The 56,504-nt window shown below is 64.8% G+C and carries 46 protein-coding genes and 1 tRNA gene (2 of these 47 only partly in view); 16 read left to right on the top strand and 31 right to left on the bottom strand.

Annotated elements, in window-relative coordinates:
* The 3 genes from ABIB44_RS15520 to ABIB44_RS15510 form a co-directional block, all read right to left on the bottom strand.
* Positions 1–226: the 5' end (the start) of a LacI family DNA-binding transcriptional regulator gene (locus ABIB44_RS15520; RefSeq protein ID WP_354585566.1), read on the bottom strand. The gene continues 815 nt to the left of window position 1, outside the view; 226 of the gene's 1,041 nt are visible here — the first part of the coding sequence; it begins with the start codon at positions 224–226; the stop codon falls past the left edge of the window.
* Between the two features lie 200 nt (positions 227–426).
* Complete coding sequence (locus ABIB44_RS15515; RefSeq protein WP_354585565.1) at positions 427–1,032, bottom strand: pentapeptide repeat-containing protein; 606 nt, start codon at positions 1,030–1,032, stop codon at positions 427–429.
* A 181-nt stretch (positions 1,033–1,213) separates the two neighbouring features.
* Positions 1,214–3,301: an ExeM/NucH family extracellular endonuclease gene (locus ABIB44_RS15510; protein WP_354585564.1), complete on the bottom strand. Its 2,088-nt coding sequence runs from the start codon at positions 3,299–3,301 to the stop codon at positions 1,214–1,216.
* 450 nt (positions 3,302–3,751) lie between these two features.
* Between ABIB44_RS15510 and ABIB44_RS15505 the strand changes: the two genes are divergently transcribed.
* Positions 3,752–4,171, top strand: a complete 420-nt coding sequence (locus ABIB44_RS15505) for an STAS/SEC14 domain-containing protein (protein ID WP_354585563.1) — start codon at positions 3,752–3,754, stop codon at positions 4,169–4,171.
* A 107-nt stretch (positions 4,172–4,278) separates the two neighbouring features.
* Here the strand turns inward: ABIB44_RS15505 and lysA are convergent, their stop codons facing one another.
* Entirely contained in the window at positions 4,279–5,481 is a 1,203-nt protein-coding gene (gene lysA / locus ABIB44_RS15500) for a diaminopimelate decarboxylase (protein ID WP_354585562.1), read from the bottom strand.
* 186 nt (positions 5,482–5,667) lie between these two features.
* On the opposite strand from lysA, the gene ABIB44_RS15495 reads away from it, so the two are divergent.
* Positions 5,668–6,195 carry a DinB family protein gene (locus ABIB44_RS15495; RefSeq protein ID WP_354585561.1) on the top strand — a complete coding sequence of 176 codons (528 nt, stop codon included), beginning with the start codon at positions 5,668–5,670 and terminating at the stop codon, positions 6,193–6,195.
* Between the two features lie 114 nt (positions 6,196–6,309).
* Here the strand turns inward: ABIB44_RS15495 and ABIB44_RS15490 are convergent, their stop codons facing one another.
* Positions 6,310–7,401 carry an NADH:flavin oxidoreductase/NADH oxidase gene (locus ABIB44_RS15490; protein ID WP_354585560.1) on the bottom strand — a complete coding sequence of 364 codons (1,092 nt, stop codon included), beginning with the start codon at positions 7,399–7,401 and terminating at the stop codon, positions 6,310–6,312.
* A gap of 555 nt (positions 7,402–7,956) precedes the next feature.
* Between ABIB44_RS15490 and ABIB44_RS15485 the strand changes: the two genes are divergently transcribed.
* The 4 genes from ABIB44_RS15485 (at position 7,957) to ABIB44_RS15470 (ending at position 12,430) form a co-directional block, all read left to right on the top strand.
* A complete protein-coding gene (locus ABIB44_RS15485; RefSeq protein ID WP_354585559.1) occupies positions 7,957–8,862 on the top strand; it encodes a prephenate dehydratase in 906 nt (301 codons plus the stop codon).
* Positions 8,863–9,036: 174 nt separating this feature from the next.
* Positions 9,037–10,251: a pyridoxal phosphate-dependent aminotransferase gene (locus ABIB44_RS15480; RefSeq protein WP_354585558.1), complete on the top strand. Its 1,215-nt coding sequence runs from the start codon at positions 9,037–9,039 to the stop codon at positions 10,249–10,251.
* A 101-nt stretch (positions 10,252–10,352) separates the two neighbouring features.
* The gene (locus ABIB44_RS15475) at positions 10,353–11,198 is read left to right on the top strand and encodes a prephenate dehydrogenase (RefSeq protein WP_354585557.1); all 846 of its coding nucleotides are present in this window, start codon (positions 10,353–10,355) and stop codon (positions 11,196–11,198) included.
* 161 nt (positions 11,199–11,359) lie between these two features.
* Positions 11,360–12,430, top strand: coding sequence for a chorismate mutase (locus ABIB44_RS15470; RefSeq protein ID WP_354585556.1), 1,071 nt, complete (start codon positions 11,360–11,362; stop codon positions 12,428–12,430).
* Positions 12,431–12,531: 101 nt separating this feature from the next.
* On the opposite strand, the gene ABIB44_RS15465 is transcribed toward ABIB44_RS15470, so the two are convergent.
* From ABIB44_RS15465 to ABIB44_RS15435, 7 genes are all read right to left on the bottom strand, one after another.
* The gene (locus tag ABIB44_RS15465; RefSeq protein WP_354585555.1) at positions 12,532–12,894 is read right to left on the bottom strand and encodes a hypothetical protein; all 363 of its coding nucleotides are present in this window, start codon (positions 12,892–12,894) and stop codon (positions 12,532–12,534) included.
* A gap of 173 nt (positions 12,895–13,067) precedes the next feature.
* Positions 13,068–14,825, bottom strand: coding sequence for a M56 family metallopeptidase (locus ABIB44_RS15460; protein WP_354585554.1), 1,758 nt, complete (start codon positions 14,823–14,825; stop codon positions 13,068–13,070).
* Positions 14,826–14,827: 2 nt separating this feature from the next.
* A complete protein-coding gene (locus ABIB44_RS15455; RefSeq protein WP_354585553.1) occupies positions 14,828–15,196 on the bottom strand; it encodes a BlaI/MecI/CopY family transcriptional regulator in 369 nt (122 codons plus the stop codon).
* Between the two features lie 168 nt (positions 15,197–15,364).
* The gene (locus ABIB44_RS15450) at positions 15,365–15,796 is read right to left on the bottom strand and encodes a hypothetical protein (protein WP_354585552.1); all 432 of its coding nucleotides are present in this window, start codon (positions 15,794–15,796) and stop codon (positions 15,365–15,367) included.
* A 61-nt stretch (positions 15,797–15,857) separates the two neighbouring features.
* Positions 15,858–17,114, bottom strand: coding sequence for a TCR/Tet family MFS transporter (locus ABIB44_RS15445; RefSeq protein ID WP_354585551.1), 1,257 nt, complete (start codon positions 17,112–17,114; stop codon positions 15,858–15,860).
* A gap of 200 nt (positions 17,115–17,314) precedes the next feature.
* Complete coding sequence (locus ABIB44_RS15440; RefSeq protein WP_354585550.1) at positions 17,315–17,983, bottom strand: alpha/beta hydrolase; 669 nt, start codon at positions 17,981–17,983, stop codon at positions 17,315–17,317.
* A gap of 84 nt (positions 17,984–18,067) precedes the next feature.
* The gene (locus tag ABIB44_RS15435; RefSeq protein WP_354585549.1) at positions 18,068–18,487 is read right to left on the bottom strand and encodes a hypothetical protein; all 420 of its coding nucleotides are present in this window, start codon (positions 18,485–18,487) and stop codon (positions 18,068–18,070) included.
* 205 nt (positions 18,488–18,692) lie between these two features.
* Between ABIB44_RS15435 and ABIB44_RS15430 the strand changes: the two genes are divergently transcribed.
* Positions 18,693–18,765, top strand: a tRNA-Met gene (locus tag ABIB44_RS15430).
* Between the two features lie 103 nt (positions 18,766–18,868).
* On the opposite strand, the gene ABIB44_RS15425 is transcribed toward ABIB44_RS15430, so the two are convergent.
* The 10 genes from ABIB44_RS15425 to ABIB44_RS15380 form a co-directional block, all read right to left on the bottom strand.
* Positions 18,869–21,643 carry a carboxypeptidase-like regulatory domain-containing protein gene (locus ABIB44_RS15425; RefSeq protein ID WP_354585548.1) on the bottom strand — a complete coding sequence of 925 codons (2,775 nt, stop codon included), beginning with the start codon at positions 21,641–21,643 and terminating at the stop codon, positions 18,869–18,871.
* On the bottom strand, positions 21,625–24,942 hold the full coding sequence (locus ABIB44_RS15420) for a hypothetical protein (RefSeq protein ID WP_354585547.1): 3,318 nt from the start codon (positions 24,940–24,942) through the stop codon (positions 21,625–21,627). The genes ABIB44_RS15425 and ABIB44_RS15420 overlap by 19 nt, the downstream gene beginning before the upstream one ends.
* 161 nt (positions 24,943–25,103) lie before the next feature.
* Complete coding sequence (locus tag ABIB44_RS15415; protein ID WP_354585546.1) at positions 25,104–25,754, bottom strand: class I SAM-dependent methyltransferase; 651 nt, start codon at positions 25,752–25,754, stop codon at positions 25,104–25,106.
* A gap of 57 nt (positions 25,755–25,811) precedes the next feature.
* The gene (locus tag ABIB44_RS15410) at positions 25,812–26,546 is read right to left on the bottom strand and encodes a hypothetical protein (protein WP_354585545.1); all 735 of its coding nucleotides are present in this window, start codon (positions 26,544–26,546) and stop codon (positions 25,812–25,814) included.
* Positions 26,547–26,645: 99 nt separating this feature from the next.
* Positions 26,646–29,174: an excinuclease ABC subunit UvrA gene (gene uvrA, locus ABIB44_RS15405; protein WP_354585544.1), complete on the bottom strand. Its 2,529-nt coding sequence runs from the start codon at positions 29,172–29,174 to the stop codon at positions 26,646–26,648.
* A 174-nt stretch (positions 29,175–29,348) separates the two neighbouring features.
* A complete protein-coding gene (locus ABIB44_RS15400) occupies positions 29,349–29,708 on the bottom strand; it encodes a hypothetical protein (RefSeq protein WP_354585543.1) in 360 nt (119 codons plus the stop codon).
* 27 nt (positions 29,709–29,735) lie between these two features.
* A complete protein-coding gene (locus tag ABIB44_RS15395) occupies positions 29,736–31,265 on the bottom strand; it encodes an NCS1 family nucleobase:cation symporter-1 (RefSeq protein ID WP_354585542.1) in 1,530 nt (509 codons plus the stop codon).
* A 229-nt stretch (positions 31,266–31,494) separates the two neighbouring features.
* A complete protein-coding gene (locus tag ABIB44_RS15390; RefSeq protein ID WP_354585541.1) occupies positions 31,495–33,087 on the bottom strand; it encodes a glycerol-3-phosphate dehydrogenase/oxidase in 1,593 nt (530 codons plus the stop codon).
* Positions 33,088–33,161: 74 nt separating this feature from the next.
* Positions 33,162–34,367 (bottom strand): NRAMP family divalent metal transporter, encoded by a 1,206-nt coding sequence (locus ABIB44_RS15385; protein ID WP_354585540.1) that lies wholly within the window; start codon positions 34,365–34,367, stop codon positions 33,162–33,164.
* The gene (locus ABIB44_RS15380) at positions 34,364–35,146 is read right to left on the bottom strand and encodes a LamB/YcsF family protein (protein WP_354585539.1); all 783 of its coding nucleotides are present in this window, start codon (positions 35,144–35,146) and stop codon (positions 34,364–34,366) included. The genes ABIB44_RS15385 and ABIB44_RS15380 overlap by 4 nt, the downstream gene beginning before the upstream one ends.
* A 458-nt stretch (positions 35,147–35,604) precedes the next feature.
* On the opposite strand from ABIB44_RS15380, the gene ABIB44_RS15375 reads away from it, so the two are divergent.
* The gene (locus ABIB44_RS15375) at positions 35,605–36,318 is read left to right on the top strand and encodes a GAF domain-containing protein (RefSeq protein WP_354585538.1); all 714 of its coding nucleotides are present in this window, start codon (positions 35,605–35,607) and stop codon (positions 36,316–36,318) included.
* A gap of 42 nt (positions 36,319–36,360) precedes the next feature.
* Here ABIB44_RS15375 and ABIB44_RS15370 read toward each other — a convergent pair whose 3' ends face one another.
* Together ABIB44_RS15370 and pxpB are read right to left on the bottom strand one after the other, a co-directional pair.
* Positions 36,361–37,365 (bottom strand): 5-oxoprolinase subunit C family protein, encoded by a 1,005-nt coding sequence (locus ABIB44_RS15370; protein ID WP_354585537.1) that lies wholly within the window; start codon positions 37,363–37,365, stop codon positions 36,361–36,363.
* Positions 37,362–38,135 carry a 5-oxoprolinase subunit PxpB gene (gene pxpB / locus ABIB44_RS15365; protein ID WP_354585536.1) on the bottom strand — a complete coding sequence of 258 codons (774 nt, stop codon included), beginning with the start codon at positions 38,133–38,135 and terminating at the stop codon, positions 37,362–37,364. Before pxpB ends, ABIB44_RS15370 begins: the two co-directional genes overlap by 4 nt.
* Before the next feature lie 126 nt (positions 38,136–38,261).
* Here pxpB and ABIB44_RS15360 point away from each other — a divergent pair, with 126 nt between their 5' ends.
* From ABIB44_RS15360 to ABIB44_RS15345, 4 genes are all read left to right on the top strand, one after another.
* Complete coding sequence (locus ABIB44_RS15360; protein WP_354585535.1) at positions 38,262–40,889, top strand: M1 family metallopeptidase; 2,628 nt, start codon at positions 38,262–38,264, stop codon at positions 40,887–40,889.
* Positions 40,890–40,993: 104 nt separating this feature from the next.
* Positions 40,994–42,433: an amidohydrolase gene (locus ABIB44_RS15355; RefSeq protein ID WP_354585534.1), complete on the top strand. Its 1,440-nt coding sequence runs from the start codon at positions 40,994–40,996 to the stop codon at positions 42,431–42,433.
* A gap of 179 nt (positions 42,434–42,612) precedes the next feature.
* On the top strand, positions 42,613–44,679 hold the full coding sequence (locus ABIB44_RS15350) for a S9 family peptidase (RefSeq protein ID WP_354585532.1): 2,067 nt from the start codon (positions 42,613–42,615) through the stop codon (positions 44,677–44,679).
* 207 nt (positions 44,680–44,886) lie between these two features.
* Positions 44,887–45,375, top strand: coding sequence for a peptide deformylase (locus ABIB44_RS15345; RefSeq protein ID WP_354585531.1), 489 nt, complete (start codon positions 44,887–44,889; stop codon positions 45,373–45,375).
* 149 nt (positions 45,376–45,524) lie between these two features.
* Here the strand turns inward: ABIB44_RS15345 and ABIB44_RS15340 are convergent, their stop codons facing one another.
* The 4 genes from ABIB44_RS15340 to ABIB44_RS15325 all read right to left on the bottom strand — a co-directional run bounded on the left by ABIB44_RS15340 (position 45,525) and on the right by ABIB44_RS15325 (position 49,579).
* On the bottom strand, positions 45,525–46,142 hold the full coding sequence (locus tag ABIB44_RS15340; RefSeq protein WP_354585530.1) for a hypothetical protein: 618 nt from the start codon (positions 46,140–46,142) through the stop codon (positions 45,525–45,527).
* A 247-nt stretch (positions 46,143–46,389) separates the two neighbouring features.
* The gene (locus tag ABIB44_RS15335; protein ID WP_354585529.1) at positions 46,390–46,914 is read right to left on the bottom strand and encodes a GNAT family N-acetyltransferase; all 525 of its coding nucleotides are present in this window, start codon (positions 46,912–46,914) and stop codon (positions 46,390–46,392) included.
* 149 nt (positions 46,915–47,063) lie between these two features.
* Positions 47,064–48,635 (bottom strand): ABC transporter permease/substrate-binding protein, encoded by a 1,572-nt coding sequence (locus ABIB44_RS15330; RefSeq protein WP_354585528.1) that lies wholly within the window; start codon positions 48,633–48,635, stop codon positions 47,064–47,066.
* Entirely contained in the window at positions 48,623–49,579 is a 957-nt protein-coding gene (locus tag ABIB44_RS15325) for an ABC transporter ATP-binding protein (protein WP_354585527.1), read from the bottom strand. The genes ABIB44_RS15330 and ABIB44_RS15325 overlap by 13 nt, the downstream gene beginning before the upstream one ends.
* 87 nt (positions 49,580–49,666) lie before the next feature.
* Here ABIB44_RS15325 and ABIB44_RS15320 point away from each other — a divergent pair, with 87 nt between their 5' ends.
* Positions 49,667–50,779, top strand: coding sequence for an alpha/beta fold hydrolase (locus ABIB44_RS15320; protein ID WP_354585526.1), 1,113 nt, complete (start codon positions 49,667–49,669; stop codon positions 50,777–50,779).
* Positions 50,780–50,935: 156 nt separating this feature from the next.
* Here the strand turns inward: ABIB44_RS15320 and ABIB44_RS15315 are convergent, their stop codons facing one another.
* Positions 50,936–51,292 (bottom strand): ASCH/PUA domain-containing protein, encoded by a 357-nt coding sequence (locus ABIB44_RS15315; protein ID WP_354585525.1) that lies wholly within the window; start codon positions 51,290–51,292, stop codon positions 50,936–50,938.
* A 311-nt stretch (positions 51,293–51,603) separates the two neighbouring features.
* On the opposite strand from ABIB44_RS15315, the gene ABIB44_RS15310 reads away from it, so the two are divergent.
* The 3 genes from ABIB44_RS15310 to ABIB44_RS15300 all read left to right on the top strand — a co-directional run bounded on the left by ABIB44_RS15310 (position 51,604) and on the right by ABIB44_RS15300 (position 54,912).
* Positions 51,604–52,593, top strand: a complete 990-nt coding sequence (locus ABIB44_RS15310) for a DUF1028 domain-containing protein (RefSeq protein WP_354585524.1) — start codon at positions 51,604–51,606, stop codon at positions 52,591–52,593.
* 186 nt (positions 52,594–52,779) lie between these two features.
* Complete coding sequence (locus ABIB44_RS15305) at positions 52,780–54,393, top strand: M28 family peptidase (RefSeq protein WP_354585523.1); 1,614 nt, start codon at positions 52,780–52,782, stop codon at positions 54,391–54,393.
* Between the two features lie 96 nt (positions 54,394–54,489).
* Positions 54,490–54,912 carry a BrxA/BrxB family bacilliredoxin gene (locus ABIB44_RS15300; protein WP_354585522.1) on the top strand — a complete coding sequence of 141 codons (423 nt, stop codon included), beginning with the start codon at positions 54,490–54,492 and terminating at the stop codon, positions 54,910–54,912.
* Positions 54,913–55,024: 112 nt separating this feature from the next.
* On the opposite strand, the gene ABIB44_RS15295 is transcribed toward ABIB44_RS15300, so the two are convergent.
* Together ABIB44_RS15295 and recQ are read right to left on the bottom strand one after the other, a co-directional pair.
* Positions 55,025–55,438, bottom strand: a complete 414-nt coding sequence (locus ABIB44_RS15295) for a GxxExxY protein (RefSeq protein WP_354585521.1) — start codon at positions 55,436–55,438, stop codon at positions 55,025–55,027.
* Positions 55,439–55,518: 80 nt separating this feature from the next.
* Positions 55,519–56,504 carry the 3' portion of a DNA helicase RecQ gene (gene recQ, locus ABIB44_RS15290; RefSeq protein WP_354585520.1) on the bottom strand. Its footprint extends 1,219 nt past the window's final position, so the window shows 986 of its 2,205 coding nt (coding positions 1,220–2,205); its start codon lies off the right edge, out of view; its stop codon occupies positions 55,519–55,521.

Raw genomic sequence — 56,504 nt, 5'->3', positions numbered from 1 at the left:
GGCCCGTGATGTGAGGCACCAGCACGCCCAGCGTGTTGCTGCGGCCCCGGCGCAGGGCGGCGGCCAGCTGGTTGGGCTGGTAGTGCAGCTCCTCGGCCAGCTGGCGCACGCGCACTTTGGTGGCCTCGCTCACGTCGGCGTGGTCGCTCAGGGCGCGAGAAATAGTGGACGGCGACAAGCCCAGCGTCTTGGCCAGGTCGGTAATGGAAGCGCGGCGGTTAGCCATCGGATGGAGTTGGCGAGGTGAACGAAAACCCGGGCCGGGGGCAGCACTGCCGCTCGGGGCCGGGCCCTGGCATGCGGCCGAAGGAGGTAGGCCGCCCGCGCGTGGGGCGGCCGCTTTTGGCCATCGATGGGAATTCACCCGCAATCTACACCAGTCAGCGAATCCGGCTGCCCAGCTGGGGCCAACCGCCAGCCGGGCGGCTACTCCACCACCAGGTTGTAGCGCGCCACCACGCCCAGCAGCCCAGGCAGCGTGAAGTGCGCGCCGGCCAGCGGGTTGCGCTCGGGGTCGATAATAAAGCCGGTGGCGGTGCGGAAGTCGGCCCCCGTCAGCTTCGTATTCTGGAACACGGCCCCGCCCAGCGCGCAATCTTCGAAGGCAGCGTGGCTCAGGTCGGCGTCGGCGAAATCGGCATCTTCCAGCTGGCAGCCCACGAAGCGCGTGCCCGGCATGGCCCGCCCCGCAAACGAGGCGTAGCGCAGCTGGCACTGGTCGAAATGCACGCCAAACAGCAGGTCGCGGCAGGCCCCAAACTGTAGTCCCATCAGCTTGCAGTCATCAAACGCCACGTTCTGGAAGGCCGTGCCCGCCAGCTGGGCCGTCGTCAGGTTGCAGTGCTCGAAGCGGCAGTCGGTGAAGCGCAGCCGGCGCAAATCGGCCCCGCCAAAATCGCAGCCCACGAAGCGGAACTCCTCAAACTCGGTGTGCCCCAGCAGGTGGCGGGCATCCCAGCGCTCGGCCACGTTGTCGGCGGGGAAATGGGTGGGCTTGCGCGGGGCAGGAGCGGGCTTGCGGCGGGGCGGCATGGGCGGTGGGTTGGGTTGACAACGAACAAGAACGTTATGCTCATCTGGCGTCCGCGCAGCCGAAGCATCTCTACTATGATAGTAAACCCAATCGATTGGATTAGTTACGCGGTAGAGATGCTTCGGCTGCGCGGACGCTAGATGAGCAGGACGTTACCCTTTTTTAGCAAGCAAAACAACGCTACTCCTTCACCACCCGCTGCACTTCGCTCAGCCCTTCGCCCTGCAACCGCACCAGGTAAGCACCCGGGGCCAGCGCCGCCGTGCGCCGCGCCAGCTCGGCCTGCACCTCGGCGGCCGTGCCGCGCAAGGCCAGCACCGGCTGCCCCAGCGCCGAGAGTACCTCCAGCGTCAACGGGCGCGCATCGGCACCCGCGATACGGATATTGAACGCGCCCGGCGCGGGGTTGGGGAATACCTGCAGGCGTGCCGGAACCGATTTCGGGGCCAAGGCCGCCGTTACCGTGCTCCGGAAATTCAGGCCGATGAGGATGGGGTCGTGGTCGGAGGAGCGAAACGGACTGTTCACATCAGTAGCCGCGCCGGCCACGTCGTACTCCAAAAATTCGGGCTCCGCGGCGTTGATGTGCCATTTTTCGACGGCCGCGTGGCTCGTCAGGTTGCCCGTGAGCACGGCGTGGTCGAGGCTCCCGCTCTGGCCGCTGAACAGGTAGGAAGCGCTGGCGGCCGGGCTGCCCACCACCAGGCCAGCGGCGCGCAGAATGTCCATTGGGTCTTCCTCGTAGTTGGCGTTGTAGTCGCCCACGCTCACCACGTAGCGGGTGCCGGCCGGTTTCACCACCGTGTTGATAAACTGCACGAGGCCGTCGGCCTGGCCCTTGCGACGCAGGTTGCTGGCTCCCTGGCCGTCGCCCTGGTCGGCATTGACGCCGCTGCCGCTGGCTTTCGACTTGAGGTGGTTCACAACCAGCGCGAACGTGTCGCGCGGGGCCGTGGCGCGGTTGGTGATGAAGAGCTGGGCCAGCGGCGGCCGCTCGAACACGCCCGGGGTGAGGGCAATCAGGGCCGGGCCGTAGGGCTTGAGCACTGCCGGCTTGTAGAGGATGACGCAGTGAATGAGGTCGGTGTTGTTGAATTGCCGGGTGGTGCCACCGTCGTCGATGAAAGCATAGGTGCCCGCGCCAAAGGTTTGGTTCAGGCCGTTCACCAAATCCTGCACGGCCGCCGTGCTGCCGGTGCCATCGTTTTCCACCTCCATCAGCCCCAGCACGTCGGCGTTCATTTGGGTGAGCGCAACCATAATTTTGCTGCGCTGCCGCTGGAAGTCGGCCAGCGTGAGGGCCCCGCGCGAGGTCGGAAAGCCGCCGCCCGCCCCGTCGCCGTTGAAGAAGTTGAGCACGTTCATGCTGGCGATTTTCACGTCCGTGGGCCCAAAGGTGGGTACCGGCGGGCGCACCGTGTTCACCAGCGGGGCATTGGCTCCAGGCAGGGGCTGCACGCGCCATTTGCTGTTGCCGTAGCCCAGCACCCCGCGCAGGCGGGCTACGGTGCTACCCACGCGCACGGTTTGGGTGGTGGCATCGAGGTAGGGAATGGGTGTGGGGTTGGTGGCGGCCCGGCCATCATCAAGCAGCAGCGATTTGTTCGCGTTGGCAACCTGGTAGGCCGTCACGGCGGCTACGTTGCTGGTGCCGGTGCTGCTGGTGCCGCTGGCCGGGTTGTCGTTGGGGTCCACGAACTGCGTGGGTTGGTACACTAGGCCGCGCAGCGAAATGGTGAGCTCGCCGCGCGACTTCACGGCCGCCACGTCGGCTACCGTCACGGCCCCGTTGAATTCGACCAGCATGCCTTCGAGCGGCTCGGCGTTGGCCATCGAAAAGCTCGCGTTATCAACAATGCTGAATGCGGGGAGCGGGCTGCTGGCCACCAGCACCGTAATGGCCGGATTGGTGAGCACGGCCTGATTAAACGAGGGCGTGCTGGCGGTTTCCTGCACCTCCCCGCTGATGCGCACGCGGTTGCCAACGGCCACAGTGGGTGCGGTTTGCACCACAAACAGCGCATCGGAAGTGGCCGGGTCGCCGTCGGCCGCCGCCGCGTCGTTCTGCACGTAGAAGCCGGCCGGACTCAGGCCCGCGTACACGCCGGTTACTACGCCCTCGATGGTGTAGCTGCCCGCCGTGGCCAGCGCGCCACTGCCCTGAATAGTGCCGATTGGCGTAATGGTTTGAGCCTGAACCGAAGCCAGGCCGACGGCCAGCAACGCGGGGAGCATGATGAAAAAGGAGCGGCGTAAAACCTGCGACATACAGCTGAAAAGCAAAACGAGCCCGATGCGGGACTGTAAATATAGCAGGCTTGCAGGGCGGTAGGTGAGCTTGGCGGACCAAAAAATCTCCGGTAAGTTCAACTATCGCCCCGCAGTGGACAACTTGCGCGCTATACTGGCGAGTGAGTACCAAGATTAAATGCCCCGCACCCTCTTTGCACCTGTCCCCGAGTTCGGGAAAATCAGCTTTCCCAGGGCCGCCGCTTGCGATATAGCGGCTACTTCCGCCACGAGCTGCGACAAGCCACGCGGCCTTTTGCCGCTAAGGGCGAGAGGTGAGTAAACTCCTGGCCCGGTAAAAAAAGCCGGGCTGCGCCAACTTCCGACTGAACTTTGCAGTTTAAGCCCGAACGCGACTGTTTCGACCCTGGCCCCTTGGGCTAAACGATTGGTTGATTTGTAGTTGTGTATAGTTTCTTAGTATAGTCGATGCCCCAGGCCACCCGTTCCATCTATTTCGAAAACAGCATCGGCCGCCTTTGGGAAGAACCCGAAGGCTACCTACGGCTGGAATACAAGCCCGGCCCGCGCGAAACAGTGCAGTTTCGCGCCATGCTCACGCACACGGCGCAGGCCCTGAGCCGCCACCACTGGTCAAACATCCTCGTCGACCAGCGCCAGATGACGCCCTTCAGCCCCACCGAGCAGACTTGGATGGCCGGCGAGTGGCTGCCCAAAGCCGTGCACGAGCACGGCTATCGCCGTGGCGCGGTGGTGGTAGCCCAGAACGTGTTTGCCCGTCTGGCCATGACGCAACTCGTGCTCAGCACCCGCGACCTGCCCCATACCTACCGCACGTTCGAGGACGAAAGCGCGGCCGTGGCATGGCTGGTAGGAATGAAAAACTGACTAGCCGCGCAAAAATAGCCGTAGCAGAAAAGGCGGTCATGCTTCGGCAAGCGGACGCCAGACGAAGCACGACGTTCTAAACTCAAAATTCTTAACTCCAAACTAACTCACACCTGCCCGGCCAGCAAGTCCTCGAACGTCTGGCGCTTGCGAATCAGGCGTAGCTCGCCCGACTCTTCGCGCAGCACTTCGGCCGGGCGCAGGCGCGAGTTGAAGCTGCTGCTCATCTCGAAGCCGTAGGCCCCGGTGTTGTGAAACGCCAGCAGGTCATTTTCGTGGATTTCGGGCAGCAGGCGGTCCCAGGCGAAGGTATCGGTCTCGCAGATGTTGCCCACCACGGTATACAGGCGCTCGGCCCCCGCGGGGTTGGTGAGGTTGCTGATGCGGTGGTAGCTCTCGTAGAACATGGGCCGGATGAGGTGGTTGAAGCCCGAATTCACGCCCGCGAACACCGTGGCGGTGGTTTGCTTCACCACGGCCACGCTCACCAGCAGCGAGCCGCTTTCGCTCACCAGGTACTTGCCCGGCTCGAACCAGCACTCCAGCGGCCGGCCGTACTCTTCCTCGAAAGCAGTAAATGCCGCCGCCACGCGCTGGCTCAGCACGGTTACGTCGGTTTCGGTTTCATCGGGCCGGTACGGTACTTTAAAGCCCGAGCCCAGGTCCAGAAACTCCAGGTCGGGGAAGCGCCCGGCCGCGTCGAACAGCACGGCCAGCCCGCGCAGAAACACTTCCACATCCTTAATCTCGGAGCCCGTGTGCATGTGCAGGCCGCGCACGTGCAGGCCGGTGCTCTTCACCACGCGCTCGAGGTGGCGCAGCTGGTGAATGCTGATGCCGAATTTCGAGTCGATGTGCCCGGTCTGAATCTTGTAGTTGCCGCCCGCCTCGATGTGGGGGTTCAGGCGCACGCACACCGGGTACGAGCCGCCATAGGTGGCTCCGAAGCGCTCGAGCAGCGAAATATTGTCGATGTTGAGGTTGACGCCCAGGTTTTTGGCCTCGGTTACCTCGGCAAACGTCACGCCGTTGGGCGTGAACAAAATATTCTGGGGCAGGAAGCCGGCGTGCAGGCCCAGCTTCACTTCGTTGATGCTCACGCAGTCGAGGCCCGCGCCCAGGCTCAGGATGTGGCGCAGGATGGCCACGTTGCTCAGAGCCTTGCAGGCGTAAAAAAACCGCGTGGGGCGCAGCGAGAAGGCATTCTCCAGCTTGCGGTACTGGCGCGTGATGGTGGCGGCGTCGTAAACGTATAAAGGAGTGCCGAACTGTTCGGCCGCGGCGCGCAGCGCCTCGTTGATTTCTGACATAATTACAAAAGTAAGTCCGGCCCTCTGGTAGCGCCTTATCGTATCCGGCAAATGGCGACCCCCAACCCCCAAGGACACTGCTGAAGCCGCTGAAAGCATCAGGGCAGGTTCATTTTTTGTTTACACAATCTCTCCGGTCCGCTGGTGTGCCACCGCCACCTTAGGCCCGTTATATTTCTATTTTACATGTCTAATCCTGCTCTCCTTGAGGTCTGGCTGCGCGGCCCCATATCGGGTGTGCCGGCCCTGCTCCAGCCCGTAGCCCACGCCCTGCTGCAGGCCCGCGAAGAGCTGGCCGCCGCCCTGGCCGACTTTCGGGCCGCTCGGCTCAACGAGCGGCCAGCTGGCGTGGCCTCGGTGGGGTTCCACCTCCAGCACCTGGCCGGCGTGCTCGACCGCACCTTTACTTACGCCCGAGGCGAGGCCCTCAACCCCGCACAGCTAGCCGCGCTGGCTGAAGAATCCCAACCGCTGGCCCTTGATGAGGAAACGCTGGCGCAGTTGCAGCAGCGTTTTGCTCAGCAGGTCGACCGCGCCCTGGCCCAGCTGCGCGGCACCGATTCGGCCGTCCTCACCGAGCGGCGCGGCGTGGGCCGGGCGCAGGTGCCATCCACGGTTATTGGCCTGCTGGTGCATGCGGCTGAGCACACCACCCGCCACCTGGGCCAGCTGCTGGTAACGGCGCAGTGGCTAAAATCAATGAACAATGAATAGTGAGCACGTCAGGCTGAGCGCAGTCGAAGCATCACTACCGCAGAAGTAAATAATTACTCTTCGTGGTAGAGATGCTTCGACTGCGCTCAGCCTGACGTGCTACATAATGCGCCGCTACCGCGAGCCAGCTCCGGCGGCAACCCGCGGTTTGGCACGGTCGTACTGCGCGGGCCATTCAATTTCCACGCCCAAATCCCGGGCCGCGAAGAGTGGGAAATATGGCTCGCGCAGGAACTCGCGGGCCAGCAGCACGAGGTCGGCCTGGCCGTTGGCCAGAATGGCTTCCGCCTCGGCCGGGGTGGTGATGAGGCCGACCGCGCCCGTCAGGATTTCCGCCTCCTGGCGGATGCGCTCGGCAAATTGCACCTGGTAGCCGGGGCCGACGGGAATGGGGGCTTTGGGTACGTTGCCGCCGGTCGAGCAGTCAATCAAGTCCACGCCGCGCGTTTTGAGCAGGGCCGCCAGCTGCACCGATTCGTCGGCGTTCCAGCCACCCTCGGTCCAGTCGGTGGCCGAAAGGCGCACGATGAGCGGCAGGTCCTCGGGCCAAACCTCGCGGGTGGCTGCCACCACCTCCAGTAGCAGGCGCACGCGGTTTTCGAACGGGCCGCCGTACGCGTCGCTGCGCTGGTTACTGAGCGGCGACAGGAACTCGTGCAGCAAGTAGCCGTGGGCCGCGTGCAGCTCAATCACCTGAAAGCCGGCCGCCAGTGCCCGCTGCGCCGCCGCCCGAAAATCGGCGATGACTTTCTGAATACCGGCCGCGTCGAGGGCTTCGGGCTGCGGGTAATTATCGGCAAAAGCTTCGGCGCTGGGGCCAACTACCGGCCAACCACCGTCGTCTTCGGGTACGGTGCCGTTGCCCGACCACGGCCGGTAAGTGCTGGCTTTGCGGCCGGCGTGGGCCAGCTGCACACCGGGCACGGAGCCCTGCGCAACGATGAATTCGTTGATGCGCCGCAGCATGGGCACCTGCTCGTCCTTCCAGATTCCGAGGTCTTCGGGACTGATGCGGCCTTCGGGCGACACGGCCGTGGCTTCCTGCAGGATGAGGCCCGCGCCGCCCACGGCCCGGCTGCCGAGGTGCACGAGGTGCCAGTCGTTGGCAAAGCCGTCCTGGGCGCTGTACTGGCACATGGGCGATACGACAATGCGATTTTTGAGGGTGACACCGCGCAGGGTGAGGGGTTCAAATAGCTTAACCATGAAATTGCTGAGGGAGAATGCGAAGCTGAGTAAACCGGGTTTTGGGCGTTTGGGTTGTAAATGGCAGTTGGCTGGTGCTCATCCGGAACGTCATGCAGTGCGCAGCGCAGCATGACGTTCCGGATGAGCACCAGCCAAAGCCCCGTAAAATTTGCTTTTTCCGAATCCTCCCTTACCTTGCAGATGCAAACCCCCCGCACCATGCTCCAGACGCGTTACTACTTTGGCTTTTATTACTTCTACGCCGCCGCGTAGAACGAGCCGCCGTTTGTAGCTAACCCGCAAACTTCTCCAGCGCCGCTCGTTCTTCGGGAGGCGCTTTTTTAATGCCCGTTTCAACTCAGATGCCCACGCTGCACCACGTCTTTTTTACCTACTGCTATTACTGCTTCTATCCGAAGTAGCCGGCCCTGTGTTGCCCGTGTTAACCACCACACGCTCGCCAACAACCCAGGGCCCCGCACCGCGGAGGCCCTTTTTTATTGACTGATTTGAAGGGAATAAGAAATTAGGAAGAAATACAGCCAAGCACCAAGCACCAAGCACCAACAAGCCATGCCCAGCCACGTTTCCATCCAAGGTTTCCAGGGGAGTTTCCACGAAGTAGCGGCCCGCCGCTTCTTTGGGGCGCAGCCGGAATTGCTGCCCTGCGCCACCTTCGGCGCGGTGGTGGCGCACGTGGTGAACGGCACGGCCCAGGCCGGCCTGATGGCCATGGAAAACTCGCTGGCCGGCAGCATCCTGCCCAACTACCTGCTGCTGGAACGCCACCCGGTGCAGGTAACCGGCGAGGTGTACCTGCCCATTCATCAGCACCTGCTGGCCCTACCCGGCACCACGCTGGCTGATGTGCGGGCCGTGCACTCGCACCCCATGGCCCTGCGCCAGTGCGGCGAGTTCCTCGACCGCCACCCGCACTGGAAGCTGGTGGAAACCGCGGACACCGGCCACAGCGCCCAGCTGCTGGCCGAGCAGCGCACCCCCGGCGTGGCCGTGGTGGCCGGCGCGCAGGCCGCCGAGCAGTTTGGCCTGCAAATCCTGGCCCACGCCATCCACGATGACCCGCACAACTACACCCGCTTCCTGGTGCTGGAGCGCGCCGCCGAGGTGCAGCCCGACCCGCTGGCCGACAAGGCCTCGCTCTACTTCTGCGCGCCGCACGCGCCCGGCAGCCTGGCTACCGTGCTGGCCCGCGTAGCCGGCCACGGCCTCAACCTGAGCAAGCTGCAGTCAGGACCCCGGCCGGGGCAACCCTGGCACTACGGTTTCCACGCCGACGTGGAGTTTGCGGCGCTGGCGCAGCTGGAAGCGCTATTGCTGAATTTGGCCCCGGTGACCGACGAGCTGCGGGTGCTGGGCACCTACCGGCGCGGCAGCATGGCCGAGGCGATGGGCGAGGGCGTTGAGGCAGACCTGTTGTGGCGAGCAAAACAGAGTGGAGCGCGGCAATCCGTCCTGTAAATGCGACCAGCCTGATGAAGTGATAAAATCTGATTTACTAAGTTAATCTCTATCCCAAGACATGGCTCATTTTAAGAAGAGAGCTTATCACAATAGAAAACTAGTCGCATCGAGAGAAAGGATTGCCGCGTTTCGCTGCGCTCCACTCGCAATGACAGACGAAAACGCCGCCCCATGAACATTTCCATTGCCAGCCGCTTAGCCCACACCGGCGAATACTACTTCTCGCGCAAGCTGCGCGAGCTGGCCGTCCTGAACGCGGCCGGGGCCAACATCATCAGCCTGGGCATCGGCAGCCCCGATTTGCCGCCGCATGCCAGCGTGATTGCCGCCCTTTCGCAGTCGGCGGCGCAGCCCAACGCCCACGGCTACCAGGGTTACCAGGGTACGCCGGCGTTGCGCGGGGCCATGGCCGAGTTCTACCAGCGGCACTACGGCGTGTTGCTGGACCCAGCCACCGAAATTCTGCCGCTGCTGGGCTCGAAAGAGGGGCTGATGCACATTGGCATGACGTATCTGGAAGCTGGCGACGCCGTGCTCATTCCCAACCCCGGCTACCCGACTTACCGGGCCGTGGCCGAAATATGTGGGGCTGAAGTGCGCGAGTACGACCTGACCGAAGCCAACGGCTGGCTGCCCGACCTCGACGCGCTGGCCGCTACTGACCTCTCGCGGGTGAAGCTGATGCTGGTGAACTACCCGCACATGCCCACCGGCACGGCCGTTGGTTTGTCCTTCCTCACCGAATTAGTAGAATTTGCCACAGCGCACGACATCCTGCTGGTGCACGACAACCCCTACGGCTTCATCCTGAACGAAACCCCGCCCGTGAGCCTGCTGGCCGTGCCCGGGGCCCGCGAAGTAGCCGTCGAGCTGAATTCGCTCAGCAAGTCGCATAACCTGGCGGGCTGGCGCGTGGGCCTGCTGGCCGGCCGCGCCGATATTATCGCCAACGTCCTGCGCTTCAAAAGCAACATGGATTCGGGCATGTTCCTGCCGGTGCAGCAGGCCGCCGTGGCCGCCCTTGCGCTGGGCGACGACTGGTTCGCCGACCTAAACGCCACCTACCGCGCCCGCCGCGCGCTGGTGCTGGAGCTGCTGCAAGCCCTGGGCTGCACGCCCGCCCCGGGCCAGGTCGGCTTGTTTATCTGGGCAGCGGTGCCGGCCGGCGTCGCCGACGGCTTCGCCTTGAGCGACGCCGTGCTGGCCGAGGCGCGGGTGTTTCTCACGCCGGGCGGCATTTTCGGTAGCAATGGGCTTGGCTACATCCGGGCCAGCCTGTGCCAGCCAGAAGCGCTGCTGCGCGAGGCGCTGGCGCGGGTGCGGGAGTGGCAGGACGTGAAAAAGGAACGTCATGCTGAGCGCAGCCGAAGCATCTCTACCGCGTAAGTAATCCGGTTTACCACTGCGGTAAAGCTGCTTCGGCTGCGCTGCTCAGCATGACGGGCAATAATTCAATCCTCAACCCAAAAAAAACGCAATCCTTCACCATGACCGTCACCATCATCGGCCTGGGCCTTATCGGCGGCTCGCTGGCGCTGAGCCTGCGGCAGCACGGCCTGGCGCAGCACCTCATCGGCGTGGAAAACAGCCCGGACCACGCCCGCCGCGCTTTGGAGCTGGGCCTGGTCGATGAAATTGAAACCGACCTGGCGGCCGCCGTGCGCCGGGCCGACCTCATCGTCGTGGCCGTGCCCGTGGATGCGATGGTGGCCGTGCTGCCGCCGGTACTCGACCTCGTGACGGCTCGGCAGGTGGTTATCGACGTGGGCTCAACCAAGCAGGCGTTGCTGGCGGCCGTAGCCGGGCACCCGCGCCGGGGACGCTTCGTGGCGGCGCACCCCATGGCTGGTACCGAGCATTCGGGGCCGGAAGCCGCCTTGTCGGGCTTGTTTGACGGGAAGACGGTGGTGCTTTGCGACACCGAGCGCAGCGACGCCGATGCCCTGCAGCAAGTGGAGCAGTTATTTCAGGCGCTGCCCATGCGGCTGCTGTATCTTAACGGGGCCGACCACGACGTGCACACGGCCTATGTGTCGCACATCTCGCACATCACCTCGTTTGCCCTGGCCCTCACGGTGCTGGAAAAGGAAAAGGAGGAGCAGCGCATCTTCGATTTGGCCAGCGGCGGTTTTGAATCGACGGTGCGGCTGGCCAAAAGCGCGCCGGCGACCTGGGTGCCCATTTTCCGCCAGAACCGGCTGAACGTGCTCGACGTGCTCGACGAGCATCTGCACCAGCTGCAAGTGCTGCGCGGGCTGCTGGCCAGTGAAGACTACGATGGGCTGACCGAGCAGATTCGGCAGGCCAACCACATTCGCAAGATTTTGCCGTGAATGGTACCGGCTGTCATCCTGAGCTTGCGAAGGACCTTGTCACTGCTGAACAATTAGCAGTAATTCAATCGGCCCAGGCGTGATAAGGTCCTTCGCAGGCTCAGGATGACAGACGAAATCAATAGCAACCAAAAATTAACTAAAAAACCCCAACCAATACCATGAAATCCGCCCTATTCAACCGCCAGCCCGACGACAAGCCCTACCTCATTTCCGGGCCGTGTTCGGCCGAAACCGAGGAGCAGGTGCTCGAGACCTGCCAGCGCCTGGCCGCTACCGGCAAGGTGCAGGCCCTGCGAGCCGGCATCTGGAAACCCCGCACCAAGCCCGGCGGCTTCGAGGGCATCGGCACCAAAGGGCTGCCCTGGCTCAAGAAAGCCAGCGAGCTTACCGGCCTGCCCGTGGCCGTGGAAGTAGCCACCGCCAAGCACGTCGAGGACTGCCTGGCCTTCGGCGTGGATATTCTGTGGGTGGGAGCGCGCACCACCGGGAACCCGTTTTCGGTGCAGGAAATTGCCAACGTGCTGCGCGGCGTGGATGTGCCGGTGCTCGTCAAAAACCCCATTCACCCCGAGCTGGAGCTGTGGGTAGGGGCCGTGGAGCGCCTGCAAAAGGCCGGTTTGAAGCAGGTGGGCCTCATTCACCGGGGCTTTTCGAGCTACGGCAACACCGATTTCCGCAATGCGCCGATGTGGCACCTGCCCATCGAGATGAAGCGCCGCATGCCCGAGCTGCCCCTCCTCTGCGACCCCAGCCACATTTGTGGCCGCCGCGATACGCTGGCCGGCGTGGCCCAGCAGGCTCTCAACCTGGGTTTCGAGGGCAACATGATTGAAAGCCACATCGACCCCGACAACGCCTGGAGCGACGCCAAGCAGCAAATCACGCCCGAGGTGCTGGGCGACCTCATCGAAAACCTGGTGTGGCGCCACGAAACCACCAACGCGCAGGAGTTCCTCTCGGCCCTGACCGGCCTGCGCGAGCAAATCAACCAGCTCGACGCCGAGATGATGCAGCTGCTGGGCCGCCGCATGGCCGTGGCCGAGAAAATCGGCCAGTACAAGCGCGACAATGACATCACCATCCTCCAAACCAACCGCTGGAATGAGGTGCTGGAGCGCGCCCAGCGCCAGGGCTCCTCCGTTGGCCTCACCCAGGAATTTGTGGAACAGTACCTGGCAGCGGTACATTTGGAATCCATCAACCGCCAGAATAAGGTGATGGAAGGATAGTAACTCGGTTTTGTGCCGATTTTATACTTTGAGTACATAAAAAAACACCCATTGCGTACTGCAATGGGTGTTTTTTTATGCTACAGGGTCGGGGACTTTGCCTAGCGGTGCGCGGCCGGGGACAGGGGAGCTACTTTGGCAACTCGCTCGTTCAGGGCCAGCACGGCGGCGGAGTTCTGGCCCTGCTTCGTGACGACAAGCATTACTTTGCCGCTTTCGGCCCCAAACACTTGCTGCGCCGCTTTTTCGTCCAGCACGTTCATGTAGGCAATAGTTTTGGGGCTGAGCTTGTCCACGGTCGCCTTGTCGGTGCGCACCCCGTCGAGGTAATATACCGGAGGCGATACCGAAGTAGCGAGCGGGGCCACTGAAGTGGCGGCGGCCGGGTTTGGCGTGGCCGCCAAGCCCAGGGTCAGGCTCAGCACGAGCAGGTGGGCTGCGGAATTAATGTGGATTTTTGACATGCCAATGAGGTTTTTGAGGGTTGGAAATGGAAATGCAAAAGGAAGTGATGGAGATAAATCAAAAAGAGGCTGGCAGGATTTGGCAAAGGCACACGGCGGCTCGGGAGACAGACCCGCGCCGCCTCCAACCAATCTTTCTCCCGGAGCCTGTGGGCCGGAAAATGTAAGCTGCGCTATTTTACGGAGCTGCTGTACGAGTCTGAAATGAACTGCCCGGCCGCATCAAACAGGAGGTAGCCCGGCCGGCGGCCCAGCACAATCTGGGCCTGGTAGCGGGTGGGGCCGCCGTCGGGGGCGGGCACGGCCGCTACGCCCAACAGCCGGGCCCCCGGGTAGTGCTGCGTGATGTAGGCCAGCGCCGGGGCCGCCAGGTAGGGCCCGCTGGCAACCGCCGGGGCCGGGGTGGCGGTGGGCGCGGTGGGCTTCTCTACGCCCGCGCCCACCCGCTCGTTAAAAGCGCGTACGTCGGCATCGTTTTGTTTGGCGCTGGTCGTCACCACAACGACTGCTTCGTTTGCTCCGGTCCCGAACCGCCGGCGGGCCTCCTCACCCTTGAACATGCTAATATTGGCGATATTCTCAGGCCCGATATCATTAATGTCACCCGAATAGCGCTGGCCATCGAGGTACACCACGGGAGTGGGTCGGCCGTAGTGGTAGTAGCTGTTGCCAAGGCTGGACGCGCGCGGGGTGGGCTCAGCAGCCATTGCGGCGGGCGCGGGTGCCACCAGGTTGGGCCCGGCTACCGGCTGCTCAGCGCTATTGAAGTAGAGCTTGCGTTTCTCGCCGTTGCGGGTCGTAACGCTGGCGTAGTACTGCACGTGCGGCGCTTTGCCCGAGGCGTGGTCGGCCACGAAATAGCTGCTAATGCTGCTGCCCGGGTAGGTTTTGGCGATGTACGCCTGAATTCCATCCGGCAGCTGGGGAGTGGCCGGGCCCACGGCCGAGGCAGTTGCGGTGGGTATTGCGGGGGCTTTGGCGGTAGGCACCAAGTTATTGGCCGAAGCTGCCGGGGTTGCGGCCGCCGCCGCCGGCCCCATTGGCCCGCCGCTCTGCGCCCGTGCCCCCGAAATGCCCAGGGCGACGGCCAGTACCAGTGGCCCGGCCACAAAATAGCGGGCCAGCTGCCCAGATGAAGAAAGCGGCGTATTCATCATGACAACGCGGTTTTTGAGGGTTGGAAAGGTGAAATGGGAGACGAGGGAGGGGCCGGCCGGCGCGTGGCTCAGGCGCAGCAGGCTGTACTGGTAGGCGCGCCGGTCGAGGCCGGCTTCGAGCACGGCCGCGTCGGCCAGAAATTCGAGGTTTTCGAGCAAGGCGCGGCGCAGCAGCCAGGCGGCGGGGTTGCACCAGGCGGCAGCCAGCGCCAGCTGGGCCAGCAGCACGTCCAGCGTGTGCCACTGGCGCACATGCACCCGCTCGTGGCGCAGCACGGCGGCCAGCTCGGGGCCGGGGTGTTGGTCGGGGTTGAGGTAGATGCTGCGCCCGAAGGAGAACGGGCTGATTTCGCCCGCCAGCACCCGCACCGTATGCCCTTGCACAAGGGCCGGGCGCGAGCGCCACCGCAGCCGCGCCAGCGCCAGCAGCTGCAGGAGCAGCCGGACCAGCACGACGGCCGCGCCCACCGCGTACAAGGCCACTCCCACGGCGGCCCAGTCAACGGCCGGCGCGCTGAGCACCGTTGTTGTTATGGGTGCCTCCGCGCTTCCCACCACAGGAAAAAATACGGCGGGAGTGGCCTCGGCCGGCAGCAGCGCCGGTACCGGCAGGGCCGGATACAGGGCTGCAAACAGCAGCGCCAGCACCAGATAGGCCCGGTTCAGGGTGAAGAACGTGAGCCGGCGCAGCAGCCCAAAGTAGGCCGCCGCTACCAGCAGCAGCGCCCCGTTGGCCTTTAGCAAATACAGCAGAATCGTGGTCGAAGCGGCCATGGCTATTCCGGCTTTTTGCTTTCGATAAGCCGGATAATCTCCTGCAAATCGGCTGCGCTTATTTTCTCCTCCTGGGCAAAAAACGACACCAAGTCCTTGTAGGAGTTCTGGAAGTGGTGCTGCACCAGCGTGCCCAGCGAGCGGCGCTGGTAGTCGTCGGCCGTTACCACGGGCACGAAGCGGTAGGAGTTGCCCAGCTTTTCGGCCCGCACGTAGCCCTTGCGCTCGAGGTTGCGCAGGGTGCTGGCCAGGGTGGTGTAGGGGGGGGGCGGCGCGGTCAGCGCGTCGAGTACATCCTTCACAAAGCCGCCGGCGGGCAGCGGCCAGAGCACGCGCAGGGCATCTTCTTCGGGTTGGGTGAGGCGTTCCATCAGGGACAGCTATTTATTATTACGATGATGTCGTAAATCTACGAACATTTCGTAATTATAACCCGACAAGCCGAGAAAAAATGCTCTGAAAAATGAAAAACCCCATTTCCACGCTGAAAATGGGGTTTTAATCACAAAAAAATTTGGTGTCGGGCCGGCAGCAGCAGGTTAAACAACCGGCGCATCGGCCGGGTGGGCGTGCAGCCACTGCATAGCCGAGCCCTCATCGCCAAAAAACGACACGGCGAATGGCTGGCCGTCGTAGTACTCGGCCGACACGTAGCCGGGCTGGCTCAGGATGGCTTCGTGGAGCGTTGGCCCCACCAGGTAGGCCACGTAGAGGCGGCCGCCCAGGCGTTGGGCCATGTTGGGGAAAAAGTTCTGGAGCAGCCAGCGGGTGGTATCGGGGTCGTTGAGGGTGCGGCGGCGAATATCCTGGAGCCAGAAGCGACAGCCATGCGCCACGGCCATTTCCTGCACCTGTTGGTACACGCCCGGCAGCTCGTGGGGCTGGGGCTGATAGCCCCAGCGACCCACCAGAACGTGGAGGTCGGGGCGGTAAGCGAGTTGGAGTAGGGGCGAAGGAGCGTCAGAAACCATACAGGCAAGGTAAGCAACGAAAGGGCATCCACGGGATTTTGCCGGCCGCTGCATGGCCCGGTTAGTGGGCCGCCGGCACTTCGGTTAGCGCCGGGCTCAGGTCGGCGGGTGGGTATTTCTTCAGCGAATAATACGCCAGCCCCCCGCTGGCCAGGGCCAGTACCGCGCCCATCAGGAAAGGCGCGCCGGGGAATTGCACCGGGGCTTTCGGGCCCGTGAAATAGCCGAACAGGCCCGTCATCAGCAGCGGGCCCACCACGCCGGTGGCGCTCACCAGGCTGGTAATGGCCCCTTGCAGCTCGCCCTGCTCGTTGGCCGGCACCTGCCCCGAAATGGTGCCCTGCAACGCCGGCCCGGCAATGCCGCCCAGGCAGTAGGGGGCCAGAAAAGCTAGCATCAGCCAGCCCCGGCTGGCAAAGGCGAACAGCACCAGGCCCACCGCGTAGCACAGCAGCCCGATGACGATGGCCCGGGCCGCGCCCAGCTTCGGAATGGCCACCCGCACCAGCCCACCCTGCACCAGGGCCGAAAACAGCCCCACCACGGCCAGCGAAATCCCCACCATGCCCTCCGTCCAGCTGAATTTGAGCATGGTATAGAACGTCCAGACCGACTGCACCGCCGAGCCCGCCAGGTAAATGAGCACCAGCGCCGCCACCAGCCCCAGCACCGTGGGGTAGCGGCCCAGCCGCAGCAGCGAGGCCACCGGATTGGCCCGGCGCCACTCGAAGGGCCGGCGCATGGTGGGCGGCAGCGACTCGGGCAGTACCAGCAGCCCGTACAGGAAGTTGCACAGGCTGAGCCCCGCCGCCACCATAAATGGCACCCGCGACCCGAAGTGCGCCAGCAGCCCGCCCACCGCCGGCCCGATGATGAAGCCCAGCCCAAAGGCCACGCCCACCAGCCCGAAGTTCTGGGCCCGCTTCTCGGGGGTGCTGATGTCGGCAATGTAGGCCGTGGCCGTGGTGAAGCTGGCCCCGGTGATGCCCGCCAGCACCCGGCCCACAAACAGCCAGGCCAGCGTGGGTGCGAAGCTCAGAAAGATGTAGTCGAGCCCCAGCCCGAGCAGCGCGGCCAGCAGCACCGGCCGCCGACCCAGCTTATCGCTGAGCCCGCCCATCACGGGCGCGAAGCAGAACTGCGCCGCCGCGTAGGCAAACGTGAGCCAGCCCGAGTATATCGACGCCCGGCTCAGCCCCTCGCCCGTGAGCTGCTGAATCAGCTTAGGCACCACCGGAATGATGATGCCCAACCCAATCACATCAATGAGAATGGTAATGAAAATAAAGCCCAGTGCGGGCGAGCGTTTATCGGACATAAGCGGATGGCAAAAAGCGCCGGCTAGTGGCCGGGCCGCAAAGGTCCGCAGAAATCAGGGCAGGAGGGGAATGAGGAAAAGAATGTTATGCAGAGCGCCGCGAAGCATCTCGCTCGCGCAACGCAATTCAATCGACAGGATTACTTGCTGCGGGCAAGATGCTACGCGGCGCTCAACATAATGGTCTACTTCTTCACCTCTTATGCCTCACCCCCTGCCAGGGCGGCGAGCGGCAGCGGCCCGGTGGCATCCACGAGGCGCTGCTGGGCACTCAGGCCCACGTCGAGCAGGTCCTGCATCAGGCCCTTGCCGGCGGCCTCGGGCGAGTACGTGTCGGTGGTGGTGCTCACCACCAGCACGGGGTATTCGGGGAGGGCTACCAGCGTAGCGCGCCGGTCAATCTCGGGCGGAAACACCGGGGCCACTAGAATCAGGCGGTCGTAGGGCCGGCCGTTGCTGGCCAGCCAGCGGCAGGCGGCCGCCGCGCCGTGGCCGTAGCCCAGCACGGTCATGGGCGTATCGGGCGGGCAGGCAGCCAGCACGCGGGCCGTCAGGGCATCAAGGTAAGCAGCCAGGTCGGTGAGGTCGGGCAGCAGGGTTTCGGCCGCAAACCAGGCGGCATCGGTGCGCGGGGCCTCGTCGATGATGCCGTCGGCGTTGGCATCCTGGGGCTGGTCGTAGCGGCTCAGCGCCTCGGGCAGCAGCAGCAGGCGCTCGGGCGTATCGAGGTTTTGCAGGTGGGCCGCTAGCTCAGCCAACGGCTGGCCATGGCCATGCAGGCATACCCACACGTGGGAGATGGTTGGGCCGGCCTCGCCGAGGCTAAGGTAGCGGGCCGTGCGGGAAGTGGTGAAATGGAGCGGCAGCATAGGCAAAATGGGCGCGGGGCGGAAATTAGCAGGAATAAAATGCTATACGCAGCCTTACCCGCTCGCGCCGCCAGTACCGGCAGATTAGCCGGCTCCGTCGGCCCGCAGCCATTCGACGGCCGTGTTTTCTTCGATAAACCGGTCGCCGATAAAAGGCTTGCCTTCAAAGTACGAAACAGGTGGAAAAGCCGAGTCGGCGTCCGAGTCGCGCAGGTACATCGGAGCCAGCAGGTACGCCAGCCGGCTGCGACCGCCCAGCGCGGGCTCCAGGCGCGGCAGCAGGCTGCTCACCATCCATTGCGCGCCCAGCTGGTGGGTGTTGAAGCGGCGGCGCACATCAATCAGCCAGCGGCGGCCGGCCCCGGCCTGCGCGGCGGCCAGCATTTGTTCGTAGCCAGCCTGCAACTCGGGCAAGTCAACCGGCCGGAGCCAGCGGGCTACCAGCACGTCCAAATCGGCCCGGTAGCTAATCTCCAAAAAATCTTCAACCCGAACAGGGTTCATGCGCAGTGCTCTGAAATAGAAACCATAAAGGTAGCGCGGGCCGGTTGGGTTGCCGCCGGTGCAAGCTAGTTAGCCGTCATGTTCACCGGCTTCAACAACCCGGCTGCCGTCGGCGTGTTCAAAAAAAACGGCTCAGCAAAGTAAAAAAGCCACACCAGGCCTTGTTTCGGTAAAAACTTCGCGTACCTTTGCAGCACCAAAACAGTGCGGGGTGGAGCAGTTGGTAGCTCGTTGGGCTCATAACCCAAAGGTCACTGGTTCGAGTCCAGTCCCCGCTACCTAAAAGGCCGTTTGCAATGCGCAAACGGCCTTTTCTTTTTTTAATTGGTCTGGGAGCGGTTCGCGACTGCCATGCGGAACGGCTTATATTCGAACCTGCCCTTACCGCACCTCGGCCTGCTTGCTGGCCGAACGGCCAAACTTCGTGGGGAAATACACCAGCTCGGCCCGGGCCGGGTTGACGGTGTAGCGGCCCCGGAAGCGGGGCTGGAGCGCGATGCGGAACTCGTGGTGGCCGATGGGCAGCTGGTCGAGAAAGATACCGGTTTGGTGGCGCAGGTACTCACGGTGGGTTTCGAGGTAGTTGGGCGCGGCTGGCTCGCCGTAGGAGCAGCCGGCCGGAATGGGCACTTCGAGCAGCACGTAGCGGGCTTCGGCGCGCACGTCTACCGTCACCACCAGCTCAGCGGGCTGGCCGGCGCGCAGCACTACACGGGTGCCGGTTTGGCCGGCCAGGGCCGTGCGTACCGTGAACGCGCCGGCCACCGGGGCGGGGGCGGGGCTCCAGCGCGTTTGGTAGGCGGTGGCGTATACGGGCAGCAGGCCTTGCTTGTGCAGTATAATAGAACCGGCCGTAGCGGCTACTTTGGCCGTGAAGGGAAATTCGCTGACCGTTTGGCTAAGGCCGCCGCTGAGTTGAGCCCGGGCGAAAGTAGCCGGCTTGCCGTCGGCGAACAGGTCGGGGCCGATGGTTTCGAGCACCTGGGCAGCTTCGAAGGTGCTGGTCCAGTGGCCGCCCTCGCGCAGGTTGAGCAGGCCCATGCGCAGGCGGGCCAGCTCGGCCGCGTGGCCGGGCGCGGCGCGCAGCACCCGGTAGGCCAGCAGCGTCGAGCCCACCCGGCCCCGCAGCAGGTAGCCGTAGTAGGTGGAGGCGTGCAGCGTGTCGCCATAAAACACGCCGCCGAGCTGGGTGCGCAGGCGGTAGCGGCGCAGCGTATCGAGCTGGTAGGGCAGGCCCAGCTGCTGGCGCAGGGCCGTGAGGGCGAGGTAACGGTCGAGGGGCTGGCGGCCGGTCTGGAGGCGGTCGAAGCGGGTGAGGTAGGTGCGGTAGTCGGTGGGCGCACCCAAGCGGTGCAGCAGGCTAAGGAGGCGGATGAGGTCGTCGGCCGATTGGTAGTAGCCGCGGTAGTAGGCCGGGTGCTGGCGGCGTAGGGCGGCTACCGTGGCGGCCTCGCTCAGCTGGGCATCGAGCTCGCGCAGCAGAAACGCCTGCACCGGGGCGCGGTCGAGCTTCAGCGTATAGCCGGCTTTTTCGGCATCGAGCAGGGCTTCCAGGACGTGCGAAGTGGCCCAGGGACTCACCGGCGAATTGGGCCAGGTGCCCCACAGGCCCTCGGGCTGGTGGCGGCCCGCGAGCAGCTTGCGAATGAGGAAATTCACCGCCCGGTCGCCCCGGAAGGGCTGAGCCTGCACGGCCCGGATGCGCCGCTCCAGCAGCAAGGCCTTCAGCTTGGAGGCGGCCTGCTCGTTGCAGAGGTAGGCGTAGCGTTGCAGGTGCTCGATTTCGGAGAGCAGCAGCGGCAGCGCGTCGCTTTCGAGGCGCACGGTGGCCTCGCCCAAAGCCGGGTCGATGACGAGCTGCACGGTGGTGTCGGCGGCCGCGAGGGTGGCGAAGGTGCCCACCGTTTCGCGCGTGCCGGCCGGCAGCACGGCCAGGGTGCGCTGCTCGCCGTCCTGGTAGCCGTTGGGCTGAGCCAGGGCAAAGCTCAGCGTCACCGAATCGGGTACGGCCGAAGCAGGAGCGGTAAAAGTGAGCGTATCGACGGCTACGGAGCTGACCAGGCGGTTCTGAGTGCCCAGTACTTGCCCGCCGGCCCGGAAGGTGGTGGCTACGCGGGCCGTGTCGAAGCCGTAGTTCAGGCTTTTGCCCAGCAGCTGGGTGCGGTCGCCGGCCACCAGGAAGCGGGGCGTGGCCAGCTCGGCCCGCAGCTGCTTGAAGGCGCGCAGGCGGCCGGTGGCCTGGCCCAGGCGGCCGTGGTCGTCGGAGGCCAGCACGAAGCTGTCCCAGCTGGTTACGTCGTCGGGCAGCACCACGTCGGTGCGGGCCTGGCCGCGGGCATCGGTGAGGAGCAGGGGCCGCCACCAGGCGTAGTCGCGGAAATGGCGGCGCATGGCCAGGCGCGGGTCCTGGCCGGGACCGTCGGCGGGGGCCACTTTTCTGGTCTTGATGATGAGTACGCCGTTGGCCGCCGCCGCGCCGTAGAGGCTGGTGGCCTGGGCTCCTTTTATTGTATTGACGCTGGCAATGATGGCCGGGTCGAGGTCGGTGAACTGGCCGTTGAAAGGCAGGCCATCGAGGATAATCAGGGCTTGGCCGTCGCCGGTGCTGGAGCGCGTGCCCCGCAGCATAACCCGGGCTTTCGAATCAGGCGAGGCATCCTGAATTTGTAACCCCGCCACTTTGCCTTGCAGGGAATTGACCGTAATGGACGAGACGGAATAGCCGACAGAAGCGCTTCGGCGCTCGATGCCCAACCCCGTCACCACCACCTCATTCAGCTGCTTTACGTCAACCGTCAGCTTCACCGTGAGCTCGCTCAGCCAGCCCAGCGCAATTTCCCGAGTTGTGTAGCCGATGCTGCTGATAGCCAGCGTGCTGTAGCCGTCGGGCGGTACCTGCAGCACAAAGCTGCCGTCGGCGCTGGTCGACACGCCCAGGGTGGTGCCTTTCAGCAGGACGGTTACGCCGGGCAGGCCTTCCTCGCTGCCGGCATCGAGCACCTGGCCGCGCACGGTACGCCAGCCGGGCTGTGGGCTGGTCGGGGTTTCAACCCGTATTACGCGGCGCTGCTCCAGGCCTTCTATCGGGGTGCCGCGCTTGGGGCGCAGCCGCCACAGCTGTTGGTTGAGGCGGTGGCTCAGTGGGCCGGCCGGCACCCGGTCGGCGCGTTGCAGTTGGTAGTAGGTGTCTGGCCGTTGGGTCGGATGAGGACGTCCTCGGCCGGAGCCAGGGCGGCGCTGTCGGCCAGCAGCACGGCCACGCGGTAGCGGCCGGCGGGCAGGGCGTGCAGCGTCATCGTGCCATAGTAGCGCATCAGGCGCAGGAATTTGGGCTGGTCGGGGCGGGTGAGGCGCACGTAGCGCGGCACCAGCGGCTCAGGGTCGGTGGGTGTGGCGTTGGCGGGCCGGGCGGGGAAGCGCAGTTCCAGCCGGCCCTGCCCGGCGGGCGTGGTGTGCGGGGCCTCAAAAACGGTGCTGAGGTAATCGGGAATGGTGGGGCCCAGCCACTGCGGCTGGCGGCGAAAATCAGCCTCGGTGTAGGCAAACCCCTTCAGCGGCAGCCAGCCCGGCCCGGCCGTGCCGCCCAGCGTGCCCAGCAGGTTGACATCGAAGGACTGCATCTTGAGCAGCTGCGGCCCGAAGGAATATTTGTAAAGCGGCTCGAACAGAAACTTGCGCCGCAGCCCCAACGGGTCGCGCAGCAGCACCGAATCGGGCCGAAAAGGCCCAGCCAGCCGGCCCGCGTACGCCCGGCCCCCGAGCGACCGCAGCAGCCGGCCCTGCCGCAGGGTGGGTGCGCTCAGGCCGGTTTCGTCCACCACTACCAGCGTGCGCTGCAAAGCCAGTAGCTCGTCGGGGGCCAGCTGGGGCTCCACTTTTTGCACGCTCAATTCCAGGCAGGGGTGGTGGTTGATGTCGATGCTGAGCGTGAGCTTGTGCAGGGGGCGCAGGTACACGCCATCGAGGCGCACGAGGCGGGTGGCGGTGCGCACGCTGATGTTGTGCAGGCCGCTGTCGGCCACCACGGAGTAGGGGTCGTTGCTGTTGACTTCGTGAATGTAGCCGGGCTGCCCGTCGATGTACACTGCCACCGGCGGCTGCACCCGGCCCGAATCAACTACGAACACTGCCACCTGCGTGATGCCGCCCGGCGCGGGCCGGTACTCGTGGAAAAACCCATCATCCGGGTACAGAAAGCGGTAAAACGTGAGCGAGTCGAGGCCCAGCACATTCCGCCAGCGCGGCCAGTCCAACGGCTGGCGGGTGGGCTGGTGGCTGAAGTCGGAGGCCAGCCCGAAGCGGCGCAGCGAGCGCCGGCCCACTACCGGCCGCCCCGGCCGCAGCACCGGCAGCGCGGGCGCGGTGGCCTGCTCGAACTTGCTGGTGTAGGCGTAGCTCGTGAGGTCGGCGTTGGGCACGGGGCGGCCGCGCTCATCCGTCACGGCAAAGCCCAGACTAATTTTCTGGCCCGGGTAGGCCACGGCAGGCTGCCGGGTTTCGATGCGCAGCTGCGGGGCGGGCAGGGCCACGGTGTATTCGGCGGTGCGCAGCTGGCCGCCCCACCAGTAGTGCAGCGAGGCGTACCACGGCGCGGCTCCGGCCTGGGGCACGGCCAGGCGCAGGGCGGGGCCGTAGCCGCGGTAGCGCAGGCGGTTGCCCTGGTACACGTAGTACCAGAAGGCCAGCCGGCGCGGGTTGTCCACGGCCAGCACCAGCGAGTCGGCGGGCCGGTTGGAGAGCAGGCTCAGGCCGGCGTTTTCGGCATCGAGGTCGAGGCTCCCCGCGCGGTCCTGGTCGTCGCGCAGCTCATAATAATCGGCCTGCGCCTGCACCGGTACCGCGCACGGCAGCTGCACCGGCCCCCGAAACAGCCAGGCGCTGCCCACCTTGCGGTTAGTCGAAATGTGGAGCGTGGCCGCGTGCGGCTGCGACTGCCCGAGGTGCTGGTAGGTGAGATATACCGAGTCGCCGCGCAGCTCCAGGCGCAGCTGGCCGGGGTCGTGGCGCAGGGGCACCACGGTACTTTCGGTGCGGCGCTCGTTGTCGGAGGTGAGCAGCGTGGCCTGCACCCGGTAGCTGAAATCGACGTCGGGCAGGGCGGTGGCGGGCACGTCGAGGCGGGTTTCGCCCAGCACGTCGAGGGGCTGGCGGCGGGTCCAGAGCGTGTCGGGAATAAACACCTGGCGGCTCGGCAGCGCGCCAGGCGCGCCGGCCGGCGTCAGGCTCAGCTGCACGCGGGCGTCGAGCAGGTTGAGGTCGTTGGCATCGGTGCCGCGCACGTACACGGCCTGGGGCTGGCCCACGTGCTGGGTTTTTTCGGCCACGCGCAGGGCGTAGTGGCTGTTTTTCAGCTCGTAGTCTTCGAGCTTGAACTGGCCGCTGGCCCGCACCTGGCCCCGCCGGTCCTTCAGCCGGAAGCCCACGTAGGTATCGGCGCGCAGGCCCAGCGTATCGGTCAGGGGCAGGGCGAACAGGTAGCTGCCGGGGCGGCTGGCGCGCAGCAGGGCCACGCGCTTGCCCTCGGGGTGCTGGTAGTCGCCGCCCAGCCACAGGGTGAGCGGCTGGCGGTAGGGCCGGCCGTTTCGGCGGGCGAGCACGCGGGCTTTCAGGCGCAGGGTGTCGCCGGTGGGGCGGTAGCGGGGCTGGCTGGTGGCCACGTAGCTGGCCCAGCGGCCGGGCCGGGTGTCGGAGTCATGAGTGTTATTGTCCGGATGGCGGCGCTCCCGGCGCTCTTCGCGCACGTCTTCGTTGAACACCGAGCGCAGCAAACCTACCAGGCCCGTCGATACCTCGGAGGCGTGGCGCAGGTCGAGCACCAGCTGCCGCGTCGGCCGCGTGAGGTAGCCTAGCGGAAAGCCGAACACCACGCGCCCGTAGGCCCGCCGCAGCCACGACCCGCCGGTCCGCTGGCGATAACGCCGTCGGCCGTCCGGAAACGTCTGGTTCAGCGGGTGGAAGGTGGTGCGGCCGGCCTGCGTCACGGCCACCAGGCCGGTCCGGCCGCCGCCGGCCTGGCGGTAGCTTTGGGTGGCGGCATCGAAGGGCAGGGGCCGGCCGGCCAGCGCCACCTGCGCATCGGGCAGCGGCCGGCCCAGCGAGTCGCGCACCACCAGCGTGAGGTCCACCTGGTTGTCGAGGACGGCCACTTCGCGGTCGGTTTCGGCGCGCAGCTCGTACACCAGCTGCGGGCCTTCGGTGTGGGCTTCGAGGTAGTAGCCGGGCGGCAACGGCTGGCGCAGGGGCTTGTCGGTGGCGAAGGAATCGACTACCAGCGTGAAGAAATCGGCCCGCGCCGCGCCCAGGCCGTGCTCGTAGAGTTGGCGGGTTTGGGCTTCGCTTATTAGGAATACTTTGGTGAGGTAGCTCTGCTGGCGGGCCTCGGCCACCCGGTGCTGGGCGCGGGCGGGGAGGAGCAGGCCGAAAAGGAGCAGGGCAAGAAGTAGAAAAGGGCGCATAGGGAGTCGGATTTGACTTCCTGATGCTTGGGAGACCCAGAATGCACACGCCCCTTTTTCAGCCTCCGGCTTTCTGGTCGGCACTTAGCCGGACAGAACCATGCCGTTGCGCGCACCCGAACAGGGCCACGCCGAACGGATTTTCTGCGCACCGGCCGGGTTCACACGGCAGTTTTGGCAGGGCCTGCAGCGCGGCCCACCACGGCAAACAGCGGGTCAGAGCGGCCGGGCGCGGGGCTGCGGTCGAGCAGCTCGATGGCCTGCCAGCCACCGGCGGCCAGGAGGTATTGGCGCACCAGGGCCAGGTGGCCGCGGTCGTCGAGGGCGTGCCAGGCGGCCACGGCCTTGCTGGGGAAGCAGCGGTTGGAAAAGGTGATGACCAGGGGCGCGCCGGGCTGCAGCACACGAGCCAGCTCGCGCAGCACCGCCACGGGCTGGGTCAGGTAATCAACAGACACGCAGATGGCGGCCCCGTCAAATTCCTGGTCCTGAAAAGGCAGGGTGGGCTGCGCGTTCAGGTCCTGCACCACGTGGGCGCTGAGGCGCGGATTGGCGCGCAGCTCGGCCGCGTTCATGCCCAGGCCCACCACCCGGCGGTAGGCGATTTCGGGCGGCAGGTGGCTCACCCAACTGCTCATCAAATCCAGTAGCTGGGTGTTGGGGCTGAAATAGTCGCGGTAGAGCTGGGTTACGGCCGCAATGGCCGCGTCGTCGAGATGCGTGACGAAGCGCGGGTGGTGGTAAAACTCGGCATCGGGCGTTTCGTCTTGGCGGTGGAAGGCGCTGGTGGGGAAGGGATTGTTGGGGTCCATGAGGCGTTACTACGCAGGCCGTCCCGGTTGGTGGGGGCCACTGCTGCGCAGCGGAATTTATGGTCGCGGCCGGCGCGAGATGTAGACCACTGCCGGGCGGCCCATCGTGGGGTTGATGGCCTGACCGGTGGAGGTATCGAAGCGGAGGCCGGAGGCGGCTACGTACAGCCGCTGTTGCGCATCGAGGTACAGGCCTTTGAGGTAATGGCCGGCGGGCAGGCGCAGTTTTGTTTGACTGGCTGCGTCTGTGCGCAGCAGGTCGGATGCCACTACCAGACGGCTCGTGGAATTGGCGATGGGCAGGGTGTTTTCCTGGGTACTGTACGTGACGCCAGCAGTTTCTACCCGGCCAAAAGGCTGGCTGAGATTGTGATATTTTTCGTAGCCACGGGGCACCACATTAATGTACGACCACGTTTTGCCGAGGTCAGTGGTGAAATAATCGGCGAAAGACGCCGTCTTTTGGCCCTGGGAATCGATGTAGTAGTTACTGAGGGCGAAAATTGTATCGTTGCGCGACAACAGGCCATAAGTAGCACCGTAGAAATTCTTTCGTTCCTGCCAGGTTTTGCCTTGGTCAGAAGTCGAGAAAATGTGCGCTTTGGTTGAAACCAACAAGGTTTTATCAATGTCGCCCCAAATAGAATACGCTTCATCGCCCGAAAAAACGGTTTTTATTTCCAGCTTTATCCAGTCCGGGTCTTCGATTTCGCGGGGCGTTATATCGGAGTCTTTTTTTTGACAGGCCACCGCGAGTAGCCCGGCGGCCAGAAACATAAAAGGACGTCTCATAATTGGAAAGCCTGGGGAAAAATGGTTGGAAAGGAGAGGCAATGCCGTGTGGACCGGCAACCACCGGCAAGATAAGTGTAATTGCCGGAAAATACCCGCCTACTGCGGAGCCAAAAACGCCCGCAGGTACGGCGCAGTGCGGCTTTTCCGCGCTTGGGCTACTTCGCGCGGCGGGCCGGCCGCCACCACGCGGCCGCCGTCCTCGCCCGCCCCGGGACCGATGTCGATAACCCAATCGGAACCGGCCACCACGCGCATGTCGTGCTCCACCACGATGACCGTGTTGCCGGCCGCCACCAGCCCCTCCAGTTGCAGTAGCAGCTTCTCGATATCCGAGGGGTGAAGGCCGGTGGTGGGCTCATCCAAAACGTAGAGCGTATTGCCGCGCCCGATGCGCTGGAGCTCGGTGGCGAGCTTAATGCGCTGGGCCTCGCCGCCCGACAGCTCGGTGGCGGGCTGGCCGAGGCGCAGGTATCCCAGGCCCACCTCGCGCAGCACGGTGAGGGCGCGGAAGATGGCCGGCTCGTTGGCGAAGAACTCCCAGGCATCGTCCACGGTCAGGCCCAATACTTCGGCGATGTTGCGGCCTTGGTACTGCACTTCCAGGGTTTGGGCGTTGTAGCGCGCGCCGTGGCAGACAGGGCAGGGCGCGTACACGCTGGGCAGAAACAGCAGCTCCACCATCACGAAGCCTTCGCCCGAGCAGTTCTCGCAACGGCCTTTGGCCACGTTGAAGGAGAAGCGGCCGGCGTCGTAGCGGCGCTTTTTGGCCTCGGGCGTGGCGGCGAACAGCTTGCGCACGTGGTCGAACAGGCCGGTGTAAGTGGCCATGTTGGAGCGCGGCGTGCGGCCAATGGGCTTCTGGTCGACGCGCACCAGGCGCTTGATGTTTTCCAGGCCGGCCGTAATCTGGCCGCCGAGCGTAGCCGGCGCGGGGGCCGCCAGCGGGTCGGTTTCCTCTTCTTCGGCCTCAATGGCTTGGCCCAGTCTTTCGGCCACCAGTTCCACCAGCACCTGGCTCACGAGGCTGGATTTGCCCGAGCCCGACACGCCCGTCACCGTCGTGAACACGCCCAGCGGAAACGCTACATCGAGGTTTTCGAGGTTGTTGCGCGTCACGCCGGCCAGCTTCAGCCAGCCGGTGGGCGTGCGCGGCGGCGTGTCGGGCAGCGCGGCCGTGTCGAAGAGAAACTGGCGCGTCTGCGAAGCGGCCACGGCTTTCAGGCCTTCGGGCGGGCCGCTGTAGAGAATTTCGCCGCCCTGCTCACCGGCGGCGGGGCCCACGTCCACCAGCCAGTCGGCCTGGCGAATTACGTCTAAATCGTGCTCTACCACGAACAGGGAATTGCCCGCGCGTCGAAGCCCCGCCAGCGCTTTCAGCAGCGCCTCGGTATCGGCCGGATGCAGGCCGGCGCTGGGCTCGTCGAGCACGTACACCACTCCAAACAGGTTGGAATAAAGCTGGGTGGCCAGCCGCAGCCGCTGCAGTTCGCCGGGCGAAAGCGTGGGCGTGCCGCGCTCCAGCGACAAATAGCCCAGGCCCAAATCAAGCAGTACCACCAGCCGCGCCGCCAAATCCTCGGCAATGCGCCGGGCCACGATGGCCTGCTCCGGGTGCTCAGTATCGTGCTTCTGCTTTCCTGCTTTGCCCTCTGCAAAGGGCTGCAACAGCGCCGCCAGCCGCTTGAGCGGCAGGCGCGACATCTCGGCGATATCGAGCCCGGCAAATTTCACCGACAGCGACTCGCGGCGCAGGCGCTTGCCGTGGCAGGTGGGGCAGTCGGAACCCCGCATGTACTGGGCCACGCGCTTCTTCATCAGCGCGCTTTGAGTGGTGGCGAAGGTGTGCAGCACGTGCTTTTTCACGCCCGTGAAAGTGCCCATGTAGTTGGGCTGCTCGCGGCGCTTGATGGCCCGCTGCGTCTGCTCGGGCGAGTAGCCGGGGTACACGGGCAGCACGGGCTGCTCGTCGGTGAACAGAATCCAGTCGCGGTCCTTTTGGGGCAATTCCTGCCACGGCGTGTCCACGTCGTAGCCCATGCTCACCAGAATGTCGCGCTGGTTCTGGCCGCCCCAGGCCTGCGGCCACGCCGCAATGGCCCGCTCGCGGATGGTGAGCGTGGGGTCGGGCACCATGGTCTGCTCCGTCACCTCGTACACGCGGCCCAGGCCGTGGCAGGTGGGGCAGGCCCCCTCGGGCGTGTTGGGGGAAAACGCTTCGGCGTAGATGATGCCCTGACCGGCCGGGTAGTCGCCGGCCCGCGAGTACAGCATCCGCAGCAGGTTGGAAAGCGTCGTGACCGAGCCCACCGACGAGCGGGTGCTCGGCGCGCCGCGCTGCTGCTGCAACGCCACCGCCGGCGGCAGCCCATCGATACTCGTGACCTCGGGCACGGCCATCTGGTGAAACAGCCGCCGCGCATACGGCGACACCGATTCCAAATAGCGGCGCTGGGCCTCGGCGTAGAGCGTGCCAAACGCCAGGCTGCTCTTGCCCGAGCCCGACACGCCGGTGAATACCACCAGCGCATCGCGCGGAATGTCGACATCGACGTTTTTGAGGTTGTGCTCGCGGGCTCCGCGCACGCGCACGAAACCGGTGAAATCGGGGGAAGAAGTTGTTGGCATGCAGAGAAGGGGCGTGAATGCCCGCCTGCCCATACGAATTTGCCCGGTCCTCATCCGAAATGAGCCGGCGTTTTTTGCGCAGCTACTATCCATGTGCCCCATATGCCCGATGTGGGCAGTCTTGCCCCTCGCGCAGGAGGGGTGAGCGCATGGCGAGGCTTGGTGTTCTGGTCGCTATGCCGATACGTTCAGCAGCGCCAGCACGGCGGCCGGGTCTTCCACTTCGATAATGAGCTGTTGGTAGCTCTCGTCGTGCAGGTCGATTACCACCGTTTGCTCGGGGTGCATCACGTCGATAAACGTTGGTTTTAAGCCGCCTTCGCCGTACAGGTAGAACGTGCCGGCTTTAATGAGCCACGGCACCGAAGTGCCCAGGGCGCGGAACCCATGGAGGTCGCGGGCCGCGGCGGCGTCCTGCCGGGCCCCGGCAATGTGGGCGCGCGGAATGGTGAGCGAGCTTTTGAAGGCCCAGACTTTGTGCAGGCCCTGCACCGTGAATAGAATGTCGTCGCCTTGCTGAGTGACCGAAACCATGGGGAAAGGAAGTTGAGAGGAGAAAAATTACTGCGCGAAAGTAGCCGCTGGAGTAGCTGCCACTACCACCGTTGCGGCCGTGGCCGGCGCGGTTGCCTGCCCGCGCATCAGCAGCCAGTACACCACGCTCGACACGCCAAAACCCACAAACCAGGCGTAATTATACAGCCCCACCAGCGCCGGCCACACCGCCCCCTTATCGAACACGCCGATGGCCGTGAGGAAGCCCGGCACGTTGGGCGCAATGCCGACGACCAGCGCCAGCAGGGCGGCCCCGTTCACGCCGTTGCGGTAGCCGTAGCGGCCCTCGTAGCGGTAGAGGTCGGGCACGTCGAGCTGCTGCTGGCGGATGATGTAATAGTCGACAATCAGGATGCCGCCGATGGGCCCGAGCAGGCCCGAGTAGCCCACCAGCCAGGTAAAAATGTAGCCCGAGGGGTCGGCAATCAGCTTCCAGGGGAAGATGAGCAGGCCGATGACGCCGGTGATGTAGCCGCCGGTTTTGAAGCTGATGCGCTCGGGTGAGAAGTTGGCGAAGTCGTTGGCCGGGCTCACGATGTTGGCCGCGATGTTGGTGGCCAGCGTGCTCAGGGCCACGGCCAGCATGGCGGCGCTCACCAGCAGCTTGCTGTCGAAGCGCCCGGCCAGCACCACCGGGTCCCAGATGGTTTTGCCGTAGATAACGAGCGTGGCCGACGTCACGACCACGCCCACGAACGAGAACAGGGTCATGGAAGTAGGCAGCCCAATCGCCTGGCCCAGCTGCTGGGCGCGCTGGCTGGTGGCATAGCGCGTGAAATCCGGAATATTGAGCGAGAGCGTGGCCCAGAAGCCCACCATGCCCGTGAGCGAGGGGAAGAAAAACGCCCAGAACTGCGCGCTGTTGGTGAATTTGCTCGGCTGCGCCAGAATCGGCCCCAGCCCGTGTCCGGCCGAAATAGCCCACCACAACAGCGCCACTGCCGCCAGCGGCAGAAAAAACGCCTTGAACACCAATAGCTTCCGGATGCTGTCGACGCCCTTGTGCACCACGTACATATTCAACCCCCAAAACAGCAGGAATAAGAGGGCCGGCCCCGTCGCCAGGCCCCAGCTCGCCGGAAACACGGCCGGCAGCATGGCCAGCCCCGGCACCCACAGCACGGCCATTTGGTAGAGCGCATAACCCCCAATCCAGGTCTGAATGCCGAACCAGCCGCAGGCAATAATGGCCCGCAGCAGCGCCGGCACGTTGGCCCCGCGCACCCCAAAGCTGGCCCGCGCAAACACCGGGAACGGGATGCCGTACTGCGCCCCGGCCCGCCCATTCAGCAGCATGGGCACCAGCACGATGCTGTTGCCCAGGAAGATGGTGAGCAGCGCCTGCCACCAGTTCATACCGCCCTCGATGAGCGAGCTGGCCAGCATGTAGGTCGGAATGCACAGGCTCATGCTAATCCAGAGGGCGGCGTAGTTGCCGATGCCCCAGGTGCGCTCGGCCGCCGGCACGGGAGCCAGGTCGGGGCTGGTGAGGCCGGGAGCGTAAGGCTCCGGGATGAGGGGTAGCGTGGTTTTCATGCGGTTGTCGGTGAAAAAAGCTGGCCTAATATAATCAGCTTGCCGGCAGGAAAACGCTGTGGCAATAAGCGCGACAGCGCCCTGCAACGCAACTGCTTCGTTCAGCGGTTCGTCACACGAGACTCCCGCGGGCCGGGCCCCTCCCCCGAGGAGAGGAGCGCCAGCCGAAGCACGCATAGGATGCCTTGCTGCGTTCAACAAGACCAGGAACGGACTTGTAAAGCCTGGACTAGCCCCGTAGCTGATATCCTCGGGCCAACTCGCCGAATTCGGCTACCTGCCGGGCCGCCCAAGCCGGGTCATGGCCCAGCTCGCGGGCCAGTAGGGCGGCTACGGTGGGCGCTGCGCGCCGGGCCGCCGCCGCATCCAGAAACAGCAGCCGGACCCGTCGCGCCAGCACGTCTTCCACGGTGCGGGCCATTTCGTGGCGGGCCGCCCACACTACTTCGGCGTGCCGGAAATCGTGCTGCGGGTCCAGCTTCTGGGCCAGGGCGGGCACGTCGGCCATCAACTGGAACAGGGCTGTCTGGTCGCGGCCATAAGCGGCAAAATGCGGCGGGGCACCGGGCAGCGCCGTGGGTCCGGCAGCACCGTGCACGGGCAGGTGGGCCGTTTGGCTGGCGGCGGCCGGCAGCTGGCCCCGGGCAATGGCCTCGTCTAGGGTGTCCTGGCCCATGCGGCGGTAGGTGGTCCATTTGCCGCCGGTGATGGTGAGCAGGCCGCTGGCTGAAACCACGATTTTGTGGCGTCGCGAAATCTCCTGGGTTTTGGTGCTGCCACCGGCCGTTGCGGCCAGCGGGCGCAGGCCCACAAAGATGCTTCGCACGTCGGCGCGGGTGGGCGCGCGGGTGAGGTATTGGGCGGCGGTTTGCAGCAGAAAGTCGATTTCCTGCTCCTGGGCCCGGGGCTCGGCGGTAGCGGCGGGTACGGGGGTATCGGTGGTGCCCAGCACCACGCAGCCCAGCCACGGCACGGCAAACAGCACGCGGCCATCGGTGGTGTGCGGAACCATGAGGGCTGCCCCGCCGGGCAGAAACGACTGGTCGAGCACCAGATGCACTCCCTGGCTGGGCTGCACCAGCGGGCGGGCCTTGGGCTCGTCGAGCCGGCGCACGGCGTCCACGAAAACGCCGGTCGCATTCACCACGGCCCGGGCCCGCAGCTCGTGGCCCTGGCCGGTTTCGAGGTCGGTGGCGCGCACGCCGGCCAGGCGGCCGTGGGCATCCTTCAGCAGGCCCAGCACCGCGCAGTAGTTGAGGGCCGTGCCGCCGTGGTCGATGCAGGTCTGGGCCAGGTTTATGGCCAGGCGGGCATCGTCGAACTGGCCGTCGTGGTACAGCACGCCGCCGCGCAGGCCGGCCGGGCGCAGGGTGGGCAGCTGGCGCAGGGTTTCGGCCCGGCTCAGGTGGGCCGAAGCGCCCAGGCTGAGCCGGCCGGCCAGCAGGTCGTACAGCTTCAGGCCGAGGGTGTAGAAGGGGCCGCCCCACCACGAGTAGTTCGGGATGATGAACGCCTGGTTGTGGCATAGGTGGGGCGCGTTTTGCAGCAGCAGGCCGCGCTCGTGCAGGGCCTCGCGCACCAGGCCAATGTCGCCCTGGGCGAGGTAGCGCACGCCGCCGTGCACCAGCTTGGTGCTGCGACTGCTGGTGCCTTTGGCAAAATCGGCCTGTTCCAGCAGCAGCGTGCGGTAGCCCCGGCTGACGCCGTCGAGGGCCACCCCCAGCCCCGTGGCCCCGCCGCCGATGACGATGAGGTCCCACTCCGGTACGGTAGCGAGCTGCTGCACCAGGGTTTCGCGACGGTAAGGGTTGGGAGCGGGCATAGCAAAGGGATGAGTTAAACGACGCTGCTCCGCCGTCATGCTGCGACTGCGCTCAGCATGACGGTCTTTACCACTCATCGCAGCATTCCGCCCACCTGGTCTACCAGCACGGGCACAGCCAACGCACCCATCACGGCCACCACGGCCCAGCCGGCGGCCAGCATCCAGCGCGGGTGGCGGTAGCCGCGCATCAGGCGGGGCGTGGTGGCCGCCACCAGCACGATGCCCAGCGCGATGGGTAGAATCAGCCCGTTGATGGCCCCGGCGAAAATCAGCAGCTGCGTGGGCTTGCCGATGAGGACAAAAATGAGCGTCGAAAGCACGATGAACACCGAGATGCAGGCCCGCTCGTAGCGCTCAAAAATAGGGTGGAAGGTCTTGAAAAACGACACCGACGTGTAGGCCGCGCCCACGACCGACGAGATGGCCGCGCTCCATAAAATCACCCCGAAGATGCGGAAACCCACCTCGCCGGCCGCCGCCCGGAACACGCCCGCCGCCGGGTTGTCTTTTTCTAAAATGGCCCCTTGGCTGAGCACGCCCACAATCGCCAGAAACAGCACGAACCGCATTACCGTGGAAATCACGATGCCGCTCACGGCGCTGCGCGTCACCTCGGCCTGACTCCCGGGGCCCTTGATGCCCGCATCGAGCAGCCGGTGCGCGCCCGAAAACGTGATGTAGCCGCCCACCGTGCCCCCCACGATGGTGACGATGGCCGCAGCGCTGATTTTGACCGGCAGCAGCGTGTGGTGCAGCGCCTGCAACAAAGGAGGGTGCGCGCTGACGGCAATGCCCAGGGTGAGCAGAATCTTGACGGTGCCCAGAATTTTGGTGAACCCGTCGAGCATCTTGCCAATTTCGCGCACCCAGAACAGCAGCAGCGCCACCCCGCAGCTAATCAGGGCACCCTTTTCGTACGACATGCCGGTGAGCACATTCAGCCCCAGCCCACAGCCCGCAATATTGCCGATGTTGAAGGCAAAGCCGCCCAGAATCACCATCGCCGCTAGGAAATAGCCCAGCCCTGGCAGCAGTTGGTTGGCCAAATCCTGGGCCCGCAACTCGCTCACCGTGAGGATGCGCCAGGTATTGAGCTGCGCGCCAATGTCGAGCACGACCGAAATCAGAATCACGAACCCGAAGCTGGTGAGCAGCTGCTGGGTAAATACGGTGGTCTGAGTGAGAAAGCCCGGGCCGATGGACGAGTTGGCCATCAGAAACGCTGCGCCGAGCGTGGCCCCGCCCCACCAGCGGGTTTTGGGGAGCGCTGGCCTCATTGGGCGGTGGCCGGTGCGCCGGCTTGCAGGCGCACGCCGGCGGCGCGCAGCTCCTGGTTCAGTTGCTGGGCAAATTCCAGGGCGTGGGCCCCGTCGCCGTGCAGGCACACCGTATCGGCCCGGATGGCCACGTCCTGGCCTTGCTGGGTGCGCACCAGTCCGCTCTGCACCATGCGCAGCACCTGCGCAATGGCCACGCGGGCCTCGGTGATGAGGGCATCGGGCTGGCGGCGCGGGGTGAGGGTGCCGTTGGCCTGGTAGGTGCGGTCGGCAAATACTTCGTGGGCGGTGCGCAGGCCCAGCTTTTCGCCGGCCCGGGTCAGCTCGGAGCTGGCCAGGCCGTAGAGCAGCAGCTCGGGCTGTACCTGATACACCGCCTCTGCAATGGCCGTGGCCAGGGCGGCGTTGGTGGCGGCCATGTTGTAGAGCGCGCCGTGGGGCTTGAGGTGATGTAACTGGCCGCCCTCGGCTTTTACCACCGCCTGCAAAGCGCCCAGCTGGTACACCGTTAGGTCGAAAGCCTCCTCGGGCGAGATGTCCATATTGCGCCGGCCGAAGCCCGCCAAATCGGGCAGGCCCGGGTGCGCGCCGATGGCCACGCTGTGCTGCAAGGCGGCGCGCACGGTGGCTTTCATCACGGCCGGGTCGCCGGCGTGGAAGCCGCAGGCCACGTTGGCCGAGGTGATGAAGGGCATCAGGGCGGCGTCGTTGCCGAGCGTCCAGGCCCCAAAGCTTTCGCCCATGTCGCAGTTCAGGTCAACGGTTGGGGTAGGAGACATGCTGAAGTAAGTTTTGAGTTCGAAAGAACGGCATGCTACGGCAACTAGCCGCCGCAGAACGCCCGATGGACTGCTTATTTCCCAAAACTTATTTTCGGGCCCAGCTGCCTCGTCCGGCTTCCATACCCGCCGAAGCCTTCGAAACGCCTATTATTGCGGGCGGTAGGTTGAACACCGGCAAAAAGCGTCTGCTGCGTACCCGCCGCTGGGATAATAGCGCCCTCACATCGAAGCGGAGCCTGGATTGCCGGGCGAAGCGGCTGGTGAGGCCGCCTCGCTCAACCATGCGGCGGTACTGTGGCCCAGCAAGCAATTGGTGAGCTGCCGGAACTTAAAGCCGGCTCCGGGGCACGGTATTGGAACAACGATACCATTGTGTGCGCACACAAGGTGTAAGTTGCCAAATACCGGCCCGCGACTACACTTGCAAATTCTCCCTGCCCCTTTCCTTTATTTCTATGCCTGCTTATCCTTTTCCCAACCTGCCCGCCGACGATGCCGACCGGCTGCGCAGCGTACGTGCTTTCGAATTGTTGCCGACGCTGACTGAGCCGGTGTTCGATGAGTTCGTGGCCCTCACGGCCCGCATTTTCAATCTGCCCATTTCCCTCATTTCGGTGGTCGAGGAAACGGAAGTGCTTTATCCGACCAGTTGCGGGATGCCCGGCCACCAGCGGCAGCCCCGCGCCGAAGCCCTCTGCTCCACGGCCATTGCCCGGGCTCAGGCCGTCGTTTACCACGATGTAGCGCTGGAGGACGAATCGACTATTCCGGAGGAGGCGCTGCGGGCGGCGCGGCGCAACGCGGTGCGCTTCTACGCCGGGGCGCTGCTGCACCTGCCCGACCAGCGGACGCTTGGTACGTTGTGCATTATCGACCGCCAACCCCGCGCTTTCACGTCCGATGAGCAGCACATTCTGGACCTGCTGGCCGGTTTGGTGAGCCAGACCATTGCCGTACGGCATCTGTGCTACCTGCATGCCGAGCCGGGGGCGGAAAAATGGAGTCGCCTCAGCGCCGAGCTTCAGGAAGAAGTACAGGCTCTCAACGCCCTGGTGCGCTACCTCTTTGCGCGCCACGGTTCGCAGGTGCCCGTGCCGGCCGACTTTCTGCATCAGGTTGAAAGCCGCCTGCGCGACTTGCACGCCATTTTAGGCGATTTCCAAGTGTAAGGGTAATTGTGCGCCGGCGGGGTAAAATGGGCGTTGCTGCTCTCAAAAGCCCCGAGCCCTGTACCCGAGCGCCCGTCGCAACGCTGCTACTGCCACTTCCTGCACCCCATACAGCCCTTGCGCCTCAGCCACCGACACTTCCTGAAACCGCAGCGGCTGCCCCGGCGCGGCCTGCGCCAGCGCCGGCCAGTCCACGGAAATAACCTGGGCCAGGCGCGGGTAGCCGCCGGTGGTCTGGTGGTCGGCCAGTAGCACGATGGGCTGCCCGCCGGCCGGCACCTGCACCGTGCCGAACGTGACGGCACTCGACAGCAGTTCCGTTTCGTCCAGGCGCTCCAGCTTTGGCCCTTGCAGGCGGTAGCCCATGCGGTCGGCCGCGGGGGTGATGGTGAATGGCTCGTCCCAAAAAGCCCGCTGGCTTTCGACTGAAAACTGCGCGTACTCCGGCCCACGCACGGCGCGCAGCACGGGCCGGTGGCGCGGCAGCGGGCACAGCGCCGGCCCGGGCGTGAAACTAGCGGCGGCCCAGGCGGCTCCCGACCGCGCCAACTGCTGCACCAGCTTTACGCCAACTCCCGAAGGCTGGCCCACGGGCAGCACATCGCCGGCCCGCAGCGCCCGGCCCTCGTGCCCACCAAAACCGGCGCGCAGGTAGGTGCTGCGGCTGCCCAGCACCGGCGGCACGGCCACCCCACCCGCCACGGCCAGGTAGGCCCGGCACCCCGCTACGGCCGGCCCGAAGGCCAGCTCCGCCCCGGCCGCCACCCACACCGGGCGGTGCCGGCCCACTGGTTGGCCGTTGAGGGTGGGGGAGAGGTGCGCGCCGGTGAGGGCCACGAGCTGGTCGGTTTCGAAGCGGATTTTCGGCCCCAGCAAGGTGATTTCGAGGCCGGCGGCATTCTCTTCATTGCCCACCAGCAGGTTGCCCACGCGCAGGGCCAGGGCATCCATCGCGCCGCTCACGATGATGCCGTTCTGCTGGTAGCCGAAGCGGCCCAGGTCCTGCACGGTGGTGAGCAGGCCGGGACGGAGGATGCGCAGGCTCATGGCTGCGGCGGTTGAAGTTCCGCAAATTCCTCCTCCGAGATGGCCACAAACCGCAGTAGCTGCCCCGCCCGCAGCCGGCTGGGTGCGGCCCATTCCGCATTGAACAGCGCCAGCGGCGTGCGGCCGATGAGCTGCCAGCCGCCCGGCGTGGGCAGCGAATAAATCCCGGTTTGCGGGCCCGCGATGCCCACCGCGCCGGCCGGTACCAGTGGGCGCGGCTGCGGGCGGCGCGGAGTGGCCAGTCGGGCATCCATTCCCCCCAGATAGGGGAAACCGGGCGCGAAGCCAATCATATGCACCAAGTATTCCGGGGCGGTGTGCCGGGCAATGACTTCGGCCGGCGACAGCCCCGCGTGCTGCGCCACGAATGCCAAATCGGGTCCAAACGCGCCGCCGTAGCACACCGGGATTTCCACCGTTTCGGTTTCGGCTACCGCGGCAGATTCTTCCGTTCTGGCTAGTAGCGCTTGCAACAGCGTCGTTACCCGCCCGTAGGGCTCGGCGTATTGGCCGTTTTCGCTCACCAGCCACGGGTCGTAGTACACCGTGAGGGTGGTGAAGGCCGGCACCACCTCGCGCAGCCCGGCAAACGGCCGCCGCGCCAGCCGCGCCGCAAACGCGGCAATGGCCCGGTGCGTGGCCGGACTGATGGTAGTGCCGAATTCCAGCACCACGGCCGCATCGCCCAACGGATAGAGCCGGACGGGCAGCGGCGCGATAGACAAAGGCGGGGCAGTACTCACGGGGGCGGTTGTGGGGTAGAGACGCATCTTTGCGTCTCGTCGTTGAACGACTCCCGGGCAGCACAGGTGACTGCCGTTCAACGATGAGACGCAAAGATGCGTCTCTACCGCGAGCGTCCGTTCAATTCTCCCTGCTGCATCAGCGTTTTTCGAATGAAACTATTTCCCCGTAAGGGCTCTGCCGCTGCGCTGGCCTGCGTGCTGCTCGCGACGGCCTGCCACCGCGCGCCGGTTTTCAACACGCCCGTCACGACGACCATCCAGCCCGTGGTGCCCAGCGAGCCCGACCCGCCCATCACGCCGGGCGTATCCGAAACGCTGGCCCAGGCGCGCCGGGCCAGTATCAGCGGCGTAGCCTACAATCTGAGCCTGACTATTCCGGCCCTTAAAACCGAGCCGATTGAGGTCGTTGAACAGGTTTCGTTCAACCTCAAGGACAACCGCCACCCGGTGCAGCTCGATTTTAAAGCGCCCACCGAGTACCTGCACGGCCTCACCCTCAACGGCCAGCCGCTAGCCCCCGACCACCACGAAGAGCACCTCGTGCTGCCCGCCGCCGCCCTGCACCTGGGGCACAACGTGGCCGAAATCCGCCTGCGCGCCGGCGAGCTTTCGCTCAATCGCAACGCCGACTACCTCTACACTTTGCTCGTGCCCGACCGCGCCCGCACCGTGGTGCCCGTTTTCGACCAGCCCGATTTGAAGGCCACCTTCACCGTTGCCCTCACCGTGCCCGCCGGCTGGCAGGCCGTGGCCAACGCGCCGGTGCAGGATTCCACGCTGAGCGGCCCCACGAAGCAGTACACCTTCGCTACTTCCGACAGCATCAGCACCTACTTGTTTTCATTCGCGGCGGGGAAATTCGCGCGCCTGAACCGCACCGAAAACGGCCGCCCGATGACGCTGCTGCACCGCGAAACCGACCCCACCAAGTTGCGCCTGAGCCTCGGCCCCATTTTTGGGCTGCACGCCGATGCGCTGGCCTTTATGACTACGTACACCGGCCTGCCGTACCCGTTTCAAAAGTTCGATTTCGTGGCGATTCCGGACTTCCAGTACGGCGGCATGGAGCACGTTGGGGCCATCGACTACAAGGCGTCGAGCTTGTTTCTGGACGAGGGCGCGACCCAGGACCAGGTGCTGGCCCGCGCCAGCCTGGTGGCCCACGAAACGGCCCACATGTGGTTCGGCGACCTCGTGACGATGCGCTGGTTCAACGACGTGTGGATGAAGGAGGTGTTCGCCAATTTCATGGCCGATAAAATCACGCAGGTGGCCGTGAAGAATTCGAATTACGACCTCAAGTTCGTCATCGACCACTACCCCGCCGCCTACGGCATCGACCGCACGGCCGGGGCCAACGCCATCCGGCAGCCGCTGGCCAACCTGCAGAACGCGGGCTCGCTTTACGGCAACATCATCTACCACAAAGCGCCCATCATGATGCGCCAGCTGGAGCGCCTGATGGGCCCCGAAGCCTTCCGCGATGGCCTGCGCGAGTACCTGAAAACCTACGCCCACGGCAACGCCACCTGGCCCGACCTCATTGCCATCCTCGACGCCCGCACCCCCGCCGACCTGCAGGCCTGGAACCAGGTGTGGGTGAACCAGCCCGGCCGCCCCATCTTCACCGCCGACCTGCAAACCGCAGGTGGAAGAATTACCAGCCTCACCCTCAACCAGCACGCCGAGGACGGCTCCGACCGCCTCTGGCCCCAATTGTTCGAGCTGCTACTGCTCTACCCCGACGGCCATACGAAAGAGCTGTCCGTGGACATGAACCAGCGCACCGTGGCCCTGCCGGCCGCCGTGGGCGAGCCCGCCCCCCGCCTTGTGCTCTACAACTCGTCGGGCCTGGGCTACGGCGTGTTCCCGGCCGCCCCGGCGCTGCCCGCGCAGCTGCCGAAGCTGAAGAACCCGGTGGCCCGCGCTGCCGCCTACGTCAACCTTTACGAGAACATGCTCAACGGCCAGGTTATTCGGCCGCTGGCGCTACTGAATTTTTACCGCCAAACCCTCGCCCTGGAGCCCGAAGAGCTGAACCTGAAGCTGCTCACGGGCCAGGCCAGCGCCATTTTCTGGCAGTTTCTCACGCCCGCTCAGCGCCGGGCCGTAGCGCCAGCTTTGGAAAAGGACCTGTGGGCGGCGCTGCAGAAAAACCCCTCGCCCAATTCCCAGAAGCAGCTGTTCAAAACCTACCAGTCGGTGGCCCTCACCCCGGCGGCGCAGGCCCGCCTCTACCGCATCTGGCAAACCCAGCAAGCCCCCGCCCGCGTGAAGCTGACCGAGGAGGACTACACCGCCCTGGCCCTGGCGCTGGCCGTGCGCGACTACGCGGCCACCGACCCCATTCTGCCGGCCCAGCTCGCCCGCATCACGAACCCCGACCGCCGCCAGCGCCTCCAGTTTTTGATGCCCGCGCTGTCGTCGGAGGCGGCCACCCGCGACGCTTTTTTCGCCAGCCTGAAAGACAAAGCCGGCCGCGCCAAGGAAGCCTGGGTTACCACCGCACTGGGCTACCTGCACCACCCGCTGCGCCAGGCCACGTCCGAGAAATACCTGCCCGTCAGCTTGGATTTACTCCAGGAAATCCAGCTCACCGGCGATATTTTCTTTCCGTATTCGTGGCTGCAGGCCACGCTGGGCAGCTACCAGTCGGCTACGGCGGCGGCCACGGTGCGGGCCTTCCTGGCCGCCCACCCCGATTACAATCCGCCGTTGCGCGCCAAGCTGCAGCAGGCCAGCGACGACCTGCTGCGGGCCGAAAAACTGGCGCGGTGAGTTCTGTGCGCCGGCCAACTACCCCAGTGGTTTGAAATCCTGATTCGGTGGTACTTTCGGGCCAGTCACCGTCCCGACTTACCAACTCCCTTTTGTTGTTCCCGATGAAAAAACACGCTATCCTTAGCCTGCTGGCTGCCGGGCTGCTGCTGGCCTTCCGCCCGGCCCTGCCGCCCACCGAAGCCGTCAAAGCCGAGGCCCTGCAGGATTTGCAGGCCCACTACGCCGAGTACCAGCAAGTGGCTCAGCGCATCTGGGGCTTTGCCGAAATGGGCTACAAGGAAGCCAAAAGCTCGGCCCTGCTGCAGGAAACGCTGCGTAAAAACGGCTTCACGGTGCAGGCCGGCGTGGCCGATATTCCGACGGCTTTCGTGGCCACCTACGGCAGCGGCAAGCCGGTTATCGGCATTTTGGCCGAGTATGATGCGCTGCCCGGTCTGGCCCAAAATGCCGTGGCCGAGAAGTCGCCGATTGCGGGCCAGAACGCCGGCCACGGCTGCGGCCACAACCTCTTCGGCACGGCCAGCGTGGCGGCCGGCATCGAAATCAAAAAGTTGCTGAAGGAGGGCAAGCTGCACGGCACCGTAAAGGTGTACGGCTGCCCGGCCGAGGAGGGCGGCAGCGGCAAAGTGTACCTGGTGCGCGCCGGCTTATTCGAGGGCGTGGACGCGGTGGTGCACTGGCACCCCGGCAGCGAAAACGCGACGATGGTTGGCAAGTACATCGCCAATTCGTCGGCAAAGTTTCGGTTTCACGGCATTGCCGCGCACGCGGCCGCCGCGCCCGAGCGGGGCCGCAGCGCCCTCGACGCGGTGGAGGCTATGGATAACATGGTGAACATGATGCGCGAGCACGTGCCCCAGGAAACCCGCATTCACTACGTCATCACCAGCGGCGGCAAGGCCCCCAACGTGGTGCCCGATTTTGCCGAGGTGTACTACTACGTGCGCCACCCCAACCGCGCCGACGTGGAATCCATCTTCGCCCGCGTAGTAAAAGCCGCCGAGGGTGCGGCCCTGGGCACCGGCACCACCATGGACTACGAAGTCATCGGCGGCACCCACGATTTGCTCATCAACGAAACCCTGGCCCACGCCCTGCAGCGCAACCTCGAGCAGGTGGGCGGCGTGACCTACACGGCCGAGGAAGCCGCATTCGGTAAGAAAATCCAGGAATCGCTGGGCGCGCCCGCGCCGCCCGTGGCCCAGGCCGCCGAAGTTTCGCCCTACCTGCTGCGCGACCTGGGCGGCAGCTCCGATGTGGGCGACGTGAGCTACGTGGTGCCCACCGTGGGCCTGCTGGCCGCCACCTGGATTCCCGGCACGCCCGCCCACAGTTGGCAGGCCGTGGCGTGCAGCGGCAAAGAAGTCGGCACCAAGGGCATGATGGTGGCCGCCAAAACCATGGCCCTCACCGCCGTCGATTTATTCAGCGATGCCGAATTAGTCGCCAAGGCGAAAGCCGAGTTGAAGCAGAAAGTGGGCAGCTACGTGTACAAGCCTCTGCTCGGCGACCGTAAGCCGGCATTGAACTACCGTGACTAATGCACCACTATTTTCGGAGAGGGCGGGGGCGTTTGTCATGCTGAGCGGAGTCGAAGCATCTCCACCGCGCAAGTAATTCCTTTCGATTAGTTTACTCCTGCGGTAGAGATGCTTCACTACGTTCAGCATGACGTTCTTTTTGTAACTTGATTCAGTACGTTCTAATCATTTCCCATCCCATGAAAAACCTCTCCTCCTGGCACTTGGCCCTGTTGTGGCTGCTGCTACTCCCCACGGCCGCCCTGCGCGCCCAGCAGCGCCCGTTTGAGTTGGGTGACCTGGCCAAAATGACCGGCTTGGCCGACCCGCAGTTCTCGCCCGATGGCAAGAGCATTGCCTTGGTCGTGACCACCCCCGACTACGCCGAAGACCGGTTCCTGACCAGCCTGCTGCTGGTGAACGCCGCCACCGGCGAGCAGCGCGCCCTGCAAGCCGGCCGCCTCGGCCTGACGCAGCCGCGTTGGTCGCCCAACGGGCAGGAGCTGGCCTTTCTAGTGAAGACTGGCGCGGGTAAGGATTCGGTGGCGCAGCTGTTTGTGCAGGCGTTGCGCGGGGGCGAGCCGCGCCGGCTCACCAACGCCCGCAAGGGTGTGCAGCACTACGCCTGGCGGCCCGACGGCGGCGCGCTGGCCTACGTGACGGCCGACAAGCCGACCAACGCGGCCGGCCCGCCCGAAAAGGGCTACGACGCTTTTGAGGTGGGCAACAACGACTTGTTTCTGGGGGCAGCCCCGACGTCCTCGCATATCTGGCTGGTGCCGGTGGCCGGCGGCGCGGCCACGCGCCTCACCTCCGGGGCCTGGAGCCTGCCGGTGACCATCCCGCCGGGGGCGCCCGCGTCGCCGCTCTCGTGGAATGCCGATGGCAAGTCGCTGGCCTTCGTGCAGGTGACAGGGCCCTACTCCGGCGATGGCAGCATGCGTACCGTGCAGGTGCTGAACGTGGCCGATGGCACCGTACGGCCCCTTACCGGCCGCAAGAAGCTGGAAGGCTACCCCATGTTTTCGCCCGACGGCCGCCAGGTTTCCTACTGGTACCCGCGCCAGGGCAACACCAACAACATCAACGAAATTTGGGTGGCACCCACGGCCGGCGGCGAAGGCCGCAACCTAACCCCAGCGCTCGACCGCGACGTGTTCCGCACCATTTGGATGCCCGACGGCAAGTCGCTGCTGCTCGGCGGGCTCGACGGCAACCATACCGGCCTGTGGTTGCAGCCGCTCAAGGGTGGCGCGGCCCGCAAGCTCGACCTGGGCTCCATCAGTCCGAACTGGGGTTTTTGGGTGGAGGTAGCCGTGAGCCGCACCGGCGCGCTGGCCTTCATCGGCACCGACCCTGGCCACCCGGCCGAGCTGTACTACATGGCCTCGGCCACCGCCGCGCCCAAAGCCCTCACCGATTTTCACAAGGAAGTGCGTGGCCTGCAGCTGGGTAAGGCCCAAACCCTCACCTGGCAGTCAGATGGCGTGATGAATGACGGGGAGCTGACCTACCCGGCCAACTACACAGCCGGCAAAACCTACCCGCTGGTGCTCGTCATTCACGGCGGGCCCACTGCCGCTTCCACGGCCACGTTTTCGGCGCAGGCGCAGCTGTTTGCGGGTCGGGGCTACTTCGTGTTCGAGCCCAACTACCGGGGCAGCGACAACCTCGGCAACGCCTACAAGGCGGCCATCACCCAGGATGCGGGCGCTGGCCCCGGCCGCGACGTGATGGCCGGCCTGGCCCAGCTCAAGCGCGGCGGGATGATTGACACCACCCGCATTGGCGTGAGCGGCTGGAGCTACGGCGGCTACATGACGGTGTGGCTGCTGGGCCACTACCCGGCGCAGTGGCAAGCCGCCGTGGCCGGCGCGGCCGTCACCGACTGGCTCGACCAGTACAACCTGGGCGATTCCAACGTGCAGCGCGCCACCGCCATCGGCCCCTCGCCCTGGCTGAGCGAGGCCAACTACCAGAACTACCGCGAGCAGTCGCCCATCACCCTGGCGGGCCGCATCCGCACGCCTACGCTCATCCTAGCCAACACGGCCGACCCGCGCGTGCCCGTCACGCAGTCGTACAAGCTGTTTCACGCCCTGAAGGACAATGGTGTCGTCACCAAGTTCATTGCCTGGCCCGTGCCCGCCCACAACGCCAGCGACCCCGTGCGCCAGCGCGAGCGCAACCGCTTCTGGCTGGAGTGGATGGACACGTACCTGCAGCCCGGCAAGATGGCAGAGGCCGGGAAGTCGGGCTCGAATTGAGCGTTGAAAAGATGATTCGCTGAGCGTAATTGAACGACGTCGAACGCCATTGGGCATCATCAAGTCTAGCCGAACGTCATGCTGAGCGCAGCCGAAGCATCTCTACCGCAGTAGTAAATAAGTTTACTCGCGTAGTAGAGATGCTTCGGCTGCGCTCAGCATGACGTTCGGCTTTTTCAGTTCAACTCTTACACCTGACTCCATCCCATGAAAACCCTCGCCGACATGGTGCTGCTGGGCGACCCGCGCCTCTACGAAGTGTGCGAACCCGTGACCGAAGCCGACCTGCCCCAGGTGGCCGGCTGGGTGGCCGACCTGCACCACGTAATGCAGGAAGTGCGCGCCAAATATCACTTCGGCCGGGGCATCGCCGCCCCGCAGCTCGGCGTGATGAAGCGCTTGGTGTACCTGCACCTCGACGGCCGTCCCATCGTCCTGCTCAACCCCGAGCTGACCGATTTGAGCCCCGAGTTGTTCGAGCTCTGGGACGACTGCATGTGCTTTCCCAACCTGCTGGTGCGGGTGCAGCGGCACGTGGCCCTCACGGTCACGTACCGCGACGAGCACTGGCAGCCGCAGCGCTGGGCCGTGCAGGGCGCGGTGTCGGAGCTGCTGCAGCACGAATGCGACCACCTCGACGGCGTGCTCTGCACCATGCGGGCGTTGGATGCGCAGTCGTTTCGCTGGCGGCCCTAAGCGGGACTTAGCTCAGCAACCAATGGCTGCTTCGGCAGGCTGTAGCGCGGGCCCGTTAGAAAGGGACCAGTGGGCCCGGCTATAGTGACGGTTAGGAGTAGAATCTGCGCCGGCAGTGCCGACTTGGCGGCAAAAATTACCAGGCTACGTTAATGGAAGATGGTGCCCGCTTCCTCATAGGTTACCTGCTCCACGTCTTTGTGGAAGACGTAGGCGTACACAATACGTTTAAAATCAGGATGACCGACCAGGCCGGCATGTATCCGTTGGGCCAGGGCCGGGTTGTCGATAAAAAAAGCCGGCACCTCTCGGGCAAACTCCTTTTCCTCGGAGGGCAACACAACCAAATCAGCTTGGCCGGCGGGGCGCAACACCCAGGCAAGGTTGTGGTGAGTCCCGCCGTACTGGCCAGGCGCATACCCAGGGGCAAACGCCGGCCCAGACCGGTAATCAGCGACCAACTGGTCGTGCTGCAACACCTGGAATTTACCGGTCATCACCACTCGGTAGATATCGGCCTCGCCAAAGGGGACCGTCATCGGCTGGCCGGCCAAGGGAACCTGCCGGGCCACAATAAACGAGTCGCGGCCCATCACGAAGTGCCGCAGCTGTTCGGGGGCCAGGTTGATGGGGTCGGCTTTGCCCTGCTCGACCTGTAGCGAGTTGCGGCTGGGCGTCTGCCACACGCGCAGCTTGCCCGCGTGGCGCGAGCCATCCTGCAAGGTGTACCACCCCGGCTGGTATTTGCCGTGTGCTGCGGCTTCCAACAGTTTTGGGTGCCGCCCCTGTCCATACCCAGCGGTACGCAGCAACAGCAGCAAAACGACAAGCACGGCACAGCTCGTGCGGGAAGGCAAATGGAAGGCAGACATCGGGCTAATGTATAGCAGTTGGGGCAATTGAACTCGCGTGCTGCGCTAAACGGTGGGGCTAAAGATAGATGGATGGCTACGGGTCAGAAGCTGCCCACGCCAGGACTGGGCAAACGGGCAGCACTCCGACCCCTGCCATTCCTCAGCCCAGCGCCTTTTCCAGTACCAGCAGCACCAGCGGCTGCTTGGGAATGCCGTAACGCGGGTCGGTCGGAAAGGGCTCGGTGGCACCGGTGAGGTGGTAGCCGCGCCGCTCGTAGTAGGCAATCAGCTCGGCGCGCACCGAAATCACCGTCATTTTGCTCACGGTGCAGCCGTGCTGCCGGCCGTAGTTCTCGGCGGCTTCAAGCAGGAACTTGCCCACGCCCTGGGTTTGCAGCGTGGGCGTTACGGCCAGCATGCCGAGGTAGACTACGGAACCCTTTACCTGGGCGTGGAAGCTGCCCAGCAATTCCCCCTTATCGTTCAGAGCCAGCAGCATGGCCGCGCCGGGCAGCGCCAGCATATCAGCCACGCCGGCTTCGTCGATGCGCTGGCCGTCGAGTAAGTCGCTTTCGGTGGTCCAGCCTTGGCGGGCGGTATCGCCCCGGTAGGCGGCATTGACGTGGCGGGCGAGGCGGGTGGTATCGTCGGACGTGGCGTGGGCGAGGTGCAGGGCGGGGTTCATGGGACGAAAGTAAAAGCCGAACGTCATGCTGAGCTTGTCGAAGCATCTCTACCGCAGTAGTAAATAAGTTTACTACTGCGGTAGAGATGCTTCGACAAGCTCAGCATGACGTTCTTTTTGCCTCCTGCCCGCTACTCCCACTACTCGTGCTACTCCCGCAGGTACCCGCCCAAATCCGACACGCTCCCAATCCCCAACTCCCGCGCCTGCTGCCCCCGCATCAGCAGCGCGTAGGTGTTGTTGAAACCTAAAGGCATCAGCCATTCCAGCCCGAAGCGGCGGCGGAACTCGGCCCGCACGTAGCCCAGCACCGCCGCCGGCCGCCCGCCCAGCGAGTCGACCACCGCCGGCCGGGGCTGCAGCAGCACCAGCAGCCCCGTGCCGGTGTATTCGGGGTACATGTCAATCGCCCCGCTGCGCAGCGCCTCGAAGCAAATAGTGGTGCCACCGAGGCCGGTTTTGGTTTCCACCGCCAGGTCGGTATTGCCCCGGATGAGGGCCGCATACAGCTCGGCCAGAATGTACTGCTCGGCGAAAATCTTCGAGCCCAGCTTCACCACCGACGCGCCCGCCACGGCCGGGCGCGGGGCCGTCCACAGCCCGCGCCGCTTCAGAAAGGCCTCGGCAATGGCCTTGGGGTCCTGGTGCAGGTAGTCGGCCCGGTAGTTCAAATCGGTCATCACCGAGTCGGCAATCTGGTTATCGAGCTTGGCTAGCACCGGTCCGAGCTCGGGGTGCTCGCGCAGCAGGGCGGGGCGAATGACGGGCACGGCGTAGTAGGGCGGGAACACCCGGCGGTCGTCGCGCAGCACGCGCAGGCCGTAGGCCCGGATGCGGCCGTCGGTGCTGTAGCCGTCAATCACGTCCACGTCGGCGTGGCGGGCGGCCTCGTACACCAGCGCGGGGGCCAGCACCACGCTCGGCAGGTGCGTGAGGCCGTAGCTTTTGGTAAGGCCCGGCAGCCCATCGGCCCGGCCCACAAACTCGGGGCTGAAACCGGCCAGCAGCTTACCCGTGGCCCGGGGTAGCAGATACAGCCCGCCCAGCAGCGGCAGCGCCACCAGCACGCCCGCCACCGCCCGGCCCAGCCGCCGCGTGCTCAGCCGCTGCACGCCGCCCAGCAGCGCATCGAAGGCCAGGGCCAGGCCGGCGGCGGGCAGCGCGCCGGCCAGTATCATCACCGGGTTGTTGAGCGCGATGCCGCCGAAAATGAACTCGCCCAGTCCGCCCGCCGCCACGTAGGCCGCCAGCGTGGCCACCCCCACGTTGATGACGGTGGCAGTGCGGATGCCGGCCATGAGCACCGGCAGGGCCAGCGGTAGCTCTACTCGGCGCAACACCTGCCCGTCCGTCAGGCCCAGACCCCGGGCGGCCTCCACCACGGCCGGCGGCACGCCCCGGATGCCCTCGAAGGTGTTGCGGATAATGGGCAGCAGCGAATACAGGAACAGCGCGAAAATGGCCGGCTTCGGCCCAATGCCCAGCAGCGGAATCAGGAAGCCCAGTAGGGCGATGCTGGGCACCGTTTGCAGCACGCCCGCCACTCCCAGCACCGCCGGAGCCCAGCGCGGCCTTCGCGACAAAAACAGCCCCAGCGGCACGCCTACCAGCACCCCTAGCAGCAGCGAGCCCGCCGTGAGGCCGATGTGCTGCACCGTTTGCTCGCCGAGCTTGCCCGCCTGCTCGCGCCAGAAAGTGAAGAGGGCCGTTAGCGTTTCCATGCTTCCTCCTCTCGTTGCAACGCTTCGCCAAAGGCCGCCATAAGCTGGGCTACCGTGAAGGAGGCCGCCGCCGTTTCAGGTACCGTTAAGAATTCCAGCGCATCGTGCACGGTTGTTTCAGCTTTAAATAATTCTCCCAAAACCTCCGCTTTAGTATCCCCAAAAACGTCCTTCAGCGTGAGGGTGCGCAGTTGCAGCGCCAGCCGCTCGGCCGCGAAAAAGCGGCGCACAAAGTCGTTGGCCGGCCGAAACAGCAGCTCGCGTGGGGTGCCCAGCTGCTGAATCTGGCCGCCATCGAGCAGCATAATCCGGTTGGCCAGCTCGAAGGCTTCGGTTACGTCGTGGGTCACGAGCACCACGGTCTTGCTTTTCAATTCCTCCAGCTCCCGAAACTCGCGCCGGATGCTAGCCCGGGTGATGGGGTCGAGCGCGCCGAACGGCTCATCCATCAGGATAATGGGAGGGTCGGCGGCCAGGGCCCGGGCCAGGCCCACGCGCTGCTGCTGCCCGCCCGAGAGCTGGGCCGGCAGCTGCCCGGCAAACCGCGCCGGCGGCAGGTGCAGGCGCGTGAGCAGGGCCTCGGTGCGCGCCGCGATACTTGTCGGGGCGTGGCCCAGCAAGCGCGGCACCACGGCAATATTTTCAGCCACGGTGTAGTGCGGCAGCAGCCCCACCTGCTGAATCACGTAGCCGATGCCGCGTCGCAGCACCTCGGGCCGCTGGGCCAGCACGTCCTGCCCGTTGATTTCCACGGTGCCGCCATCCGGCTCAATCAGGCGGTTGAGGAGCTTGAGCAGCGTGGTTTTGCCGCAGCCGCTGGGGCCCAGCAGCACCAGCGTTTCGCCGGCCGCCACCTCGAACGACACGCCTTGCACCACGGCGTGCGAGCCGAAGGACTTGTGCAGGCGGGTGGCGCGGATGACGGGTGAAGCGGGCTGGGACATGGCGGGCGAAGAGGAGCAAGGTAAACCCAACGGGCGCTGCGGAGTTACAGTGACCCGCAAACTTCTGCGGGCTCAACGCCGCTGCTTATGCTGTTTCGCTACTTCCTCATTGCCCTCGGCACTGCGCTGCTGGGCCTGGCCGCCGGCCCTGCGCACGCCCAGCGCAACCCCGACCGCGCCAAAGTCCACACTTTCACCATCGCCGGATTCAAGACCGAAAGCGGGACCACGCTGCCCCAGGCCCGCGTGGTGTACGGCACCTACGGCCGCCTCAACGCCGCCCGCGACAACGCCATCCTGCTGCCCTCGCACTACCTGGCCGACCACCGCGGCTACGAGTGGCTCATCGGCCCGGGCAAGGCCCTCGACACTACCAAGGTGTTTTTAGTCGCCACCGAACTGTTCGGCAACGGCCATTCCTCGTCGCCCAGCAACACGCCCGAGCCCTTCCACGGCCCGCGCTTCCCGGTGATGACCATCCGCGACAACGTGGCGGCCGTGCACCAGCTGCTCACCCAGGACCTTAAAATCACCCACCTGCGGGCCATCATCGGCTTTTCGATGGGCGCGCAGCAGGCCTTCCAGTGGGCCGTGAGCTACCCCACCTTTGCCGACCGGCTGGTGGCCACCTCGGGCACCGCCAAATGCTACCCCCACGGTGTGGTGCGCCTCGAAGGCCAGATTGCCGCCCTCACCGCCGATGCCGCTTTCCAGAATGGCGACTACACCGCGCCGCCCACAAAGGGCATCGAAGCCTTTGCCACCGTCTGGACGGCCTGGCTCTACTCGCAGGAATGGTGGCGGCGCGAGCTCTGGAAAGCCGACAGCAAGCCCGGCACCACCTTCGCCCAGGTGCTGCACGAGTACCGCACCAACTTCATTCCCGGGGCCGATGCCAACGACCTCATCCTGCAGATGCGCACCTGGGAGCAGCACGACGTGGGCACCACCCCCGGCTTCGGCGGCGACGTCGAAAAGGCCCTGCGCAGCATCAAAGCGCCCATTCTGTACATGCCTTCGGAAACGGACCTCTACTTCCCCCTCACCGATGCGCGCTACGAGGCCCCGTTCATTCCCGGCGTGGTGCTCAAGCCCATTCCCTCGCTCTGGGGCCACACTGCCGGGGCCGCGCCCAACCCCGCCGATGCCAAGTTTCTGAACGACAACATCAGCCAGTTTCTGGTACAGCCGCGGCGCTGAGCGCGTGGCTGGCAAGTGAATATTAAGGCCTCCCGAACGTCATGCTGAGTGCCGCCGAAGCATCTCTACCGCAACACTAAAATCAACTAGTTGTACGGTAGAGATACTTCGACTGCGCTCCGCATGACGTTTTTTTTGCCTTTACACTGGCCAACCCTACCAGAGCCGGATATCCGTCATGCCCGTCGGGATGGGTGGCTGGCTGCTGAAACCCAGTACGCACCAGTCAGCCTCAATGCCAAAGTTGCCACCCTGCAGTACATAACTCACCCACCGCGTGATGGTGCGGCCGGTGTAGTCGTGGGACTCGGGGCTGAACTCGCGCAGCAGCAGCACGTCGCCCACCTGGAAGCCTTCGTCGTTGCGGCGCACGTCGAACGGCTTGTGGCCGGCCCGCACCGCCGCAAAGCAGTCGGGCCAGAGCGGCAGCTCGTAGGTGTGCAGGTGGGTTGGGTCGGAGGCGTGAAACTGGGGCGCGAAAGCTTCGGAAGTTGGAGTCAGGGAAGTAGTCATCGGAATAAGGGGGAGGAGAGGAACCCAGGGCCGGGCCAGCAGTGCCAGCTTAGTGCAGTGTCGGCCGCCAGGAATTCGCTCGGTTATAACAAAATTATTTACTCAATATACCAGATAAAAGCCGAGAGCAAGCGGATGTAACAATAAGAAAATCAACAACGTTCCTGCAGATACGTTTGCGCTAATCCGAATCCTGCCCCAGCTGCCGCGCCCCGCCGCTACCCGAAAAAATGGCCGCCATTGCAGTTATTTACCGGGGATGCCTCGCGGCGGCCGTCATGTTTTTTCTTCTCATCTCTCCCCCTTCTCACATGCTTAAATACCTATTCGCCCTGCTAGCGGTGCTGGGGCTGGCCCGTCCCGCCGCCGCCCAGATGTATTCCCGCACCGACCCGTTTGCCCACACGTTCAGCATTGTGGCGCGCGACCCGGCTACCGGCGAAATGGCCGTGGCCGTGCAAAGCCACTGGTTTTCGGTGGGCACCTCGGCGAGCTGGGGCGAAGCCGGCGTGGGCGTGGTGGCCACCCAGTCGTTTACCAACAAATCCTTCGGCCTGCGTGGCCTGGCCCTCCTCAAAAGTGGCAAAACGGCCCAGCAAGCGCTGGATGAGCTGCTGAGCAACGACGACGGCCGCGATGTGCGCCAGGTCGCCATTCTCGACAACCAGGGCCGCGTGGCCACCCACACTGGCAAGAAGTGCGTCGACATGGCCGGCCACCAGCAGGGGGCGCAGTTCTCGGTGCAGGCCAACATGATGCTTTCGGCCAACGTGTGGCCCGCCATGGCCGCCGCCTACGAAGCCAACGCCAAGCTACCCCTGGCCGAACGCGTGCTGGCTGCCCTCGATGCCGCGCAAGCCGCCGGGGGCGACGTGCGCGGCCGTCAGTCGGCTGCGCTGCTGGTGGTGCGCGGCACCGCCACCGAAGGCCCCTGGGCCGACCGCCTCGTCGACCTGCGCGTGGACGACAGCGCCGCCCCGCTGCCCGAGCTGCGCCGCCTGCTCAGCCTCGACCGCGCCTACGACCACATGAACGCCGGCGACCTGGCCGTGGAGAAAAATGACATGCCTGCTGCCATCCGCGAGTACCAGGCGGCCGAGAAAATGTTCCCCCAGAACCTGGAAATGAAGTACTGGCATGCTATTACGCTCGCCAACAAGCAGCAGGTGCCCGCCGCCTTGGCCCTGCTCAAACCCATTTTCAAACAGGAGCCTAACTGGCGCACCCTCACTCAGCGCCTCCCCAAAGTGGGCCTGCTCACGGTGACCGATGCCGAGCTGAAGCAGATTCTGGCGTTGTAATCCTGGCAATAAAAGAACGTGTGCCGTCCGCAGCACGTCCTGCCGAGCGCCGCCGAAGCATCTCTACCTCAGAAGTAATCAATTTACTGCTGCGGTAATGATGCTTCGACAAGCTTGACGTTCTTTGTGTGCGCTATAATGCCTCCACAATCAATGAAAAGAATTCTTTCCCTCGCGACTGCTCTCTTGGTAAGTACCGTCGCCCAGGCCCAGACGCCCCTCACCGTGCCCAAGCCCGTGGCCGCCGCCCTCGAGCAGGTGCAGCCCGAAGCCATTAAAGCCCACATCGCCTACCTGGCCGACGACCGCCTGCGGGGCCGCAAAGCCGGCACACCCGGCTATCAAATGGCCGTCGACTACGTGACGGACCAGCTGAAAGCGCTGGGCGTGCAGCCCGCTGGCGAGGCCTGCACCTTTATTCAGAAAGTGCGGCTGCGGCGTGCCTTTCTCCAGCCCGGGGCCACCTTCGCGGCCCGCGAATGGCAGGGCACTACCCTGGCGCTGTCGCCCGGGCAGGACTACGTGCTCTATCCCAGCCCCGAGCTGCCCGCTACCCGCGTGGCCGATGCCCCGCTGGCCTTCGCCGGTTTCGGCATCAGCGCCCCCGAGCTGGGCTACGACGACTATGCCGGTCTCGACGTGAAGGGCAAGGTGGTGATGATTGTGCGCGGCGCGCCCCGCACGTTTGCCCCCACCGTGGCTTCGGCCAGCCAGGATTTGGCCGGGCTGCTGAAAGCGGCCATCAACCACGGCGCGGTGGGGCTGCTGCTGGCCTCGGCCCACGCCGGCCCGCTGCCCGACCTCAAAAACGGTACCTACAGCGTGCTCGGGGCCGATGGCAAAATTACTGTATCGCGCACCTTCGCCCCCGGCAGTCGGCAGCAGCTCTACGGGGCCGTGAGCGCGGCCACGTTCCAGCGCTTCCTGCAAACGGCGGGGCTCGACACCACGCAGGTGTTTGCGGCTATGCGCAGCGGCAAGCCGGCCTCGAAGGGCCTCAGAACGACGATTAGCGCCACGTTAAAGTCGACTTACCAAGACATTGAGAGCTACAACGTGGTGGGCAAATTTGTGGGCTCCGATACCAGGCTACGCGACGAATACGTGGTGCATTCGGCCCACCTCGACCACCTCGGCGTGACTGCTCCAGTGCAGGGCGACTCCATCAACAATGGCGCGCATGATAATGCCTCGGGCGTAGCCTGCGTGCTCGAAATCGCCAAAATCTATTCCCAACTCAAGGACAAGCCCAAGCGCAGCATGCTCTTCGTGTTCATGACCGGCGAAGAGCTGGGGTTGCTGGGCTCGGCGGCCTTCGCCGCCTACCCCACCGTGCCCAAGGCCGAAATCGTGGCCGACATCAACATGGATATGCCCACCATCATTGCCCCGCTGCTGAGCGTGGTGGCGCTGGGGGCCCCGCATTCCTCCCTGCTGAAACCCGTGCAGCGCGCCTGCGCCTACCTGAGCATTGCCCTCGAAAACGACCCCGAGCCCGAGCAGAACCGCTTCATCCGCAGCGACCAGTACAGCTTCGTGACGGCTGGCATTCCGGCCCTGCACCTCAAGTATGGCAACAAAACCGCCGACGGCCGCAACAACCTCAGCGAAGAGGTGCAGAAGTGGCGCGCCGTGACCTACCACAAGCCGCAGGACGATATCAACGGCCGCTTCGATTTTGAGGCGGGCAAGAAGTACGTGCAGCTTTGCTTCCTCATCGGCTACCAGGTGGCGCAGGAGTCGGCCCGGCCCCAATGGAACCGGGGCGACTTTTTCGGCCAGCGCTACGGCAAGCGGTAGCCGCCGCCGGAAACTTTCGGCGCGGGGTAATGGGTTAGACCTTCGTACTTTTGCAGTCGCACGCGGCCCCGCCGCTTTTAAATAACTATTACGACAATGGCAGTTTATCCCGAATACATGGTGGCCCCCATCCGCCAGGACCTTACCGAAGTGGGCTTCGAGCAGTTGATGACCGCCGAGGAGGTTGATTCCGCTCTCGCCTCGAACGAAGGCACCGTGCTGGTAGCCGTGAACTCGGTGTGTGGCTGTGCCGCCGCCAAAGCCCGCCCGGCCCTGAAAATGGCCCTCGCCAGCGCCGATAAGAAGCCCGGCAAGCTGGTCACCGTTTTCGCCGGCATGGAAACCGACGCCGTAGCCAAAATGCGCGAGCACCTGCTCCCGTACCCTCCTTCCTCGCCCTGCATCGCCCTGTTCAAAGACGGCGAGCTGGTGCATATGATTGAGCGCTACCACATCGAAGGCTCCGATGCCATGCGCATCGTGAACAACCTGCAGGGCGCGTTCGAGGAGTACTGCTAAATCACTGATTTTTCGGATTTAAGCGGATTTCACGGATTTTGTAGACGATTAGTGAGAGGCCCCGACTGCGTGTGCAGGTGGGGCCTTTTTTATGTTGTGGAGGCGCAGTTAGTTAATGGGAGAGTGGGCGGGAGGGATTGTGAAGGAAGCGCTTGAACCGGAGGCTGGACTCGCCAAAATTGATTAAAAGGGCAACTTCCAGGCGGTAAGCTTTGAGGTAATTGATTACCTGCGCATAGTTGAGAGAGGTCAATTCACTAGTTGCCTTCAACTCAACCAATACTTGGTTGTCGACCAGAAAGTCAGCCCGCCGCGACCCAATTGACGTTTCCTTGTAGAAGACGGGCAAGTGTATCTCTGCCTGAAAAGCAACGTCAACTGCCGCCAGCTCGACGCCCAGCCCCCGCTGGTAAATTACCTCCGGAAACCCACTGCCCAACTCACTGTGCACGTTAATAGCGCAGCCAATGATGGTCTCCGTAAGCTTATTCAAACGAATGTCGACCAACATAAAATCAATCCACATAAAAAAAACAATCCTCTAAGCCCCCAAGAAAATCGTCCACAAAATCCGTGAAATCCGCTTAAATCCGAAAAATCAGTGATTTAGTTGGCGACCTCACTCAGGAATTTCACGCGCACCAGGCGCAGTTCCTCTTCCGTGAAATCGTCGCCGAGCTCCTTCATCGCCACGGCAATGTTGTCGGTGCTGGCTTGCATAAAGTAGTCGTAAATCTCTTCGCGCACTTCTTCTTCCACCATGTCCTCCAGGTAGTAGTCGATGTTGAGACGGGTACCGGAATAGCAGATGTGCTCAATTTCCTCCATCAGCTCGCCCATCGAAATACCCTTCGACGAGGCAATGTCCTCCAGCATCATCTTCTTATCGATTTGCTGAATGATGTAAATCTTGATTTTAGAACGGTTCACGGCCGACTTCACCACCACGTCCTCGGCGGTTTCGATGTCGTTGTCTTCCACGTACTGCTTGATAGCGGCCACGAACGGCGCGCCAAACTTTTGGGCCTTGCCCTGGCCCACACCCGACACGTGCGTGAGGTCGTGCAGCGAGGTGGGGTAGGTAGTGGCCATCTCCTTCAGGCTCGGGTCCTGGAAGAGGACGTAGGGCGGCAGGTTTTTTTGCTTGGCCACCTGCTTGCGCAGTTCCTTGAGCTGGGTGAACAGCGCTTCGTCGTGGCCGGCAGCCTGCTGCACCTCTTCTTTTTCCTCGTCGGCCTTCTGCTCCTCGTCGAAGTTGTGGTCTTTAGTGAGGGTGATGGAGCGCGGGTTTTCAATGAAGTCGATGCCCTTGTCCGTAATGCGGACCAGGCCCAGGCTGTCGATGTCCTTCTCCAAAAAGCCGTTCAGCAGGCACTGGCGCAGCACCGAGTGCCAGAACTGCGCGTCGCCGAGCGCCTTGCCCTGGCCGTAAATCGGCAGCGCATTGTGGGCGTAGCTCTCGATGTGCGGGTTGCTCAGCCCCAGCAGCACCTGCCCGATGTGGTTGAGGTTAAACCGGGCCTCGGTTTGCACCGTGGCGCGCAGGGCCATCCCCACGGCCGCCTCGCCCTCGAACCGCTCCTTGGGGTGGC

Origin of the sequence: Hymenobacter sp. UYCo722 (assembly GCF_040547115.1) — a bacterium.
Lineage (GTDB): Bacteria > Bacteroidota > Bacteroidia > Cytophagales > Hymenobacteraceae > Hymenobacter.
This window is presented reverse-complemented; position numbering and strand designations above follow the sequence as displayed.

What these genes read in the sequence shown, in the direction of transcription:
- ABIB44_RS15515 (WP_354585565.1), bottom strand. Translation starts at nt 1,032, where the DNA reads ATGCCGCCCCGCCGCAAGCCCGCTCCTGCCCCGCGCAAGCCCACCCAT.
- ABIB44_RS15510 (WP_354585564.1), bottom strand. Translation starts at nt 3,301, where the DNA reads ATGTCGCAGGTTTTACGCCGCTCCTTTTTCATCATGCTCCCCGCGTTG.
- ABIB44_RS15505 (WP_354585563.1), top strand. Translation starts at nt 3,752, where the DNA reads ATGCCCCAGGCCACCCGTTCCATCTATTTCGAAAACAGCATCGGCCGC.
- lysA (WP_354585562.1), bottom strand. Translation starts at nt 5,481, where the DNA reads ATGTCAGAAATCAACGAGGCGCTGCGCGCCGCGGCCGAACAGTTCGGC.
- ABIB44_RS15495 (WP_354585561.1), top strand. Translation starts at nt 5,668, where the DNA reads ATGTCTAATCCTGCTCTCCTTGAGGTCTGGCTGCGCGGCCCCATATCG.
- ABIB44_RS15490 (WP_354585560.1), bottom strand. Translation starts at nt 7,401, where the DNA reads ATGGTTAAGCTATTTGAACCCCTCACCCTGCGCGGTGTCACCCTCAAA.
- ABIB44_RS15485 (WP_354585559.1), top strand. Translation starts at nt 7,957, where the DNA reads ATGCCCAGCCACGTTTCCATCCAAGGTTTCCAGGGGAGTTTCCACGAA.
- ABIB44_RS15480 (WP_354585558.1), top strand. Translation starts at nt 9,037, where the DNA reads ATGAACATTTCCATTGCCAGCCGCTTAGCCCACACCGGCGAATACTAC.
- ABIB44_RS15475 (WP_354585557.1), top strand. Translation starts at nt 10,353, where the DNA reads ATGACCGTCACCATCATCGGCCTGGGCCTTATCGGCGGCTCGCTGGCG.
- ABIB44_RS15470 (WP_354585556.1), top strand. Translation starts at nt 11,360, where the DNA reads ATGAAATCCGCCCTATTCAACCGCCAGCCCGACGACAAGCCCTACCTC.
- ABIB44_RS15465 (WP_354585555.1), bottom strand. Translation starts at nt 12,894, where the DNA reads ATGTCAAAAATCCACATTAATTCCGCAGCCCACCTGCTCGTGCTGAGC.
- ABIB44_RS15460 (WP_354585554.1), bottom strand. Translation starts at nt 14,825, where the DNA reads ATGGCCGCTTCGACCACGATTCTGCTGTATTTGCTAAAGGCCAACGGG.
- ABIB44_RS15455 (WP_354585553.1), bottom strand. Translation starts at nt 15,196, where the DNA reads ATGGAACGCCTCACCCAACCCGAAGAAGATGCCCTGCGCGTGCTCTGG.
- ABIB44_RS15450 (WP_354585552.1), bottom strand. Translation starts at nt 15,796, where the DNA reads ATGGTTTCTGACGCTCCTTCGCCCCTACTCCAACTCGCTTACCGCCCC.
- ABIB44_RS15445 (WP_354585551.1), bottom strand. Translation starts at nt 17,114, where the DNA reads ATGTCCGATAAACGCTCGCCCGCACTGGGCTTTATTTTCATTACCATT.
- ABIB44_RS15440 (WP_354585550.1), bottom strand. Translation starts at nt 17,983, where the DNA reads ATGCTGCCGCTCCATTTCACCACTTCCCGCACGGCCCGCTACCTTAGC.
- ABIB44_RS15435 (WP_354585549.1), bottom strand. Translation starts at nt 18,487, where the DNA reads ATGAACCCTGTTCGGGTTGAAGATTTTTTGGAGATTAGCTACCGGGCC.
- ABIB44_RS15420 (WP_354585547.1), bottom strand. Translation starts at nt 24,942, where the DNA reads ATGCGCCCTTTTCTACTTCTTGCCCTGCTCCTTTTCGGCCTGCTCCTC.
- ABIB44_RS15415 (WP_354585546.1), bottom strand. Translation starts at nt 25,754, where the DNA reads ATGGACCCCAACAATCCCTTCCCCACCAGCGCCTTCCACCGCCAAGAC.
- ABIB44_RS15410 (WP_354585545.1), bottom strand. Translation starts at nt 26,546, where the DNA reads ATGAGACGTCCTTTTATGTTTCTGGCCGCCGGGCTACTCGCGGTGGCC.
- uvrA (WP_354585544.1), bottom strand. Translation starts at nt 29,174, where the DNA reads ATGCCAACAACTTCTTCCCCCGATTTCACCGGTTTCGTGCGCGTGCGC.
- ABIB44_RS15400 (WP_354585543.1), bottom strand. Translation starts at nt 29,708, where the DNA reads ATGGTTTCGGTCACTCAGCAAGGCGACGACATTCTATTCACGGTGCAG.
- ABIB44_RS15395 (WP_354585542.1), bottom strand. Translation starts at nt 31,265, where the DNA reads ATGAAAACCACGCTACCCCTCATCCCGGAGCCTTACGCTCCCGGCCTC.
- ABIB44_RS15390 (WP_354585541.1), bottom strand. Translation starts at nt 33,087, where the DNA reads ATGCCCGCTCCCAACCCTTACCGTCGCGAAACCCTGGTGCAGCAGCTC.
- ABIB44_RS15385 (WP_354585540.1), bottom strand. Translation starts at nt 34,367, where the DNA reads ATGAGGCCAGCGCTCCCCAAAACCCGCTGGTGGGGCGGGGCCACGCTC.
- ABIB44_RS15380 (WP_354585539.1), bottom strand. Translation starts at nt 35,146, where the DNA reads ATGTCTCCTACCCCAACCGTTGACCTGAACTGCGACATGGGCGAAAGC.
- ABIB44_RS15375 (WP_354585538.1), top strand. Translation starts at nt 35,605, where the DNA reads ATGCCTGCTTATCCTTTTCCCAACCTGCCCGCCGACGATGCCGACCGG.
- ABIB44_RS15370 (WP_354585537.1), bottom strand. Translation starts at nt 37,365, where the DNA reads ATGAGCCTGCGCATCCTCCGTCCCGGCCTGCTCACCACCGTGCAGGAC.
- pxpB (WP_354585536.1), bottom strand. Translation starts at nt 38,135, where the DNA reads ATGCGTCTCTACCCCACAACCGCCCCCGTGAGTACTGCCCCGCCTTTG.
- ABIB44_RS15360 (WP_354585535.1), top strand. Translation starts at nt 38,262, where the DNA reads ATGAAACTATTTCCCCGTAAGGGCTCTGCCGCTGCGCTGGCCTGCGTG.
- ABIB44_RS15355 (WP_354585534.1), top strand. Translation starts at nt 40,994, where the DNA reads ATGAAAAAACACGCTATCCTTAGCCTGCTGGCTGCCGGGCTGCTGCTG.
- ABIB44_RS15350 (WP_354585532.1), top strand. Translation starts at nt 42,613, where the DNA reads ATGAAAAACCTCTCCTCCTGGCACTTGGCCCTGTTGTGGCTGCTGCTA.
- ABIB44_RS15345 (WP_354585531.1), top strand. Translation starts at nt 44,887, where the DNA reads ATGAAAACCCTCGCCGACATGGTGCTGCTGGGCGACCCGCGCCTCTAC.
- ABIB44_RS15335 (WP_354585529.1), bottom strand. Translation starts at nt 46,914, where the DNA reads ATGAACCCCGCCCTGCACCTCGCCCACGCCACGTCCGACGATACCACC.
- ABIB44_RS15330 (WP_354585528.1), bottom strand. Translation starts at nt 48,635, where the DNA reads ATGGAAACGCTAACGGCCCTCTTCACTTTCTGGCGCGAGCAGGCGGGC.
- ABIB44_RS15325 (WP_354585527.1), bottom strand. Translation starts at nt 49,579, where the DNA reads ATGTCCCAGCCCGCTTCACCCGTCATCCGCGCCACCCGCCTGCACAAG.
- ABIB44_RS15320 (WP_354585526.1), top strand. Translation starts at nt 49,667, where the DNA reads ATGCTGTTTCGCTACTTCCTCATTGCCCTCGGCACTGCGCTGCTGGGC.
- ABIB44_RS15315 (WP_354585525.1), bottom strand. Translation starts at nt 51,292, where the DNA reads ATGACTACTTCCCTGACTCCAACTTCCGAAGCTTTCGCGCCCCAGTTT.
- ABIB44_RS15310 (WP_354585524.1), top strand. Translation starts at nt 51,604, where the DNA reads ATGCTTAAATACCTATTCGCCCTGCTAGCGGTGCTGGGGCTGGCCCGT.
- ABIB44_RS15300 (WP_354585522.1), top strand. Translation starts at nt 54,490, where the DNA reads ATGGCAGTTTATCCCGAATACATGGTGGCCCCCATCCGCCAGGACCTT.
- ABIB44_RS15295 (WP_354585521.1), bottom strand. Translation starts at nt 55,438, where the DNA reads ATGTGGATTGATTTTATGTTGGTCGACATTCGTTTGAATAAGCTTACG.